The 41085-nt window shown below is 37.9% G+C and carries 40 protein-coding genes (1 of these 40 cut by a window edge); 21 read left to right on the plus strand and 19 right to left on the minus strand.

The genetic code is table 11. The features are described 5' to 3' along the window. The 3 genes in view from dhaK to ACFP65_RS04140 are tightly spaced (at most 27 nt apart) and all read left to right on the plus strand, a layout consistent with a single transcriptional unit that may run on beyond the window. On the plus strand, positions 1–31 hold the 3' end of the coding sequence (gene dhaK, locus ACFP65_RS04130; protein ID WP_379916234.1) for a dihydroxyacetone kinase subunit DhaK. Its footprint begins 962 nt before the window's first position; only the last 31 of its 993 coding nucleotides appear in the window; its start codon lies beyond the left edge, outside the window; it ends in the stop codon at positions 29–31. 27 nt (positions 32–58) lie between these two features. Next, positions 59–646: a dihydroxyacetone kinase subunit DhaL gene (gene dhaL / locus ACFP65_RS04135; RefSeq protein ID WP_379916161.1), complete on the plus strand. Its 588-nt coding sequence runs from the start codon at positions 59–61 to the stop codon at positions 644–646. Continuing rightward, the gene (locus ACFP65_RS04140) at positions 639–1013 is read left to right on the plus strand and encodes a PTS-dependent dihydroxyacetone kinase phosphotransferase subunit DhaM (protein ID WP_225744751.1); all 375 of its coding nucleotides are present in this window, start codon (positions 639–641) and stop codon (positions 1011–1013) included. Before dhaL ends, ACFP65_RS04140 begins: the two co-directional genes overlap by 8 nt. A gap of 39 nt (positions 1014–1052) precedes the next feature. Here the strand turns inward: ACFP65_RS04140 and ACFP65_RS04145 are convergent, their stop codons facing one another. The 8 genes from ACFP65_RS04145 to ACFP65_RS04180 form a co-directional block, all read right to left on the minus strand. Beyond that, the gene (locus ACFP65_RS04145; RefSeq protein ID WP_379916163.1) at positions 1053–1643 is read right to left on the minus strand and encodes a hypothetical protein; all 591 of its coding nucleotides are present in this window, start codon (positions 1641–1643) and stop codon (positions 1053–1055) included. Between the two features lie 21 nt (positions 1644–1664). Continuing rightward, entirely contained in the window at positions 1665–2081 is a 417-nt protein-coding gene (locus tag ACFP65_RS04150) for an acyl-CoA thioesterase (protein WP_379916165.1), read from the minus strand. 150 nt (positions 2082–2231) lie between these two features. Next, on the minus strand, positions 2232–3458 hold the full coding sequence (locus ACFP65_RS04155; RefSeq protein WP_379916167.1) for a dicarboxylate/amino acid:cation symporter: 1227 nt from the start codon (positions 3456–3458) through the stop codon (positions 2232–2234). A gap of 174 nt (positions 3459–3632) precedes the next feature. Further along, positions 3633–4361 carry an MIP/aquaporin family protein gene (locus ACFP65_RS04160; protein WP_379916169.1) on the minus strand — a complete coding sequence of 243 codons (729 nt, stop codon included), beginning with the start codon at positions 4359–4361 and terminating at the stop codon, positions 3633–3635. Between the two features lie 205 nt (positions 4362–4566). Beyond that, positions 4567–6228: an FAD-dependent oxidoreductase gene (locus ACFP65_RS04165; protein ID WP_379916170.1), complete on the minus strand. Its 1662-nt coding sequence runs from the start codon at positions 6226–6228 to the stop codon at positions 4567–4569. A gap of 27 nt (positions 6229–6255) precedes the next feature. Next, positions 6256–7776: a glycerol kinase GlpK gene (glpK, locus tag ACFP65_RS04170; protein ID WP_379916172.1), complete on the minus strand. Its 1521-nt coding sequence runs from the start codon at positions 7774–7776 to the stop codon at positions 6256–6258. A 224-nt stretch (positions 7777–8000) separates the two neighbouring features. Continuing rightward, on the minus strand, positions 8001–8981 hold the full coding sequence (pta, locus tag ACFP65_RS04175) for a phosphate acetyltransferase (RefSeq protein WP_379916174.1): 981 nt from the start codon (positions 8979–8981) through the stop codon (positions 8001–8003). 74 nt (positions 8982–9055) lie between these two features. Then, a complete protein-coding gene (locus ACFP65_RS04180) occupies positions 9056–9745 on the minus strand; it encodes a uracil-DNA glycosylase (RefSeq protein ID WP_379916176.1) in 690 nt (229 codons plus the stop codon). 155 nt (positions 9746–9900) lie between these two features. Here ACFP65_RS04180 and ACFP65_RS04185 point away from each other — a divergent pair, with 155 nt between their 5' ends. The 5 genes from ACFP65_RS04185 to ACFP65_RS04205 all read left to right on the plus strand — a co-directional run bounded on the left by ACFP65_RS04185 (position 9901) and on the right by ACFP65_RS04205 (position 13197). Beyond that, positions 9901–10785: a Cof-type HAD-IIB family hydrolase gene (locus tag ACFP65_RS04185; protein WP_379916178.1), complete on the plus strand. Its 885-nt coding sequence runs from the start codon at positions 9901–9903 to the stop codon at positions 10783–10785. 168 nt (positions 10786–10953) lie between these two features. Continuing rightward, positions 10954–11778: a bifunctional hydroxymethylpyrimidine kinase/phosphomethylpyrimidine kinase gene (gene thiD / locus ACFP65_RS04190; protein WP_379916180.1), complete on the plus strand. Its 825-nt coding sequence runs from the start codon at positions 10954–10956 to the stop codon at positions 11776–11778. Positions 11779–11907: 129 nt separating this feature from the next. Continuing rightward, a complete protein-coding gene (locus ACFP65_RS04195) occupies positions 11908–12075 on the plus strand; it encodes a YvrJ family protein (protein WP_225744762.1) in 168 nt (55 codons plus the stop codon). Between the two features lie 162 nt (positions 12076–12237). Beyond that, positions 12238–12789 (plus strand): LURP-one-related/scramblase family protein, encoded by a 552-nt coding sequence (locus ACFP65_RS04200; RefSeq protein ID WP_379916182.1) that lies wholly within the window; start codon positions 12238–12240, stop codon positions 12787–12789. 78 nt (positions 12790–12867) lie between these two features. Continuing rightward, a complete protein-coding gene (locus tag ACFP65_RS04205) occupies positions 12868–13197 on the plus strand; it encodes an iron-sulfur cluster biosynthesis family protein (RefSeq protein WP_379916184.1) in 330 nt (109 codons plus the stop codon). 57 nt (positions 13198–13254) lie between these two features. On the opposite strand, the gene ACFP65_RS04210 is transcribed toward ACFP65_RS04205, so the two are convergent. The 3 genes from ACFP65_RS04210 to ACFP65_RS04220 form a co-directional block, all read right to left on the minus strand. After that, positions 13255–15195 (minus strand): beta-glucoside-specific PTS transporter subunit IIABC, encoded by a 1941-nt coding sequence (locus ACFP65_RS04210; RefSeq protein WP_379916186.1) that lies wholly within the window; start codon positions 15193–15195, stop codon positions 13255–13257. A gap of 111 nt (positions 15196–15306) precedes the next feature. Beyond that, positions 15307–16137: a PRD domain-containing protein gene (locus ACFP65_RS04215; protein ID WP_379916188.1), complete on the minus strand. Its 831-nt coding sequence runs from the start codon at positions 16135–16137 to the stop codon at positions 15307–15309. Between the two features lie 192 nt (positions 16138–16329). Beyond that, on the minus strand, positions 16330–17085 hold the full coding sequence (locus ACFP65_RS04220; protein ID WP_379916190.1) for a MurR/RpiR family transcriptional regulator: 756 nt from the start codon (positions 17083–17085) through the stop codon (positions 16330–16332). Between the two features lie 147 nt (positions 17086–17232). On the opposite strand from ACFP65_RS04220, the gene ACFP65_RS04225 reads away from it, so the two are divergent. From ACFP65_RS04225 to ACFP65_RS04240, 4 genes are all read left to right on the plus strand, one after another. Further along, positions 17233–18690 (plus strand): sulfatase-like hydrolase/transferase, encoded by a 1458-nt coding sequence (locus ACFP65_RS04225; protein WP_379916192.1) that lies wholly within the window; start codon positions 17233–17235, stop codon positions 18688–18690. A gap of 114 nt (positions 18691–18804) precedes the next feature. Next, entirely contained in the window at positions 18805–19755 is a 951-nt protein-coding gene (locus ACFP65_RS04230) for a formylglycine-generating enzyme family protein (RefSeq protein ID WP_379916194.1), read from the plus strand. A gap of 28 nt (positions 19756–19783) precedes the next feature. After that, positions 19784–20353, plus strand: a complete 570-nt coding sequence (locus ACFP65_RS04235; RefSeq protein WP_379916196.1) for a chromate transporter — start codon at positions 19784–19786, stop codon at positions 20351–20353. Between the two features lie 4 nt (positions 20354–20357). Beyond that, positions 20358–20915, plus strand: a complete 558-nt coding sequence (locus ACFP65_RS04240) for a chromate transporter (protein ID WP_379916198.1) — start codon at positions 20358–20360, stop codon at positions 20913–20915. Between the two features lie 123 nt (positions 20916–21038). Here the strand turns inward: ACFP65_RS04240 and uvrC are convergent, their stop codons facing one another. The 3 genes from uvrC to ACFP65_RS04255 all read right to left on the minus strand — a co-directional run bounded on the left by uvrC (position 21039) and on the right by ACFP65_RS04255 (position 24476). After that, positions 21039–22823, minus strand: a complete 1785-nt coding sequence (gene uvrC, locus ACFP65_RS04245; protein WP_379916200.1) for an excinuclease ABC subunit UvrC — start codon at positions 22821–22823, stop codon at positions 21039–21041. 29 nt (positions 22824–22852) lie between these two features. After that, the gene (locus ACFP65_RS04250) at positions 22853–23104 is read right to left on the minus strand and encodes a hypothetical protein (RefSeq protein ID WP_379916202.1); all 252 of its coding nucleotides are present in this window, start codon (positions 23102–23104) and stop codon (positions 22853–22855) included. 226 nt (positions 23105–23330) lie between these two features. Beyond that, complete coding sequence (locus tag ACFP65_RS04255; protein WP_379916204.1) at positions 23331–24476, minus strand: 3D domain-containing protein; 1146 nt, start codon at positions 24474–24476, stop codon at positions 23331–23333. 319 nt (positions 24477–24795) lie between these two features. On the opposite strand from ACFP65_RS04255, the gene ppx reads away from it, so the two are divergent. The 3 genes from ppx to ACFP65_RS04270 all read left to right on the plus strand — a co-directional run bounded on the left by ppx (position 24796) and on the right by ACFP65_RS04270 (position 29496). Further along, on the plus strand, positions 24796–26355 hold the full coding sequence (gene ppx, locus ACFP65_RS04260; protein WP_379916206.1) for an exopolyphosphatase: 1560 nt from the start codon (positions 24796–24798) through the stop codon (positions 26353–26355). Positions 26356–26388: 33 nt separating this feature from the next. Further along, the gene (locus ACFP65_RS04265; RefSeq protein WP_379916208.1) at positions 26389–28449 is read left to right on the plus strand and encodes an RNA degradosome polyphosphate kinase; all 2061 of its coding nucleotides are present in this window, start codon (positions 26389–26391) and stop codon (positions 28447–28449) included. Positions 28450–28527: 78 nt separating this feature from the next. Then, positions 28528–29496, plus strand: a complete 969-nt coding sequence (locus ACFP65_RS04270) for a LacI family DNA-binding transcriptional regulator (RefSeq protein ID WP_379916210.1) — start codon at positions 28528–28530, stop codon at positions 29494–29496. Positions 29497–29562: 66 nt separating this feature from the next. Here the strand turns inward: ACFP65_RS04270 and ACFP65_RS04275 are convergent, their stop codons facing one another. Genes ACFP65_RS04275 through ACFP65_RS04290 form a run of 4 tightly spaced genes read right to left on the minus strand, consistent with a single transcriptional unit; the run spans position 29563 to position 33129 of the window. Next, on the minus strand, positions 29563–30471 hold the full coding sequence (locus ACFP65_RS04275) for a metal ABC transporter permease (protein ID WP_379916212.1): 909 nt from the start codon (positions 30469–30471) through the stop codon (positions 29563–29565). Further along, positions 30468–31397 carry a metal ABC transporter permease gene (locus ACFP65_RS04280; RefSeq protein WP_379916236.1) on the minus strand — a complete coding sequence of 310 codons (930 nt, stop codon included), beginning with the start codon at positions 31395–31397 and terminating at the stop codon, positions 30468–30470. The genes ACFP65_RS04275 and ACFP65_RS04280 overlap by 4 nt, the downstream gene beginning before the upstream one ends. Then, on the minus strand, positions 31397–32152 hold the full coding sequence (locus tag ACFP65_RS04285) for a metal ABC transporter ATP-binding protein (RefSeq protein ID WP_379916214.1): 756 nt from the start codon (positions 32150–32152) through the stop codon (positions 31397–31399). Before ACFP65_RS04285 ends, ACFP65_RS04280 begins: the two co-directional genes overlap by 1 nt. Before the next feature lie 32 nt (positions 32153–32184). Then, positions 32185–33129, minus strand: a complete 945-nt coding sequence (locus ACFP65_RS04290; protein WP_379916216.1) for a metal ABC transporter solute-binding protein, Zn/Mn family — start codon at positions 33127–33129, stop codon at positions 32185–32187. A 298-nt stretch (positions 33130–33427) separates the two neighbouring features. On the opposite strand from ACFP65_RS04290, the gene ACFP65_RS04295 reads away from it, so the two are divergent. The 3 genes from ACFP65_RS04295 (at position 33428) to ACFP65_RS04305 (ending at position 37453) form a co-directional block, all read left to right on the plus strand. Continuing rightward, positions 33428–34081: a metal-dependent transcriptional regulator gene (locus tag ACFP65_RS04295; protein ID WP_379916218.1), complete on the plus strand. Its 654-nt coding sequence runs from the start codon at positions 33428–33430 to the stop codon at positions 34079–34081. Between the two features lie 246 nt (positions 34082–34327). Further along, positions 34328–36337 (plus strand): type I pullulanase, encoded by a 2010-nt coding sequence (gene pulA / locus ACFP65_RS04300; protein WP_379916220.1) that lies wholly within the window; start codon positions 34328–34330, stop codon positions 36335–36337. Between the two features lie 96 nt (positions 36338–36433). Continuing rightward, positions 36434–37453 carry a hypothetical protein gene (locus ACFP65_RS04305; RefSeq protein ID WP_379916222.1) on the plus strand — a complete coding sequence of 340 codons (1020 nt, stop codon included), beginning with the start codon at positions 36434–36436 and terminating at the stop codon, positions 37451–37453. Between the two features lie 97 nt (positions 37454–37550). Here the strand turns inward: ACFP65_RS04305 and ACFP65_RS04310 are convergent, their stop codons facing one another. Beyond that, on the minus strand, positions 37551–38066 hold the full coding sequence (locus ACFP65_RS04310; protein WP_379916224.1) for a cupin domain-containing protein: 516 nt from the start codon (positions 38064–38066) through the stop codon (positions 37551–37553). 215 nt (positions 38067–38281) lie between these two features. On the opposite strand from ACFP65_RS04310, the gene ACFP65_RS04315 reads away from it, so the two are divergent. The 3 genes from ACFP65_RS04315 to ACFP65_RS04325 all read left to right on the plus strand — a co-directional run bounded on the left by ACFP65_RS04315 (position 38282) and on the right by ACFP65_RS04325 (position 40971). After that, positions 38282–38785, plus strand: a complete 504-nt coding sequence (locus tag ACFP65_RS04315) for a hypothetical protein (protein ID WP_379916226.1) — start codon at positions 38282–38284, stop codon at positions 38783–38785. A 171-nt stretch (positions 38786–38956) separates the two neighbouring features. Continuing rightward, positions 38957–39757 (plus strand): SDR family NAD(P)-dependent oxidoreductase, encoded by an 801-nt coding sequence (locus ACFP65_RS04320; RefSeq protein WP_379916228.1) that lies wholly within the window; start codon positions 38957–38959, stop codon positions 39755–39757. 14 nt (positions 39758–39771) lie between these two features. Further along, positions 39772–40971, plus strand: coding sequence for an NAD(P)/FAD-dependent oxidoreductase (locus tag ACFP65_RS04325; protein ID WP_379916230.1), 1200 nt, complete (start codon positions 39772–39774; stop codon positions 40969–40971). Positions 40972–41085 lie beyond the last annotated feature (114 nt).

Below are 41085 nucleotides of genomic sequence, written 5' to 3' on the forward strand. Positions count from 1 at the left end.
AAATGCTCCTGTAAATGTTATTGGCTGGTAAGATCAAACATAAGAAAGGAAGAAAAACATGGTTGAATTAACTACACTAAAAAAATGGATTGAATTATTTGCAAAAGAAGTAACAGAAAACAAAGAAACCTTAAATAAACTAGATTCTGATATTGGTGACGGTGATCATGGTAGTAATATGGTCCGTGGCGTTACTGCTGTTAAAGAAAAAATAGATGGTTCTGAGTACGATAATTTATCTGATTTTTTCAAAGACGTTGGAATGACATTAGTCAGTAAAGTTGGTGGAGCTTCAGGACCCTTATATGGATCTGCCTTCATCTCTATGGCGAAAGTTGCAAAAGACTCTGATGACCTCGCAGAACTCATTGAAGCAGGTCTTGAAGGGATTCAAAAACGTGGTAAAGCTGAATCTGGTGAAAAAACCATGATCGATGAATGGGCACCAGTTCTTGAGGCTATAAAAGGAAACACTTTGACTTCAGAGGTAATCCAAGAAAGTCTACAGAAAACAAAAGATATGAAAGCCACTAAAGGTAGAGCTTCTTATCTTGGTGATCGCTCTGTTGGTCACTTAGACGCCGGCGCTCAATCTAGTGCTTATCTGTTCGAAACTCTATTGGAAGCGGGTGTTGTAAATGGGTAAAGAAATCGGTATGTTAGTCGTTTCACACGTCAATGAAATCGCAACGGGTTTATCTACACTGCTTGACCAAGTCGCTCAACATGTGACGATCAAAGCAGTCGGTGGAAATGATGGGGAAGTCGGAACGGACTACGCTCGTATTCAAGAAGCGATGGATTCATTTGAAGAAGACAAAGTTTGGGCATTCTACGATTTGGGTAGTGCCAAGATGAACCTTGAAATGGCGATGGAATCTTCTGATAAAGAAGTCAGACTATTCGATACGGCCTTTATCGAAAGTGCCTACACAGCTGCGTCATTGATTCAAGCTGATGTCGGAGAAGATGCAATTGTTGCCCAGTTAGATGAATTAAAAATCAAAGAATAACTAGAAAATAAGCCCTCTGATAGTCAGAGGGCTTATTTTTTATCGTTTTTCTTGTGTTATCCATTCCTGAATCTTCTCCGCTACAACTTCTGGAGATAGTTTGGTATTGTTGATTCTCAAATAACGGACACCTTCAAGTTTTTCTTCTACTTCACCTTCAAATGAATTTAGTCGATGCTTTTCCATACTGGTACGTAACTCGTTTTCAGAAAAAACAAGATCTCTTTTGGAGGGCTTTTCTTGTAGTCTAAGTTCCGTTTTATTTCTATCAAGTCTTTCTTCAAGTGCCGCTTCCAATTCCACTAAGTACACTTTTCCATCACACTTCAAAAATATATCGGAAATTTCCTGTAGAAACTCCAAGTCTTCTGCTACATCAAAACCAACAAGTACGGTGAATATGATACCTTGTGTTTGATTGGTTTTTGTATTTTCTACGAATGCCTTAAACAATTGCTTGCGCATCCAGTCGGACAACTCGAATGTTTTTTTGGTATATCCTAAAAACCTCGCAAAAATATCTAGCGTTTCATGATTGAATAAAAGCTTAGCATCTATTTTCTTTTCCAAAGCTTTTCCTACGGTCATTTTTCCGACGGCTTGAGGACCTACAAGTAAAATTAAATCCATATAGTTCCTACTTTCTACTATTTATTTTTCCAAAGAATCCTTGAACAATTCGTACAGTTCTTTGTGATTTCTCTTAAGTGATAATGGTCGGTACGTTTCTTTGTCCAAGAAAGCATGTTTTGTCTGTCCTTTTGTTCTAATTTCCTTTGTGATGGAATCTCTGATTTCGTATTCAAGGATCATCTTGACTCCTGTGAATTGCACAATATTTGTAGAAATTTCAACTGTTTCTCCAAATTTCACCATACTAACGTATTTTGCGGAAGCTTCTAATACAGGGATCAGTATTCCTTTAGCTTCCATTTCTTTATATGGAAAGTTCATTTCGTCTAGCATCCAAGTCCTCGCTTCTTCAAACCAGCGAATAGAATTAGAGTGATGTACGATACCCATTTGATCTGTTTCATAATATTGCACGCGATGCTGCCAGTTTTTCAAGATATAATCTCCTTTGAACTTATTCGTATTTCATTATTTTAGCACAATTTCTTGTTCCGTTAAGCCCATTTTCCTAACCTATCGTTTAATTCAGATAAAAAGCTGAATAAGCGGACTTTTCCATCCGTTATCCAGCTTGTCGCCTCTTACTTATCCTTCTTCAATAAACTCACTTTTTTCTTCCTTCGCAATATACTTAAAGTACAGTTTTTCAACGACCAGTGTGATGGCATTATCACAAGATACATTCGCTGCTGTTCCAAAGCTGTCTTGAGTCAGATAAAGTGTGATCAACAAATTGCCCAGTATTCCTGTAGGATCAATTCCCACAATCGTTAAGAACGGTAATGCTGACATGATTGCACCACCTGGTGCGCCCGGTGCTGCAACCATAGCGATACCCAATGTAGCGATAAAGCTTGTCATCATTCCTAAATTGACTGGCATACCGTAAAGTGTCAGTACCGCATACACACATGAAACGATTGTGACCATACTCCCCAGTAAATGAATCGTTGCGCAAAGTGGAATCATGAATTCTCGAATTTTTCTAGATACACCATTCTTTCGCGCACATTCTATATTGATTGGGATTGTTGCTGCGGAAGATTGTGTCCCTATAGCCGTAAAGTATCCAGGAATTTGATTTTTCAAAAGTTTTATTGGATTCTTTCTGCGATATAGACCTGCTACCGTAAACCAAAGTGCAATCAAAGTTAAGTGAAGTACAATAACAATTAGAAAGACTCTCCAAAAGATCGATAGAATTTCAAATACTTCTCCGGAGTAACTTAAACTAACGAAATTTCCGAAGATAAAGAACGGTAATAATGGGATAATGGCTGTGTTCAATACCTTTACGATAATTAAATTGAATTCATCGAATACGTGATACAAGGTCTCGCCTTTTTTCTGGGACTTTAACCATGAAATACTCATACCCATAATAAAAGAAAAAGCGATCGCAGCTGTCACGTCTAACATCGGTTTCAATGGAATTTCAAAAAGCGTAGTCAATCCTGCTCCTGCTTCTTGCACATCTGTTTGACCTTGAGCGCTTATAAATAACGGGAAAACTGCAGAGGCTACGAAATACGCAACGAGTCCCCCAAGAATCGTTGAGCCGTATGAAATTACTGTAGCTAATCCCAGTAGTTTTCCAGCGCCTTCTGTTAAATCTGATATGCCTTTAACGATGAATCCAATAATCATCAATGGAATAATGAATGCTAATAGACTACTAAATAAATTAGAAAAGGTTACTGGAATTCTCATTAACACTGTAGGAATAAAAGATAATTGTCCAACGATGACGCCTAATAGAATTGCTAGAAGTAGCTTAGGAACAAGGCCTAAGTTCACTTTTTTAATGTTCATATCTCACTCTCCACTTTATTAGAATTTTTAAATAAAAAAAGTATTTCAACTATTTTATTACACATTATATTCAAACACATTACTTATTTTTTGATTTTGAAATATTCCTACAAAAAAGAGCAATGATCCGTTATGAACACGGTTCATTGCTCTTCAAACTTTATATTCTAAGGTTTAATTTGTAACGAGTACAAACAGTAGGGCACCAACAACACCACCGATAAATGGTCCAACGATTGGAATCCACGAATAACCCCAGTCAGAAGTTCCCTTGTTTTCGATTGGAAGAATTTGGTGAGCGATTCTTGGTCCTAAGTCACGCGCTGGGTTGATTGCATATCCAGTCGTTCCTCCTAGAGAGATACCGATTGAAGCGATCAAGAAACCGACAACAACAGGATTTAAACCATCTGTAAACTCTCCTTGAGTAAAGGCAAGCAATCCGTAAACCAATACAGCTGTTGCAATGGCTTCAGAAACCAAGTTATACGCACTACGGCGGATAGCAGGACCTGTAGAGAATACAGCTAAAATAGCTTCTTGATCATCTGTAGCTCCAAAGTGTGGCATGTAATGAATCCATACTAATGTTGCTCCAGCGAAACCTCCTGCTACTTGAGCAATAATATAAGGTACGACCACGCCCCATCCCACATTACCAGTGATTGCCATTCCAACCGTTACGGCTGGATTAAGGTGTGCAGGCGATAACCAGCCTACAGAATATACAGCTATTGTTACCGCAAGCCCCCATCCAAGTGTAATCAATAACCAACCAGTATCAGTGGATTTTGTTTTTTTCAAAACGTTACCCGCTACAACACCGTCTCCTAAAAGAACAAGGACCATTGTCCCTAAAAATTCTCCAATCAATTGTTGCCATAAAGTTGTGTCCAAAATCATTTCCCCTCTCGTTTTTTGAATAATCTATCTGAATAAATGCCTGATTCATTTGAAATAACCCATACACTTATCTCAAGTAAATATTATGTACTAAATCATACATAGAGTAAAGTGTATTTTTGATTCTGAAACTCTAAAAAATCAATCTAACAATAAGTGAGAAAGGAAAGATTGTCTCTTCCCTTCCTCCTTTTGTTATCTCACTTTATCTAAATTGACTTAAAGTTGTTTCTGATACACGCTGGTCAATTTCTCCAGCACGTTTGTGTTTTTCTTCATCCGTCCAATTGAACTGCTTAGCAAAATGATCTACTAAAGGCTGCTTCAATTCTTTTATACGAGGAACATCAAACAACAATGTTTCCGTACGACGTGATAAAAAGTCCTCTGGTAATAGAGTCATTTCGTATTGAATTGCGTATTCTAACTGAAGTGCATCTTTTAGTGGTAGTTCGCTATCTGTAACTTGATCTTTCAATCCGTAGACAATTTCTACATTTGTTCCGTACCAATTTACTAAAGCTCTTGCCTCATCTTCTTTCAGTCCGATTTCCATCCCTTTTGATGTCTGCTGATCTGCATAATCGCTGAAGGACATACCATCTGGTAGATCTCCACCAGATAGACGGATATCCGCTGTATCCACTTGCTTGAATGACTGATTTAACTGTTGAAACTCTTTATCAATCGTTTCAAACGTATCGTTTGCCATTCTTCTGTAGTCTGTAAGCTTCCCACCTGCAACGGTTACGAGTCCACCTTCCGAAACAAAGACATCGTGTCCTCTTGATATACCTGAAGGATCTGAGTTATCTTCATCTTGTATCAGTGGTCTCAAACCTGCCCAGCTTGATTCTATATCATCTAGTGTAATATTGGCATCTGGAAAACGGTAGTTCACTGCTTCCAGAAGATAATCAATATCTTCTTGAGTGATATCTGGCTCTTGATACTCCCCTTCAAATGGTGTATCTGTTGTCCCAAAGTATGTTTTTCCACTACGAGGAACAAAGAACATCATACGGTTGTCGTTCATTCCCGTATCTGCATAAATAGTCCGTCCTACTGGAAGTCTGCTGTGATCAACAACAAAGTGAACACCTTTTGTCGGGAATAGTTTTTTCTTTGTATCGAATTTAGAATGCTTACGTACTTCATCTGACCACGGACCAGCTGCATTAACGACAACAGAAGCGTGAATTTCAAATACTTCTCCATTTAAGGTATCTTCAGCTTTGATTCCAACGATTTTATCTGCATCATCATAAATAAAATCAATAGCTTTAACGTAGTTGGTAATCAAAGTTCCTAAGTCATGCGCCTTTTTAATGATTTCGGTCGTTAATCTCGAGTCATCGTTTGTATAGTCGAGATAGTAGCCTCCACCAAGCAATCCTTCTGTTCTTAGACCTGACTCTTCTTCTATAACCGCTTCTTTTTCGACCATGTAGTGTGCCCATTCATCTTCCACATGTGCAAGGTAATCGTATAAATGTAATACGACCTCTGCAGAAAATTCGTTGAATGAAGCTCCTGGCTCATCATAGACTGGCATGAGCATATAACTTGGTTGTACAACATGAGGGACGTTTTTGCCAATAACAGCACGTTCTTGCGCTACGTCTGAGACTAGTTCAACATCGAACTGCTTCAAGTAACGCAGTCCCCCATGAACCAGCTTCGTTGAGCGACTAGATGTTCCAGCCGCAAAATCCTGCATTTCAACTAGACCCGCTTTCATTTCTCTTGCTCCTGCTTGAAGCGCAAGTCCAGCACCAGTAATGCCTCCACCAATAATCAATAAATCTAGTTTTGTTTGTTTCAGTTTGTCAATATTATCTTTTCGCGTTTGAGCCGAAAAAGTCATACTGCACTCAGCCCTTCCTTGTATAAGTTAATCTTCTTGGTTGATTTTTTTCGGTTTGAATTTAAATGTTTGGGCAGCCGTTACAGCAGCTTGCCAACCCGCATATAAATCTTCTCTTTTTTCTTCATCCATTTTTGGTTCAAATGAACTCGCTTTTTCCCATTTTGCTTTGATCTCTTCTTGATCTTTGAAGAATCCAGTTGCAAGACCTGCAAGGTAAGCGGCACCTAAAGCGGTTGTTTCCATGACTTTAGAACGCTCGATTTTCACATCTGAAATATCTGACTGGAATTGCATCAAGAAATCGTTCATGCTGGCGCCACCATCAACTCGCATGGTTTCTGTTTTCAGACCTGCATCTTCATTCATTGCATCCACAACGTCTCTGGTTTGATAGGCAAGTGACTCAAGAGTTGCCCGTACAAAGTGACTCTTCATTGTTCCTCTAGTCAATCCAAATACAGAACCTCTAACCTCTTGATCCCAGTAAGGAGCACCTAGACCTGTAAAGGCAGGCACAACATAGACGCCATCAGTCGTATCGACTTTTTTAGCAATTTCTTCTGACTCAGGCGATTCTCTAAACATATCCATACCATCACGCAACCATTGAAGTGCAGAACCGGCAACAAATATTGAGCCTTCCAGAGCATAGTGAACTTCGCCGTTTAGTCCATAAGCTAAAGTGGTTAAAAGTCCGTTGCTCGATTGAATCGGTTCTTTACCTGTGTTCATGATAATGAAGGCTCCAGTACCGTAAGTGTTCTTAACCATACCTTTATCGAAAGCCGTTTGGCCGAATAATGCCGCTTGTTGGTCACCCGCAATACCCGCAACTGGAACCTTTGTACCATGGAATACGGCTTCCATTGTTTCACCGAAAATACCTGATGAAGGTAACACTTCTGGTAACATAGATTCTGGAATATCCAGTAACTCAAGGATGTCTTTATCCCATTCCAAGTCGTATATATTATACAACATCGTACGGCTTGCATTCGAGTAATCCGTCGCGTGAACTTCTCCACCTGTCAATTTCCATAACAACCAAGTATCGATTGTCCCAAATAAAAGCTCACCATTTTCAGCACGTTCTCTTGATCCTTCTACTTTATCGAGTATCCATTTAACTTTAGTTGCAGAGAAGTAAGAGTCAATGATTAAACCGGTCTTCTTATGAACACTTTCTTTATGACCATCATTGATCAGTTGATCGGCAATTCCAGAAGTTTGCTTGGACTGCCACACAACAGCATGATAAATAGGTCTTCCAGTTTCTTTATCCCATACAACGGTTGTTTCGCGCTGATTTGTAATTCCGATACTGTCCAGATCTTCCGGTTCAAGACCGGATTCAATCATGACATTTGCAATCACCTGTAAAGTTTTTAGCCAGATTTCATTTGCATCATGCTCTACCCAACCCGGTTCTGGAAAATACTGTTCAATTTCTTTTTGAGAACTCCATGTTGGATCCCCTTTTTCGTCAAAGATAATTGCTCGCGTACTTGTCGTTCCCTGATCAATTGATAAAATATACTTAGCCATATTTGCATTCTCCTCTGCGGTTTATTGAAAAGGCTTACTCTCACCTTTTATATTATAACATTCATGATTTAAAGATTCTAACAGGAACACTTATTAATGATAAGTGAAATAATTCACTTAAGCATATAGAACATTGATTAAATCATGCAAAAAAATCTTCTTCCTTTTACTAAAAATAGTAAAGGAAGAAGATCTCATATGCTTATTTCATCATATTTTTTCAATTAACCCATAATAGATTGGTTGGCAGTGATGATGGCTGTCTTGTAGACATCTTCTTCAACACATCCACGAGATAAATCGGAAACAGGTTTGTTCAAACCTTGTAAGATTGGTCCAACGGCTTCAAATCCACCTAAACGTTGTGCCATTTTGTAACCAATATTTCCTGATTGTAATTCTGGGAAGACGAATACAGTCGCTTCTCCAGCAACTTTAGACCCAGGTGCTTTTTGTTGCGCTACAGCTGGTACGAACGCAGAATCAAATTGTAATTCACCATCAATTTCAAATTCCGGTGCCATTTCTTGTGCAAGTTTCGTTGCTCTTTGAACTTTTTCTACTTCCGGTGCATTCGCTGAACCCTTAGAAGAAAAGCTTAACATTGCAACTTTTGGTTCGATGTCGAACATTTTAGCTGTACGAGCACTTTCAACTGCGATTTCAGCGAGTACTTGCTCGTCAGGATTTGGATTGATTGCGCAATCTGCAAACAAGTATTTTTCTTGTTCTCTACCACGTAACATAATGAACGCACCCGAAGTACGGCTCACACCAGGACGTGTTTTGATAATTTGAAGTGCTGGACGAACAGTGTCTCCTGTCGAATGGATTGCTCCACTAACAAGACCATCTGCTAGATCCATATAGACGAGCATTGTTCCAAAGTAGTTTACATTTCTCAACTGTTCGCGTGCTTGTTCTTCTGTTGCTTTGCCTTTACGACGTTCAACGAACGCAGCAACCATTTCATCGTATTTTTCATAATTGTGAGGGTCGATGATTTCGATAGTACCTAAATCGAATCCGTGATCTTTAGCTGATTTTGCTACTTCTTCCTTGTTTCCTAACAAGACTGGGTTCAAAATCTTTTCTGACTGCAAACGAACAGCTGCTCCTAAGATACGTTCGTCATTCGCTTCTGGAAAGACGATCTTCAATTGTCTTCCTTGGATCTTCTCTTTCAAACTTTCAAATAATTCCACTACTAATTCCCTCCAAAGTTTGTTTTTACGCTTTTTATCATAACACTTATTCTCATTTTTTTACAGAAAATGTCTTATTTCATCGTAGGGTTCTCTGGAAGTTTCCAGTCTATTGGTGATTGTCCACTCTCAATCAAAAGTTCGTTCGTTTTTGAAAAAGGCTTTGACCCAAAGAATCCTCTATATGCAGCCAATGGGCTTGGGTGCACAGCTGTTAACACATAATGCTTACTTTCATCAATAAGCGTTCTTTTTTTTTGCGCCGGCGACCCCCATAAGATAAAAACAATTGGCTCTTCTCTTTCATTCAGAGATTTGATAACTTCGTCTGTTAACATTTCCCATCCTTTATTTTTGTGAGAATGCGCCTCTTTTGCTCGAACAGTTAAAACGGTATTTAAAAGTAGTACTCCTTGCTTAGCCCAGCTTTCAAGATAGCCATGCGTCACAGGTTCAATGCCTAGATCGCTCTGTAACTCTTTGTAAATATTTCTCAAAGATGGTGGTAACTTGACTTGAGGCTGAACAGAAAAGGCTAACCCATGTGCTTGATGCGCACCGTGGTAAGGGTCTTGTCCAAGAATGACTGCTTTAACTTGATGATAAGGCGTCCATTCAAAGGCTTGCCAGATTGCTTCTTTTTTCGGATAAATCGTTTCTGTATTGTACTCTTCAACTAGAAATTCTCTAAGTTGCTGATAGGTTTCAGTTTTTTCTACTTTTTCTAAGATGGGTTTCCAGTCATTCTTTACCGGTATAGGCAATAGAACCACTCCTTTTTACTAGAATATCATAAATTCTCTATTTTGATTGTAACAAACCTTACAGGATCTTTTCTAAGTAAACACTGTAAATCTATTTATTTTTTACACCAATCTGTTAGACTTAGAGAGGAATATACTATTGGAGGAAAACTATTATGATTAAACTGATCGCTTCAGATATGGACGGAACCTTATTAAACGACCATATCGATGTTTCACTGTCAAATGCTCAAGCTATTAAACGAGCACAATCACAAGGAATTCATTTCGTCATCGCTACTGGGCGTGACTATCCTATGGCTGCTCGTCCTTTAGAAACACATAACATCGAATGCCCAATTATTGCCTTGAATGGTGCTCAACTTTTCGATGTAGAAGGAAATAATCTATACAACAAAGGCCTTGAAAAAAGTACTGTCAAAAAAATCAGAAGTATTTTGTCTCAATATCCTGACCTTCATGAAGAATTGATGACCAACGAGGGGATCTATTCTAATAATCAAGAAAAAAGACTGGATACAATTGCTTCTATGCTTGCTGATTTGAATCCGGATATTACTTATGAAGAAGCGATGCAAAATGCAATTAGTCACGCCGAAGAAAATAATGTGAAGTTTGTGGAAAGTTTTGACACAGTTCTAGAAGATGACAGCATTGTGATTTTAAAACTATCCGCTCATACAGAAGAAGGCGCATCTATACTTGACCCCTTAAAAGAACAATTAATGAATGAAGTTCCAAAACTAGCTATCACGGCTTCTAGCAAAAAGAATATTGAAATTAACCATGAGTCTGCTCAAAAAGGAATCGCCGTTGCGCAATATGCCAAAAAACTGGGTATTAAAGCTGACGAGGTCATGACAATTGGAGATAATATCAACGACTTATCTATGCTAGAATGGGCTAAATATGGTACTGCCGTTGCAAACGCGGTATCGGAAGCCAAAGAATCGGCTAACTATTCAACATCTAGCAACTCTCAAAATGGAGTCGCCGAAGCGATATCAAGAGTTTTAAGTGGAAAAATCTATAAAGAATAATGTAAATGGCTTACTGAACAGTTCCTTTGTTCTGTAAGCTTTTTTTCTAAATTTTATTCAAAAAGCCTGTTTCCAATTATGTGCTTAGTAGTTTCTTTTTTTGTGACATATGATAAAATGAAAAGAATAAAGAGTTTTAATCTTATCTGTTCACTGGAGGAAATCAAATTGACTCAACCTAAGATTACATTAACGATCGCAGGTAACGATGCTAGCGGCGGTGCTGGTATTGGTGCTGACTTAAAAACTTTTGCAGAGTACGGAACCTATGGTATTGCTGCCTTAACTGTTATCGCTACAATGGATCCTGAAAATAATTGGAGCCATGGCGTAACCCCTATTGATGCTGAAATTGTCAGAACTCAACTCGTTACTGCAACAGCCGGACCGAAAATAGATGCTTTGAAAACAGGTATGCTTCCAAACGTCCCTGTAATCAAAGTGATTGCAGAAACCATCAAAGAAAAGAATCTTGAAAATTTAGTCGTTGATCCAGTTATGGTCTGTAAAGGAGAAACAGAAGTACTGAATCCAGAAAATGCAGAAGCCTTAAGAGACTTACTTGTACCACTTGCGACAATCGTTACACCTAATTTATTTGAAGCTGGCCAACTATCAGGCTTAGGCACGCTTAAAACGTTAGATGATATGAAAAAGGCTGCTGAACTGATCCACCAAAAAGGTGCTCAGTATGTCGTCGTTAAAGGCGGGAAAGCACTAGATGGCGATAAAGCAATCGATATCTTCTATGATGGATCTGACTTTTTAGTATTAGAAGCGGATAAAGTAGAAAAAGCGACAAACCATGGTGCAGGTTGTACATTTGCTGCCGCCATCACTTCAGGTCTTGCACAAGGTCTTGAGCCTAAAGAAGCTGTTCTTAAAGCTAAAGACTTTGTAACTGCCGCCATCAAAAATGGATTTGAATACAATCAATTTGTTGGTTCTGTTTTCCACAGTGGATACAGACTCGATCAGCAAAAAGGAATTTAATCTCATTAAAAACTTTAGCGACTCTTTCTTAGGAAAGCGTCGCTTTTTTTATTCAAACTACAATCAAAGGTTACAGATTATCCTTTCAAAACGTTATTGTAGGTAAGGGATAGTGGAAAGGACGAACCAATGGAACCAAGAGCAGATATCTTCATTACGATCATAGAAATGATAGAAAATGTTGGATTTCCAATTTTCATCTCTTTATTTCTACTGCATCGTATGGAAGCGAAACTGAATGCGGTCGTGCAAGCTGTTAATCAGCTAGCAGCTGTACTCACTCAAAAGAACCTGTAAACTCATAAAAACCACAATCTTATGATTGTGGTTTTTTTGTAAAGAAAGACTGACCTTTGAAAACATTCCTTATTTTTAGCCTATTCGATTTTTATGATATCGGTGGTATAATGTGAGTAATCACTAGTAGTAAAAGCCAAACGAACACAGAGGTGAAAGAAAATGATTCGTCTATTCATTAATCATGCTTACATGTCTATGCAGAATCGTATGATCGTCAAATCTGCGTCTGGACAAAACACCTATTTAATTGTAGGAAAATGGGGTCGTGCAAAAGATGCACTCTCTCTATATTCTATGAGTGGTGACCGGCTGGTAGAGGCAAAACAAACTTTGCTGTCTCTATTTCCAAAATTCGATTTTTATATAGAGGATCAGAAAAAAGCTACTGTTAAAAAAATCCCAGGAATTCAAGGACTGAAAAAACCTTATTATGTCGTTAGCCAGCTGAATTGGATTATTACTGGTGATTTCGTTGAGCAAAAATATGTTGTCAGAAGTGCCTCTGGAGTCATCATGCGTCTTGAAAAGAACTATTCTTTTCAAGGAGACTTTTATGCACTAACGATTGAAAAAGAAGAATACGCTCCTCTCTGTTGCGTACTCGCTGTCATTATTGATCACTATTCTGCTAAAAGAGATACGCCTTGGAAACAATACAAAAAAGAAAAATATAGTCTAGGTTTTATGCATCCCTTTACCTTTTTAAAATAAGCAAAAGATATTAGATTTTTGCTTGATCATTTTATTTATGAGAAAATAATAGTAAGAAATCCTTAGGAGGCTAAATTAATGGAACTAGTTATTACACCATCTGCGCAGAAAAAACTGACAAATATATTAGAGAACCATTCAGGTAAATTGTTTCTTCACTATCATGAAGATTTTCAAGGTTCATATGCTTGTAGTATTCGAGGAGTATTTCAGCTTAAAATAACTGAAAATATCTCAGAAACTGTTGAATCATTGGATACTCCTTTAGGACCTATTTATGTAGAGCCAGAAAACAAACAATTCCTAGATGAGGATCCCTCTATTGACTTTAGAGAAGACATGAATACTTTCCAACTTAAAGGTCGTTCTGGATTGCTATTAGATAATTTACGCGTTGTGACGGATTAAAAATAAAACAAAAAATTCCTAGAGACAATATTCTCTAGGAATTTTTTTGTTTTTCACTTATGCAATGACCGTCAACAATGTATCTTCGTCTCCATTTTTAACAATTAGTTGATCTGTTTGTACTACATCCATATATTGATTGGTATTTGAAATAATTACTGGTGTAATGATTGGATATCCTTCTTTAACAATCGCATCTTTATCAAATTCTAGTACTAACTCTCCTTTTGTTACTCGATCTCCCTGTTTTACCTTAGGTTCAAAATACTGTCCATTTAAATTCACAGTATCCATGCCTACGTGAATTAAAATTTCTACTCCATCATCCGTTGTAATACCAATTGCATGATGAGAAGGGAATAGAGTTGTTACTGTTCCGTTTGAAGGTGCATAAACTAATCCTTCATTGGGAATAATGGCTATGCCTTTCCCTAACAAACCTGAAGCAAAGGCTTCGTCTTCGACTTGACTAAGAGGAACGATCTCTCCACTTATTGGTGTAGTTAAATTGTAAAACATATTTTGTCCAAGTTCCCCATTAATAGATTCTTCTTTTTCCAATTGTTTATCTAATTTTTCTGTAGCTAAATTCTGATCATCAGAGACTTTATATGCGTAAAAATACGTAATAACAAATCCTAAAACAAATGCAGTTGCACTCGCAATTGTGAAACCAATGACGCTATTGTCTAAGCCTGTTTCCGGATTGATAAATCTTGGTATCGCGAATATTCCAGTTCCTCCATTAATATACACTCTTGTTCTAAACAATCCCATAATCAATCCTGCCACAGCAGTTGCTACCGAAGTCGTATAAAAAGCTTTCTTTCTTGCTAACGTTACCCCATATAGAGCTGGCTCAGTTATTCCAAAAAGTGCTGACATAAAAGCAGGGAACGATACTTCTTTTAGTTTTCTGTCTTTCGTTTTACAGAAAATTGCAAACGTAACACCTGCCATAGCTAATGGCGTAGCTAAACCCGCCATCATTACAACATCGAAGCCTAAAGTAGCATAGTTATTTAATGCGATTGGCACAAATCCCCAGTGCAGACCAAACATAATAAATACTTGCCAAAATCCGCCAATGATAGTACCTGCAATAATGGGGCTAAACTCATATGCTGAAGACAATCCTTGACCAATTAGTAAACCTACCCAAGTAGTTATTGGACCAACAACTAAAAATGTGATAGGAACAGTAATCAACAAGGTCATAAATGTTACAAAGAAACTTCTAATGGCTCTTGGTATAATTCTTTCTAGTGTCTTCTCAACTTTTGCTGCCATATATGCGGCTGCAATTACCGGTATAACACTTGAAGTATATGTCATCAAAATAACGGGAATTCCAAATAATGTTACATAAACTGGAGATTCAATCGCAGTTCCTGAGAACAAAGTATACAGCGGTTCGACATCCACCATTGCCGCTGCAATAGTTGGATAAACTAGTGCCGCACCAATAGCCATCCCAATAAAAGGTTTTCCACCGAATTTCTTAGAAGCCGTATAACCTAAAAATAAAGGAAAGAAATAAAAGAGTCCATCACCTGTAGCGTTTAATATTAGGTATAACCCAGAAGCAGGATCGATCAAACTAAAAGCTGATAAAATAGCTAATAATCCTTTAATCATACCTGAAGCCATCAGTACACTAATAACCGGTGTAAATACACCTGAGATTACATCGATAAAATTATTTAATAGACCTTTAGGCTTATCTTCACTCTGGTCATTTGAATCTGTTTGCAAACCAGCTTGTTCAACAAACTCTTTATAAACCTCTCCTACGTGGTTACCTATTACAACCTGATACTGTCCACCACTTTGCACAACAGTTACGACGCCACTTACATTTTTGAGCACTTCTGTATTTGCTTTCGATTCATCTTTTAATTTGAATCTTAAACGAGTTATACAGTGTGTCAGACCATTAATATTATCTTTTCCACCAATATTATCTAATATATTCTGATTCAATTCTTGAAATTCCATTGTTCTTCCTTCTTTCGCTTTTTATTTTTAAAAAAAGACAAGACTAACTAAACCAATTCCTAAATATAGGAGAAGGTTCAGTTAAGTCTTGCCTGCTTTACCAGTAACACCTTAACTATTATCGTTTTCAATTAATTTTTGAATGTGTAATGTTAAATATAATTGCTCATCATCATATAAAGTTACTTTGAGATATTTTTCGATTAAACGAGTAGATTCATAAGCCTCTGGATACTTTTCCACTACATGTACAAGAAGAGGATTATCTGGATGTTCTCTCTTCTCAAGGTTTTTCAATCTTTTAAAGAAAAAACGAAGATGCGTTACGAATCGTTCATATGCAATACTATTTTGATCAATAGATATTTTGTTGTGAATTCTCAGTAGCGAAATGATGTCTCGCGTTTTTTTTGTAACTGATTGAATGTCGTCAAATTCCTCAGTATTACTATTAATCTGAGCATTTATGAAATGCATCGCAATATTGCTGATTTCCGATTCTTCTAATTTAATTTCCATTTTTTTCTCTATAAGTACTACCGCGTAGCTTCCTACTTTAAATTCTTTTGGATAAAACTTCCTAATTTCCCAAGATAACTTGTTGTTAATAAAAATACCTTCTCTTTTTAATTTAACTAAATTATAAAGATGGTCTGTTAACGATATATAAATCGAATCACTAATCTCGTAGGTTATTGTTTGTTTGGCATATCGAATAATATCGTCTGCCAAGGAAGCGTATTGAATTGGGATATCTTGTAATAGTTGTGTTAATCGATCTGAAGATTTCTGATGTAAAATGAAGACCTTTTCAATTTTTGTTTGATCAGCTTCATCCCCAGGCTTTTTTCCAAATCCTAGACCAGTACCTATCCAGATATAATCTTTACCTTCCTCTTTAACTAGAACGGAATTGTTATTTAGAATTTTTTTGATTTTCAAGCCACATTTCCTCCTCCTTTCTAACTGAAAAATTAAAAACAGACTATACCTTATGTTATATGCAAAACTAAGCACATATACAATAAGGTATAGCCTGCTTAACCAGTAACTACCCACTCGATTGATTTAATAATAACTGATTCATTTCATTAATGCAAGCGTTTTAATCATTTTCTTTTTAGCATATTCTTTCTAGTCCTCATATTCAGCTAATTCAGCTAGTAAGATTTCAATGAAGACAAAGAAGATGGCCTGATCATCTAGAAACCGACGAGTAGCCCTCGAAACTAATGGCAAAGTAATCACAGTATCAAAATACTTATTGATCGGACTATTTTGAGTCATAGTGATTAATATGCTTTTTGTTTGATTTGTTTTGACTTGTTTTACGACATCTTCGTAATAAGACATTCCTTTAATTGAAAAAATGATTACAAGGTCTTCATTGTCTAACGAGCTTGTAATATCATGCATAAGCATCGTATCATTGACAAATTCACTGTCCATTCCAATTTTAGCCATTCGCATCCTCAATTGCTGAGCAGCTAACCCTGTTCGGTTATTCCCAAAAATCTTAATTTTACTTGCACTTGTTATCAGTTCACATAATTCTAACATGTCTTTATCACTCAAATTTTGTGCTATCTCTTTGATATGGTCACTATAAGCGGATGTTATAGATTGGCTAATTGACGATTCTTCTCCATCTTCCAATTTATGAGAAATCAAGTATTTAGATAAAGAAAATCTGAACTCAGAATAACCCTGATAACCTAATTTTTGGCATAGACGTATAAATGCTGATTTGGACGAGCCTGCTGCTTTAGCAATTTCTTCTGCTGAGTATTGAACGATTCGAATAGGATCTTTTAGAATAAAATCAGCGATCCTCTTTTCTGAATTCGTAAATGTTTCTAAATTAGATTCTATTACACTTATTGGATTCATCAAAACACCTCTCAAATAGTATATCTTTTTTTGATTAGAATAGACACTTTCACTTTTGGACTTTTTTTCAAAATAGTTTGAACTTTATTTCTAATTGATGTATAACTAGTATACAAGAACATTCACACATAAAAAAGGGGACAAATTATGACTACACAGAAAAAACCAAATATTGTCATGGTCGTTGCAGATCAATGGCGTGCTGATTCGCTTGGATACACTGGTAATGATGCTATTAAGACACCAAATATAGATGCCTTAGCTTCTGAAGGTGTTGGCTTCACTAACGCCTACTGTCAAAACCCGGTCTGCGTTCCAAGTAGAAACTCATTTTTAACAGGTTGGTATCCTCATACTAAAGGATTTAGAACGATGCATTACTTAATGGATGACTCCGAACCAAACATCTTGAAAACATTGAAAAATAATGACTATCATGTTTATTGGGGTGGAAGAAATGATACGATTAAAGCAGATGGAGATCGCACTAAGTATGCAGATACAATTAATGATCAATTTTATGAATCTATGGCAAAACTTTTTAAAGGTAAAAAAGGTAGCACTGAATCTAAAAACATAGAAGTCAAAGCTGATTACACTCATTACCATGGCGTTAAAGAAAATGTTCACCATGTCGACCAAGATCAAATTCAAAATGCAATAGAATTTTTGGAAAACGACACTTTCAATGATGATCCATTTTGTGTGTACCTTGCTTTGAGCCTTCCCCACCCTCCTTACGAAATAGATCAGGAATGGTTTGATAAAGTTGATCCTGAACTTGTTCCAGATGCTATTCGATTAAGTGAAGAGGAATGGAAAGATAAACCTAGCATCCTTCGTGGAATTAGAAATCACATGGAGTTATACGATTGGTCAGATGAAGATTTAAAAAAAATCAAACAAGTCTATTATGCTATGGGAATGAAACTAGATCATCATATTGGTAAACTGGTACAGACACTTAAAGAGAAAGAGCTATACGATGATACAATCTTTATTTTCTTCAGTGATCATGGTGATTATACTGGTGATTTCGAAATAGCTGAGAAAAATCAAAATACATTTGAAGATATGTTGACGAATGTACCTTTGGTCATTAAACCATCCAAAAATATGGAAGTCGTACCCAGAAACACAGATGCCTTAGTAGAACTGATAGACATACAAGCAACTATAATGGACTTAGTAGGAATTCAACCGGAGCATACTCAATTCGGACAATCTTTGAAGTCTGTACTAGAAGGATCTAATGAGCATAGAGATGTTGTATTTGCTGAAGGTGGACGTTTAGAATCAGAGGGCGCTTATGCGATGGATGCCGGACATAATCCATCTAATCCATATTGGGCAAGAACAACTGAACAAGAAAAAATGCCTCAGCATACAAAAGCTATTATGATTCGTAATCAAGATTATAAATATGTCTATCGTTTATACGAACAAGATGAGTTTTATGATTTGAAGCAAGATCCCAACGAACGCAAAAATCTAATTGAATCAGAAAAATTCGAATCAGTTATAAAAGACTTTCAAAATCGTATGTTAAAATATTTTGTTGAGACAAGCGATGTTGTCCCTCACGCAAGGGATAGCCGATTCTAGGAATCTATATTTTTGAAAAGTGTATCACAGAATTGCTGAACGGTTATAGTAGATGAACGAGTTTTTCGTTTACTATAACCTTTTGGTGTAATCTATTCAGCGGAAGGTGAACTAATGAGTTGTTGCAATCCAAACCATTCAAAGAAACATCATATTGAATTAAACCACTTAAAAAAATCATCAAATTTAGAATTTTCAGCTAAATTGAATGAGGAAACTGCTCATGATGATACTATGATTTATATCGAAGGCGGATCATTTCTAATGGGAAGTGAAGACGATGATGCTCATATAGAGGATCGCGAAGGTCCTGTCAGAGAAGAAATTGTTGAATCCTTTTTGATTGATCAAACAGCAGTAACCAATGGATCATTTAAACAGTTCATAGATGAAACTGGCTATCAAACAGAAGCTGAAATCTATGGTTGGTCCTTTGTCTTTCACCTACTTTTATCTGAAGAAGTAAAGTCACAAGTACAAAATGTCCCTGCACAAACGCCTTGGTGGTGTGTAGTCGCTGGAGCAAATTGGTCACAACCTGAAGGACCGGGATCTTCCATTGAGGACCGTATGGATCACCCCGTTGTTCACGTTTCATGGAATGATGCGATGGCCTATTGTGCTTGGAGCGGAAAAAGATTGCTAAACGAAAAAGAGTGGGAATACGCTGCTAGAGGTGGGTTGATACAGCAACGTTTTTCATGGGGAAACGAGCTCAATCCAGACCAACGCCATATGTGCAACATCTGGCAAGGGTCATTTCCAAGTGAAAATAGTGCTGAAGACGGCTATATTGGAACTAGCCCAGTCAAAGCTTTTCCTAAAAATCGTTTCGGACTATACGGAATGGCTGGAAATGTGTGGGAATGGTGCTCTAACAATTTTGATTGGGATCTTGATAATGTAGACAACACCAGTAAAACAGTTAAAGGTGGTAGTTACCTTTGTCATGATAGCTATTGCAATCGATATAGAGTAGCTGCTAGAACATCGAACACAATTGATTCTTCTACAGGAAATATGGGATTCAGATGTGCAAAGGATATCGTTAAAAAATCGAATTAGAATAGTTTATGTACTTGTAGGAGGCATTATGAAAAAAGCAAATGTTTATCGGAAATTATTTACATCCACTTTATATCTAAGCTCTTTTACATTTGGTGGTGGGTATGTCATTGTACCCCTAATGGAAAAGAAATTTGTTCAAGAACTCAACTGGATTGACGAAGATGAAATGCTAGATTTGATTTCTATTAGTCAGTCCTCCCCTGGCTCTCTTGCTGTTAACGCTTCTATATTGATTGGCTACCGAATGGCTGGGTTTCTAGGTGCGTTGACAACGGTTCTTGGAACCATTCTTGCTCCTCTCACCATTATTACTTTATTATCTTTTGTTTATAATATCGTTAGAGACAATCCTCTTGTCGCAAACTTGCTACTTGGTATGCAAGCCGGTGTCGCTGCAATCATTGTGCACGTCGTTTATAGCATGGCTATGAGAATCATCAGAAAAAAAGAAGTGATCCCTGTCATCGTTATGCTCATTGCTTTAGTTGCTGGAATCATTTTTAACGTTAATATCCTCTATCTTTTATCGTTCAGTGCGGTTATAGGCGGACTTACAACTTATTATCAAATTCGATCAGAAAAGAAAGGAGCTTAACTAGATGCTTTATATTGAATTGTTTATTAGCTTCTTTCAGATTGGTCTTTTCAGTTTCGGTGGTGGTTATGCCGCTTTACCTTTAATTGAACAGCAGATCATCGACAATAGAGGTTGGATGACCACTCAAGAGTTTATAGATGTATTGACGATATCTGAAATGACTCCGGGCTCTATTGCCATTAATGCAGCTACCTTTGTAGGAAACCAAGTTGGCGGTATATTTGGAGGAATGGTCGCTACAATCGGTGTAACAGCCCCCTCTATTATTATCGTACTCACTTTAGCGTATATCTACTTCAAATTTCGCAACATTAAAATGGTACAAGGGATTATCATGGGGTTACGCCCAGCAGTTGTCGCTCTGATTGCTTCAGCCGGTCTTACTATTTTGCTGACGGCCTTCTTTGGAGAAACAAGTGGAATCGATTTTACTAATCTCAACTGGATCTCTGTAGCCTTATTCTCATTAGGATTATTTTTAATAACAAAGTACAAGCTGAGTCCCATTCAAATTATGCTAACTACCGGTATTTTGGGTGTGATTATTTATAGCTTATGATTTACTACTCCTATACTTAAATAGAAAAAGCGGTAAACAGTGGAAAAAATTCTACTGTTTACCGCTTTTTGTTTATAAACTTTCTTACACGCATCTCTCTGGAATTCTAAAGATTTCCAAAAATCATCCCTGATAATTTGCTAGGGTTTCTTTGATTCGTTCTGCGACCGTTTCTGAAATACCTAGCTTGGTAATCTCTGCAAGCTCTGCTTCTTTCAGTCTTTTCATCGATTTGAAATGTCTTAGTATCTTGGTTCGAGTTTTCGGACCAACACCTTCTACATCATCTAATCTTGAAGTAAAGCTATTTTTACTACGAACATTACGGTGGAAAGTAATGGCAAATCTATGCACTTCTTCTTGAATTCTCTGGACGAGATGGAAGGCCTGGCTCCGAGGATTCAACACAACGGTTTCCAAAACTTCTCCAAATATCAAACTGGCTGTACGGTGTTTGTTATCTTTAACCATCCCCGCTACTGGAATATCGAGACCGAGTTCGTTTACGAGTACATCTACAGCAGCATTCACTTGAACTTTACCACCATCCATAAGGATCAAATCAGGTAAAGGTTTTCCTTCCTTCAATAGGCGGCTATATCTTCTTCTAATAACTTCCTGTGTGGTTGCAGCCTCATTACTACCTACAACCGTTTTGATTTTATATTTACGGTAGTTATTCTTATCCGGTTTACCATCTTTAAATGAGACCATCGCCGATACGGGATTCGATCCTTGAATATTGGAATGGTCAAAAGATTCTATTCTTTCAATATAAGGTAGTCCCATCGCTTCTGATAATTCTTGAATGGCTCCGGTTGTTTTAGCCTGATTCATCTCAATCAGTCTGAATTTTTCCTTTAATGCCATCTCGCTATTTTTCCCTGTAAGATCTAATAATTCTTTTTTTCGTCCTTGTTTCGGGTTCACCACTTTGGCTTCAATGGCTTGAGATAACATATCAGTATCTACCGCCTCAGGAACGTATATCTCACTTGGCATAATATTATTTCCATTATTGTAGTATTGTAAGATAAAACTCATCAATTCTTCTTCAGGTGGACCGTAACAAGGAAACATTGTGGCATCTCTTTTGATCAGTGTCGCTTGTCTGACGAAAAATACTTGGATGGAGATCCAACCTTTATCCATGTAATAGTTGAAAAAGTCACGCGGCATAAAGTTATTTGAAATAATTGACTGTTTTTCTACAGTCTTTTCGATATACGCAATCTGATCTCTAAATTCTGCAGCACGCTCATAATTCATTTCTACGGCCGCTTCATCCATTTTCTGCTTCAAGTCTCTTTTAATATCATGCACATTTCCATTTAAGAATGAACGAATCTTGCGAATTTGCTGATCGTATTCTTCTTTAGAAACCTCGTGATCACACGGTCCAATGCATTGGCCAATATGATAATACAAACACGCTCTTTTCTGGTGTCCGTTGCATTTTCTCAGAGGATAGATTTTCATAATCAGCTGCTGCGTCTCAGAAGCAGCATAAACATCCGGATACGGCCCAAAATAATGCCCGCCATCTTTTAGAACATCTGAGGTGATAATCAGTTTAGGGTCTTTCTCATTTGTGATTTTAAGATACGGATAGCTCGTGCCTCTTTTTAACCGGATGTTGTACTTAGGCTGATGTTTCTGAATCAATGTTACCTCAAGAAGTAGTGCTTCTTTATCTGATCCAGTAATAATTGTTTCGAAATCTTCAATATCTTGAACAAGACGTTCTGTTTTCCCTTCATGAGTGCCTCTGAAGTAGGAACGGACGCGATTCTTTAAGTTTTTTGCTTTCCCGATATAAATAATGTGTTCGTTCTTGTCTTTCATAATATAACAACCAGGTAGGTCTGGAAGCAGACTTAATTTATTGTCAATCAATTCCTTTGACAAAGAAACACCTCCTTTTACAAAAACACTGACTATTTTTCGTCAAACAGATATAGTTCGTGGAAATGATTGTAGTCAGATTTTCCAACTTCAACGCCTTTATAGCTAAATACTTCTCCAAAATTATGTTCGCCTTCTTTAATTTGACGGTCTATTTCGTCTCCAATTGCTAAATATAATTTTTCTTGGGCATCATCTGATAGTACGCCATGCTTTTTCTCCCAAGCAGCTAAAAATAATTCTTCATCTTTTCCTTTATAAAACTCGATTTCATTGGATGGCATATGGTTTCCTCTTTTCAAGTTAAATTTCATCTATTTTTTTGAAGTCAATATTGTTATTTTAGCAGAAATGGGAACATTTGTCAGGTATATGAAACAGGATCAGATACGTCTATACTTCTTCTGTCACGAGTTTGTCAATTCATCCCAAGCACTACATTTTCAAAATTTGACCATTAAAAAAGCAGCTACTTTTAAGAGCAGCTGCTTTTCTGATTATAAGAATAGATTAGTTCAAAATTTTAACTGTGATATTTTTTCTTCCCCATGCGAATGCTTCTGAAACAGTTGAGAAGTGAATATCGATTTTATTTCCTTTAATTGCGCCACCTGTATCTCCAGCAATATAAATCCCTTTTCCAGGAATTTCTACTGTTGAACCTAATGGGATAACGGATGGATCTACTGCAATGACTCTTGGATTCACTCTCAAGTCAATTCCAGTAGCTGTATGTGTACTCAAGTTAGCTTGTTGTGTAGAATATCCAGTTGCACTCACTTGAACAGTACGTCCATTTGAGCTTGTACTTTCAGCTGGTTTTTCTGTTTTAGCTTCTTCTTTTACTTCTGGTTTAACTTCAGCAGCTTCTACAGTTTCTTCTTTTGTAGTTTCTGGTTTGCTTGAAGAAGTAGAAACAATGGCTTCTTCCTCAGCTTCTGCTTCTTTCGCTGCAAGTTCTTCAGCTGCTTTTATTGCTTCTTCTCGAGCAGCTTGACGCGCTTCTTCGATTTTGGCAAGTTCATCCGCTTCTTTATCTTCTAATTGAGTCAATTGTGACTGATTGTCTTTAACCAGTGTTTCTAGAGCAGATATTTTTTTATCATATGAAGACTTTTGTTCTGATACTAAAGCTAAGTCCTCATTCAATGATTCTTTTTCTGTGACCAGTTGTGCTTGCATCTCTGCCAATGTATCAACTTCTAGTTGTGCTTCTTCGATTTGTTGGTTCCCAGCATCTGTCAACTGCATAACAACTAACGCACGATTAAACAAATCTGTAAGGCTTTCTGCTTCTAATATTGCTTTGACAACGTTGTTGGTAGCTTCGCTTTTTTGAAGAGATTGTAATCTTGCACCTGCTTGTTCTAACCTTGCTTCTACAAGCTTCTCTTGTTCGCCGATTTCGACTTCTTTGTTTTGGATGGTTACTTCTTTTTCAGAAATTTCCTCATTAAGTTTTTCAATTTCTCCACTTAATGTACTGGTTTCTTCTAATGCTTTAGCGATATCTCTTTGTATGGTACTGATATCACTTTTTTTCTGTTCTTGCTGCTGACGGATGTCATTTAATGAATCAGCTGAAACAACTTGAGTCGTCAATAATTGTGTGAACCCTATTGCTAATACAGCAAATCCTGTTATCCATTTTTTCATGGCGTGTAAGAACAACCTTTCTTAATTAAAATTTTTGATGAATAATAAATTCCATATAATTGCACTTTGCTTTGCAATTATACATAGAATACACCCTCGGAACATTTCGATTATCTTACAATTTATTACAAACCTTTCTTATTTACAATTCAGAACAAGTGATCTCACACGATCTCTGTAACCTAAGAGTAGATAATAGCGCTTTTCGCCTCTAATGTAATATTTTTGTAATATATCGTGTATTTTTCGACAAATACCTCTTTTTTTCTGTATGATAAAAGGAGAAATGAGATTATAGAGTATAAGGGAGACCGCTTACATGACAAATCAAAGAGTCGGACTAATCGATGTCGGATCGAACACAATCAGATTAGTCATATTTGAAATCGATCAGAATCAAACAATTACTGAATTACAAAATATTAAAACACCCGCTAGGCTTGTTCAATATTTGGAAAAAGACGGTACGATGAGTAAAAAAGGAATCTCTGTACTGGTTACAACTCTTGAAAGTTTCACTGAGATTGCCGAAAGATATCATATTGAATCAATGATTCCAGTAGCTACTGCAGCTATTAGACAATCGACGAATGCTAAAGCCATTTTGAAGACTGTGAAAGAGAAAACTGGCCTTAAGCTACGTATTTTAAAAGAAGAAGAAGAAGCTTTTTACGGAAATTATGCTGTTAGGCATACAATGGATCTTAAAAATGGTGTAACTATAGATATTGGTGGGGGTAGTACGGAGTTAACGTTATTTAAAGATAAACAAGTCGTTGATTCTCATAGTTTCCCGTTTGGTGTCGTTAGCTTGAAAAAACAGTTTTTTGATGGTAAAGATCATAACGATAAAAAGGCCATTGATAAAGCACGAAAATGGGTCAATGAACAATTCACCTCTTTAAAGTGGTTACCCGATGTCAAAGTGCCTCTAATTGGAATTGGAGGGTCTGCGCGAAATCTTGCAGACATTCATCAGCGTCAACATGATTACCCCATCGCGGGCATTCACGGTTACATGATGACAGGAGACGAATTAGAGGAAACATTTGATTTAATTGCGGATACTTCTTTTCAACAATTATCCAAACTAGATGGATTAAGCGAAGATCGCAAAGACATTATCATACCTGCTGGTCTAGTCTTTCTCGAGTTATTTGACTTCATGGATTCAACAGATTTTGCAATCAGTAGTCGCGGTTTACGAGAAGGTCTGATAATCGATTATATTAATCGTACAGACAATCAGCCTTACGAGCTATATGATATCAAGCGTCAAACTGTTGAGCGCATGAGTAAACGCTATAATATTCGCACAATTGGGGCTTACCAGCGTATTTTACTTGCAGACCGCCTGTTGAATTTGCTAAAAGATAAAGAAATCATTGATATAGATGAAGAACATCTCATCCTTGTTCATTACGCAGCCTCTCTTTATAACTTAGGAAGCTATATCGAAGACGATTCCAAGTCTCAACATACGTTTTATATTATCTCAAATAGCAATCTTCACGGATTCAATCACTATGATCGCGTTCGTTTGGCTTTGTTAGCGAGTTACAAAAACCGATCTTTGTTCAATCAGTATATCCATACTGTAGACGATTGGTTCAGTGACGACGAAGCAAATCTACTGCTTAGCCTTGGAAGTGTGATTAAATTTGCAGAAGCGCTGAACGATACACATGTCAATATGGTCAAAGATATTCAATTATCTAAAAATAAAGACAAAGATTCAGAAGATAAATATGAACTGATCGTAACCTATAACGGCGAAGTCATCGCAGAGAAGTATCGTGCCAATAAGCATAAGAACCATTTTGAACGGGTTCTAGGAGACACCGTTCATATTACATTTAAAAGTGAAACAGGTAATTAATCATTATTAATCAAGTTATTCGGAGGGAATTCCATGCAGCACTCGTCCATTGATTTACAAAATCCGTCTTACTATCAAAACAGAGAATTATCCTGGTTAGACTTTAATGCTCGTGTTCTTGCAGAAGCAGCCGATCCTACTAACCCCTTACTAGAAAAGCTTAAATTTATTTCTATTAGTAGTTCTAATCTAGACGAATTCTTTAAAGTACGCGTAGCTGGTCTTCAAGACCAGTTAAAGTTAGGCTTTCTTGAACCAGACTCCAAAAAACAATGGGGTCCTGAAAAACAATTAGAAGAAATTGCGAAGAAAAATCGAAAGCTGGTTTCTGATCAATATCTATCCTTTGATCAGTTGAAAGTTGAATTAGAGGAAAAAAAGGTCGACTTTAAGTTACCTGCTGAGTTGGCTCCTGATCAGCTGGAAGAAGCCGCAGAAATTTTTCGAAACCATATCAAACCGGCTATTACACCTTTTGGAGTGGATGCTTATCGTCCATTCCCCCACTTGAATGACGGTGTTATCCATCTTTTTGTGCGGCTAAAAACACAAGAAGGTCCTTTTATCGCTATTTTACCGGTTCCACCTCTGATTGAACGATATCACGTTCTAGAATGCGAAGATCGTCGCGTCATACTCTTCACTGAAGATATTTTGTTTTACTTTCTTGATGAATTATTTATAGGGTACGATCTCGATTATTCTTTTACTTTCCGAATCACTCGTAATGCTGATCTGGAAATACAGGAAAGTGGTGCTGAAGATTTACTATCTGTTATTGAAGATTATCTTGAGAAACGAAAAGCGGGTATGGTCGTAAGATTAGAAATTGACGCTCGTTCGATTTCAGCTACATTTAAAGAAGACGTTGCTTATTTGATGGATGAATTAGATATATTGGAACGCGATGTTTATAACGTTGAAGGTCCATTAGATCTAACTGTGTTATCTTCTATCGCTTCAAATTTACAGAATGTATTACCTGATGCCGTTTTTCCACGCTTCACACCGGATTACCCGAGTATCTTAAAAAATAATAATATTGTTAAGACAGCTGAAAAACAAGACTTCTTTCTTCATCACCCGTTCGATTCTTTTAAACCGGTTATTGACCTGGTTCGAAACGCTGTTGAAGATCCTAATACCATTGCCATTAAGCAGACTTTATACCGTGTCAGTAGTGCTTCTCCCTTCATTGAAGCATTGAAAAGAGCTGCTAAGCGAGATATTCAAGTAACGGTTCTCGTTGAATTAAAAGCACGGTTCGATGAGGCCAATAACGTACACTGGGCCAAAGAACTAGAAGAAGCCGGCGCTCATATCATTTATGGAATGAAAAATCTTAAAACACATAGCAAAGCTACACTTATCGTCAAAAAAGATCATAATGGCTTCAAGCGTTACGCTCATCTAGGAACAGGAAATTACAACGAACAGACAGCTAAATTTTATACAGATATGGGTATCATCACGACCAATCCCATACTAACTCAAGATGTAGCAGATTTCTTTAACTACCTGAGCGGTTACTCCAATCAAGCAGATTATCAGTATCTACACGTGTCTCCTTTTGAAATGCGAGACACCTTTATCGATAGGATTGACAATGAAATTGAATTGCACAAACACTATGGTAATGGTCACATCGTCGCCAAAATGAACTCACTGACCGATAAAAAGATGATCATGAAACTCTTTGAAGCAAGTCAAGCTGGCGTAAAAGTAGATTTGATTATCAGAGGAATCTGTTGTCTCATTCCTGGCATTGAGGGCGTGAGTGAACATATCCGTGTTCACAGTATTGTCGGACGTTTCCTTGAACACAGTCGCGTTTACTTTTTTAACAATAATGGCGACCATAAACTTTATCTTTCTTCTGCCGATATGATGACACGTAATATGACCAAACGGATCGAACTCGCTTTTCCAATTCTCGATGAAAAATGGAAACAACATGTGATCAACATCATGAAATTGTACTTGTATGATAATACAAAAGCTTGGGTTCTCGGTCCAGACGCTACTTACATTAAAAGAACCCCTGAAGGTAAAAAAGCCATCAGTTCTCAAAATCGACTCATGCATTATTTTTAAGATCAGCATAAGCCTCTTGATTTTATACTGCCTTTAGTAAAAATCTGCTATACTGGTAGTGCTGAAGGAGGAATCAGATTGACGACTATTCAAGATATTGCCAAGCTTGCAGGCGTTTCTTCTGCAACGGTTTCTCGAGTGATGAACTCAAGTGGTTACGTAGGAAAAGAAACTAGAATTAAAGTAGAAAGAGCTGTAAAAGAGCTTAGGTATACACCAAATCGAAATGCTCAGTATTTAAGAAAAGGGGCTACTAAAAACCTTGGAATTATTAGTACGCAGTTCAATGACACAGCCATTGCCCGGATCAATCCGTTTATGGAACTTGCCCATGAGTCTGGATATACTTCTACTCTGTTTATCACTAAAAGTGACCGTAAACGTGAACTGGAAGCCTTTGATATGCTAAAGTCCAAACAACTCGACGGCATCTTTTTAGTATATCGTGCCAATGAGTGGGACGTATTAGAAGAATACGCGCATTACGGTCCAATCGTTACCTTGCACAACATAGACTCAGAAACGATTCCTTCCGTCTTTATCGATCATTACGATGGATATATTAAAACTTTAGAGTATCTCTGGAATGAAGGGTACCGAAATATTTTAAATTTATATAGTACGGCATATGGCCTCAATACGAAGCGTAGAATTCAGGCCTATCAGGATTTTTGTCGTACACACGATATTACGCCCCACCCTTCTGAACCGTTTTTGGACGTTTTAAGAACGGAACAAGCTGAGGAGATTGTATCTTGGTACCACAATTTCTCCGACAAACCGGATGCAATTGTTGCTCATTCCGATACGATTGCAGCTGTTATGGTGTCTAGACTGAAATCTCTCGGTTATCGTATCCCTGAAGATGTTGCAATCATCGGATTTGATAATTTAGAAATCAGTGACTTTATGAATATTACGACGATTGATTATGCCATTGATGAACAAGGCAAAAATGCCTGTAGGTTATTATTAAATGGTCTAAAAAAAGAATCTGTGGATCTTTATCCGCTAGACTTTAAATTGATCAAACGTGAAACCACTTAAAAAGATAGACAAAAAAGGATGTTTCAAATTAGTTAACTAATTTGAAACGTCCTTTTTGCATCGTAATCATCCAATATTTTTAATTTTGTCATCAAAAATCTTCTGTTCTCGTTTTCTTGTGAGGGTACTTTTGATTAGACCTTTTTTAGGTGAAAAGATAAAAGCGATTAGACAAGTTATTCCTGTTACGACAGCAATCATTCCAGCGATTGAACTATCCAGTGCAAAAGCCAGTCTCACTCCTATCACACTATTGATTACCGCGAATACTACTGCAAGTCCAATCATTTTCTTTAATTCATGCGTCAGCAAATACGCTGTCAGTCCAGGTCCTACCATAAAGCCAACCACAAGAATGGATCCCACTGAGTCATATGCACCAACAGCTGTCAATGAAACTAATGTCATCAGACCATAATAGATCAGCGCTGGTGAAAAGCCCATAGCAGCTGCAAAAGCAGCGTCAAATGTGGTTACTTTCAACTCTTTATAGAATAAAGCAATGAACCCCGTGTTGATCAACAAGATGACGAGCATAGTTACAAATGCTCTTGCTCCGATGTCGATTCCAAATATGGTCAATCTTCTAAAAGGGGCGAAAGCAAGTTCACCCATTAACACAGTATCCTGATCCAGATGAATATCTCCTGTAAAGCGTGTAATTAAAATAATCGCGATACTAAAGAATAATGGAAAAACTACACCAATTGCTGCATCATCTCCAAGTAACTTGGTTCTCTGCAAAGCTTCTATAGCCCATACAGTAAATACACCCGTTAATGTTGCACCAATGAGTAGTAAAGGTGAATTCAAATCTCTAGTGATGAAAAAAGCGATAACGATTCCTAAAAGAACCGTATGAGTAATGGCATCCGATACCATTGTTGTCCCTCTCAGAACCAGAAAAACGCCTGGTAGTGCGCAGGCAATAGATACGACGACTGCGATCAGCGTGATTTCAGTTATAATACTCATTTACCCTGACCTTCTTTCATTGCTTGTAGCTGTTGTTCAATCATTCTTTTCTGCTTACGATAAGAAGAACGTTTTGCGATAATGCCTCTTTTAGGAGAGAAAAATAAACTGCTTAATACGAATACACTCAGTACGACCACAATCGAAGGCCCCGTGGGAATCCGATTACCGATTGAACTAATCAGTGTTCCTGAAATTCCAGATACGAAGCCAACGATCCCTGATAAGATAACGACGATATTCAATTTATCTGACCATTGTCTAGCTGCTACAGCGGGACCGATTAGCAAGGCACTGATTAGAATCACTCCGACTGATTGTAATCCTAGAATAATTGTTACAACAATCATGGTAGACAGAACCATTTCAACGAATCTTTCTGAATAGCCCATTGTCTTACCAAAGTCGCTGTCAAATGTGAATAATTTGAATTCCTTCCAGAATAGACCGATTAGAAGTAAGATGATTATTCCGACAATCGCTATCAAACGAACATCGCGAATCAGCATAGCGCTGGCTTGTCCAAAAATAAAGTTATCCAGCCCGGCTTGCTGCGCATTTGGACTTCCTTGAATGTAGGTCATGATAACAAGACCCAACCCGAAAAAGCTCGACAGCACCAAAGACAGCGCACTATCAAATTTAATTGTCGTCTTCTTACTCATCAGATGAATCAAGCCTGTAGCAAGTAATCCTGACACTGCGGCTCCTAGTAATAACACGATCAGTTCTTTGCTTTGAATCAAAAGAAATCCGATTCCAATTCCCGGTAAAGCAGAGTGACTCAAAGCATCTCCTAAGAGACTTTCTTTCTTCAAGGTTACAAATGTTCCGACTACTCCGCTCAACAGCCCGAGAAATCCTGTTCCGAGTGCCACGATTTGAAAGGTGTAGTCATTGAATAAGGCTATGACTTGATTCCACATCACACGTCATCCCCTTCTCCAAGGTTCCGATCCTGACGATACGTTTCTTCAATCGTCTCTTTTGAGAAGGCTTGATTAATTGGCCCACTGTTTAACACTTCTTGGTTAATGAACACAACATCGTCAAAGTATTCTTCCACAGTCTGTAGATCGTGATGAACAACAATCACTGTTTTATTTTGTCTGGACAGTTCCCGTAAGAGATCCATGATGATGCGTTCTGTTTTGATATCGACTCCTGCAAGTGGTTCATCTAGCATATAAATATCCGCTTCCTGAGCAAGTGCACGGGCTAAAAAGACTCTTTGGCGCTGGCCACCTGAAAGCTGACTGATCTGTCTGTTCGCAAATGTCGGCATCCCAACTTTGTTCAGCATATCCTTGGCAATCGCTTTATCTTTTTTTCCTGGACGTTTAAACCATCCCAGTTTACCGTATCTTCCCATTAAGACCACATCCAAAACAGTTGCAGGAAAATCCCAATCTACTGAGCTGTTCTGCGGAACATAGGCAATATGATTTTTCACTTCTTTATAGGCATATGCTTGCTCTTTTATAGAATAAGCAACTTTTCCTGTGACCGGTTTGATAAAATCAAGCATTGTTTTGATTAAGGTCGATTTACCGGCACCGTTTGGACCTACGATAGCGGTTAGTTTTCCCATTCTAAATCCAACCGAGGTATTCCAAAGTACTGGTTTTGCATCATAAGCAACGGTCAATTGACTAATTTCGATAGCATTCTGCTGTTTCATTTCTTTGTCCTTCTTTCATCATCTTTTAAACTTTAATTTCCTGAGCCATTCAAAGCATCTACGATTGTATCAATATTGGAGCGATACATTTTAATATATGTTTCTGTATCGTGCTGTTCATCACCTAGCGCATCTGAATACAATTCTCCTGCGTTATGCAGTTCTTGCCCTCTACTACTAACCGCTTCGATCAGCGCTTCAATGTTTCTAGAAGAAACGGAGCTTTCTACAAACACCGCACCAATTTTATGCTCTGCAATAAAGTTTGCTAAGCCACTGATATCGCCAGTCCCTGCTTCAGTCTGGGTATTCACCCCTTGCAATCCAACGACTTCAAAATGGAATTCTCGGCCAAAGTACTGGAACGCGTCATGAGCAGTAACCAGGTAGCGAGATTGTTCTGGAACTTCTTCAATTCTTGTCTTGATATAGTCTGATAACTCTGTTAGCTCACTAACATAGGCTTGAGCATTTGCTTCGTAGATTGTCGCATGTTCTGGATAATATTCAGCAAGTTGTTCTGCGACATATTCTGAAGCATCGATCCAATTGTTTACGCTGAACCAGATATGTGGATCGTATTCCGTGCTGCCTTCGCCACCAACCGTTTGATACTCGCTACTTGGAATCCCTTCGGAAATAACAGCTGTAGGCACGCCTCTAGACTCAAACTGTTCAAACATTTCGATGAATTGCGCTTCAAGATGCAATCCGTTATAAACAATCATATCTGCCTCGTCCATTGTATAAACATCTGAAGCGGAAGGTTGATAAGTATGTGGATCAACTCCTGGTCCCATGAGTCCAGTAACCTCTACGTATTCTCCACCAATATTTCGAACCAGGTCCGCGATCATCGTAGTTGTTGCTACAACATTAATTGGTTCTTCACCTGTTTTTTGTACTTCTTGCTCACTCGAACATGCTGTCAGTAGCAGCATACTCATGAACATCATAAACCCAATTAGTTTTTTCATCTCAATTTGCACTCTTTCTGATTTAGATTATACTCAGTTTACAATTTTTAGCTTACCCTAAAAATATTTTATAGTCAACTGAATAATTTCTTAAGTGATTATCTCCTATTTTAAATTGCGTTTGTCTGTTTCCCTCTTCATACGTTATACTGTCATTAGACAAAAATACTACGCAGTTTCTTGTCAGTTGACGCAAAAGAATGTAAAATGAACTTTTTGCAACAAATAATCTTTCGATTCTCTATACAAGATACAGTCGATTATACCGATAATAAAGCTTATATAAGGAGTAACATCCATGACACCAAACAAAGAAGACTATATTAAAGCAATCTATGAGCATGGCGGCGAAAGTGATGTCGTTACAAATAAAAGCCTAGTGAAGGCACTCTCGGTCTCAGCAGCTTCTGTGACTGAGATGAATGGTCGACTTTTAAAAGAGGGTTTGCTGACTCATACACCCTACCAAGGCGTGCGGCTCACTCCTGAAGGACTACAAATCGCCCATAAACTTATCCGTAAGCACCGCCTCTGGGAAGTTTTCTTGTCCGAAAAATTGGGCTACGATTGGAACGAAGTCCATGCAGATGCAGATTTACTGGAACACGCTTCATCTGATGCCTTGATTGAAAGGCTCGATCTCTTTTTGGGTGAACCACAATATGATCCTCACGGTGGGGTAATTCCAAATAAAGATGGAACGACTGAAAAGTTGGATCATACACCACTTGTCGAGCTCAAGACGGGCACTCACTTTATCATCAAAGAAGTAAATGATCAGCAAGAGTTCTTAGAATATCTCCTGCACAAAAATGTTCAACTAGGAAATGAATATGTTTTAAAGGAAATTGAACCATACGAAGGTCCTTTGACCTTGCAGTCTACTGAGGGGCTAGAGACTATTATCAGTCATAAAGCAGCCTTTAAAATACTCGTGAAAATAGTATCCTGATTTCAACCATATCATTAGTGAGCAGTCTTTATGACGCTCACTTTTTTTGTATCTTTTTTCCCTTGAAATCCTTTTGAGTCTATGGTCTCTTGATCAAGTTTAAAATGTTTTTACAAGCTTTTATTTTTTAAGATTGCTATAGTTAATAAAAGGAGATTCAATGCCAGTGACGGTATTGATCATCTTATTTACGGTCAGTTTTTCTTTTTTGACCGATTATATTGGTATTTAACGGAGGAAAAACACTTGGAAAAAACATTAGATTCTATTCAACAAAAAATTGTTTACTTAGAAGAACAGGCATATGACCAAGCTGATCTTGGCTTAACGTATTCCAAAGAAGCATCCACTTTCAAAGTATGGTCTCCGCTTGCAGTATCTGTTACCTTGAACCTCTATCAAACTGGGAATGCCGACGATGAAACCTTAATCGAACAGATTGAAATGGTTGAAAAAGATAAGGTTTGGACAGTCACGATTGATCGGGATCTGGCTGGACAATTTTACACTTATCGATTCCAGCACAGTTCAGGAACACAGACGGAAACTCAAGATATCTATAGTAAAGCAGTCGGCCTTAACGGTAATCGATCTGCAATCTTAGATTTATCCGCCACTGACCCAGTAGGTTGGTCCAACGATCATCCAGTTAGACAATCTTCGATCACAGAAGCGATGATTTGGGAAGTACATGTGGAAGATTTTTCCAGTGATGAACAGGCTGGGTTTTCAGAAGAATATCGAGGAAAGTATTTAGCCTTTACTGAAACAGACACCTATTTGAACAATGACCCCTCTTTTGAATCTCCAACAGGTATTCAGTATCTGAAATCTCTTGGCCTGAATTACGTGCACCTCCTTCCCGCTTTCGATTTTGATAACGATGAAATGGGTTCTCAATACAACTGGGGTTACGATCCAAAGAATTATATGGTTCCCGAAGGCAAATATAGTTTAAATCCTAGCGATCCAGCTTCACGCATCAGTGAATTTAAGCAAATGGTTCAAAGCCTGCACAATCAAAATATCGGAGTTATACTAGATGTCGTTTATAATCACACCTTTACCTATGATGACTCTTGTTTCCAGTCCACTGTTCCTGATTATTACTACCGTCAAGATGAACAAGGCAATATCACGAATGGATCTGGCTGTGGCAATGAAACAGCTAGTGAACGAAAAATGATGCGTAAATACATGATTGACTCTCTACTTTTCTGGGCTAAAGAATATCACTTGGATGGTTTCAGGTTTGACCTTATGGGCCTACATGATGTCGAGACAATGAACCAGATCCGACAAGCCTTTAATGAAGCCGGTATGGAAGATCTCCTTCTATACGGGGAACCTTGGAATGCTGGTAGCGTGGAAATTCATGAGCCTAATATGCCTGCTGATAAATTTCATGTCCAGCAACTTGCTGATGGTATTGCGATATTCAACGATGATTTTCGTGACTCTATCAAAGGACCTGTATTTGACGAACATAAAGGCGCATTTCTTCAAGGCGCTAATGGATATGAAGATAGTGCCTACATGAACGGTGATCTGATTGGTAGCCTACTAGCAAATACTCAAAGTGTCGTAGGTGATTTTTCTCTTCCAGAAGAAAAAGCTTGGGCTAAAAATCCAACTCAAGTCGTCAACTACTCTTCTGCGCATGATAATCTACCTTTATATGACAAACTCGTACTGACACTGAGAGACGATGAAAACTTTGACCGCCATGAAGAGGTAGTTCAAGTGAACAAACTGAATGCGGCTTTACTATTTACTGCTCAAGGTGGTATCTTCATGCAGGCTGGTGAAGAGTTCGGACGTACGAAATTTGGTGACGAGAATAGCTTTAACTCCTCTATTGAGACGAATCAACTGAACTGGTCACAGACAGTGGAAAACAAAGATTTATTGGATTACTACAAGGGAATGATCCAGATTAGAAAAGCCTACGCTCCATTAAGAGATCAGACAAACCAAACTGCTGAGAAAATGCATTTCACGGAACTTAGAGAAAACCTGATTGCTTATACCATTCCGAATACGTTAGAAGAACACCCTGAGTGGTCACAAATGGCCGTTATCATGAATACGAGCTTAACGCCTGAAACCATTCAACTTCATTCTTCTCATCCTTTACCCGAAGAATGGACAATCATTGCAAACAGGCATACCGCTGGAACAGAATCTTTAGGGGTACAAGCTGGTCAAGAGTTCATTATCAATCCAAGAGAAGTATTGATTCTAGTAGCTGACTGATAGTTACAATCAAACATCCTACTCTAGTACGATGTAAGTTAATTAGTAAGTGTGATACGATAAAACTATCATAAAACAAATGAAGGAGTGAATATTATGGGTAGACGAGGTGGAGGCGGCGGTATGGGCGGTGGCCGCTCTAGTGGTGGCTCTTTTGGTGGCAGCAGAGGTAGCTCTGGCCGTTTAGGAGGAAATAGTAGCGGTAGACGCGGAAGCCTTGGCGGAGGCAGCAATCGAGGCGGCTCTAATAGAAATTTTGGTAGTCCACGCGGTGGTTTTGGTGGCGGTGGCTACTACGGTGGTGGTTGGGGCTACGGTCGAAGTTGGGGCTGGGGTCGTAGAAGATATTACGGTGGTGGACCTGGTGGCGGTTGTGGACTTCTAGGTTGTCTTGGTCCATTTTTATTCTTTATTGTCCTACTGAATTTCATTGGTGGTGTCGGTATGTTTGGAGGATCTAATTACTCTAATTCTAATAGCGGCTCCATTCAATCTTCTTCAAGAGAACGGACACCGCTAGAACCGGGTGCTGTCAATGAAACAGAGTACTTCACAGATATTCCTGGTTGGATTGGTAATGCGACGACGTTAGAAAATGGTATGCGTCATTTTTACAATGAAACAGGCGTTCAGCCGTATCTTTATATCACAGAAGAGATTAATGGAAATGCGAACCCTACTCAAGATGAAATAACTGCATTTCAAGCGGAATTGTACGATGATTTATTTACAGATGAAGCACATGCTTTAATATTTTATTTCAGAAGCGACTCATTCTCACTCGCTGAATACTATGTAGGAGCCGAAGTGGGATCTCAAGCTCGTAGTGTTATGGATCGAGAAGCTCAGGATATATTATATGATTATCTTGCTCGTTATTACGAATCCGATATAGAAGATGATGAGTATTTTGCCAGAAGTTTCCAAGAAACGGCGGATCGGATGATGACGACAACGCAAAGTCCCTGGATAACGCCAGCTATCATTGCCGGTGGTGCTGTTCTCGTAGGTCTTCTATTCGTTTGGTGGAGAAACATTTTGAAAAAAGACAAAGAAGCGGCACGACCAGATGAAAGCTATAAAACGAAAAAAGAAGATGATGATTTAGACTTTTAATGATTAATAAATAAAGAGGTCATAATTCCTTTTGCAGGAGTTATGACCTCTTTATTAGGTTAAATGTTTAAACTGACAAGAAGGAATAGTCTTTTTTCTATCCCCAGTATTTTTGAACAGCACCATTCTTACCTTGGATAGGATCTCTTTCAGGTAAGTCAACTTTCTTCACTTCTCTTTTGATTTTCCAAAACTGTTCTTCTGACTGAACGTCCTTCTCTTTGTACGTATTGAACTCTTTGCCATTTGGATACGCACCTACAATACTAAAATCTTTAGAAGCTTTCAGTCTTTTATGAGCTGTACCAGCTGGTAGCAGAATCACGTCTCCTTGAGTGAACGTAATCGTTTTGCTACTAGGTCCTCCGAGCTGGATAGTTGCTTCTCCCGAAAGGCAGACTAATACTTCGTGGGTATTTGAATGAAAGTGATGGTAATCAAAAATACCATTTACCCATGCATTTGTATACTGATGTTCCGCCAACTGGTCTATTACAACCTTTGCAGGATAATTTTGACTGACTAAGTCTTTAAAAACTCCAGGATAAACTAATACTGGAAGACTATTGTTGGGATAAGGTTTATTTTCTTCAAGAAGGATTTGTTGTATCATTTCTCTATCCCCTTTTCCATCATTTCATCTAGTATCTCATCATGACATTTCTATTTCAAGCATACCATCTTACATCTTTATTATATTAATATTTTTATAATAACACAAGCTATGGTTTGACAAAAATTTATAGTTTAAGTATCCTAGTATTAGATGGAGCCCTCAGACTTATCCACAAATCTAATAGAACAATGCTTATATAGAAAGGCGCGATTATGAAACTATTCGATATTTTCAAATCAAAGTCAAAAACACCTACTTCCTCTTGTAGAACTGAAAAAACTCAAGAAAATAAATGTCAGAAAATACAATTTGAAACTAAAATTTCTGCAAAGAAAATAACTAGTAGTCAAGAAGTGATTGAAATGATTGTCGCAAAAATGGTCAAAGAAGATCCTTTCAAAAATTTTTACACAGGTAAAAAAAATTCTGATTTTACACCACTATCAAAACGTGTCTATAAATACGATGCGATTACGACAATAAATGTGAACTTAGTTCCTCAAAGTGAAACGTTCACTGTTTCCGTAGAAGGTATTTCTATCGGCACAATTCCAGAATCAATCAGTGGCAAGCTTAGCGAATATTACGATCAGTTTATGCTGACAGCCTATGCATATGTGGTTGGTGGCTACTATAAAGAGTACGATACTACAAAAGAAAAAGTTGTCGAAGCGTTTGAACCCTATGACATCGATATTTATGTACAGTTCACTTAATAAATCAATTTTTAAGCAGGTACCTTCCCTATCTACCTTGGGAGATACCTGCTTTTTGTATTTTATCTATTATAAGCTGATTAATTGCAGTTTTATTTTTTTAATAGTAATCTGAAAAGTAACAAGATTTATTTAACTTTTTAATGCACATTATAATCGGAGGCGTTCTTAATGGATTTAGGCATCAAAGGTAAAATCGCACTGGTCACTGGGTCCGATTCAGGTATCGGGAAAGCAACAGCAAAACAATTGTTGTCCGAGGGAGCAGTCGTTATTTTGACAGACAAACAAGAAGATCAGCTAAATAAAGTCGCTAAAGAACTAAAGGATCTAGGAACTGTCTATGCTTATCCGGCAGATATTACAGAGATCGATAGTATAAAAGCCCTGCACAACTATATAAAAGAAACCGTTGGAGAAATTGATATTCTAGTTCAAAACGCTGGGACTTCTGGTGTTCAAGGTATGTTCCACGAGATCGACGATGCCGGTTGGGTAGAAACCATCGAGGTCGACTTGCTTGGACCCGTTCGTGTAACGAGAGAATTTTTGTCTGACCTGAGAAATGGTGGTTGGGGACGCATCGTTTACCTAGCTTCCGAAAATGCAGTACAACCGTATAAAGATGAGTTACCTTATGACTCCGCAAAAGCAGGGGTTCTTTCTTTTGCCAAAGGGTTGTCTCGTTCCTATGCAAAAGAAGGCTTACTGGTAAATGTCGTGTCTCCTGCCTTTATTGAAACACCCATGACGGATGAAATGATGGAAAAACGGTCCAAGAAAATGGAAGTGTCCTTTGATAAAGCTGTGGAAACTTTCTTGGATGAAGAAAGACCACATTTAGAATTGAAACGTCGCGGTAAAGCCGAAGAAGTCGCGGCAGTGATTTCATTTTTGTGTTCAGATAGAGCTTCATTCGTCAATGGTTCAAATTACAGAGTAGATGCTGGTTCAGTAGCTACAATTAACTAAGGAGAGAGTTATTTATGGATAAAGAACAACGATATTTTGATTATGTAATCGTCGGTGGTGGGATTGCAGCTGGGAACGCTGTAGCCGGAATTCGTGAAGCCGATAAAGCTGGAACAATTGGCGTCATTTCTGCTGATTCTGACCGACCATACGAACGTCCTGCGCTATCTAAAAAGTTATGGACCGATGATTCTTTTACAACAGATCAGATTTTCTATAATGTTCGTGAAGAACATCAAGCGACACTCATGCTTGAAACAGAAGTGACTTCCATCGATAAAGAAGCTCACACCGTCACAACAGACACTGGTGATGTAGTTAAATATAGAAAATTATTACTAGTTACAGGGGGTAAACCTCAAGTAATCGATGGTCCTGAAGATGATAAAGTTTTCGCATTCAGATCATTTGAAGACTACACTAAATTACGTAGCCTTTCGGGAGACCATCAACATGTTGCCGTTGTGGGTGGTAGTTATATTGGTACAGAACTCGCTGCCAATCTAGCTCTAAATAATACAAAAGTCACATTGATTTATCCACAAAACACTTTGGGCGACAATCGTTTCCCCGAAGAAATCGCTAAAGAATATGAATTAACATACGTAGATCATGGTATCGAAATGATTAGTAAGACACGTGCAGAAAAATATACTAAAGAAGGCGACAAGTTGGTACTTCATCTAGATAATGGAAATACGGTAGAGGCAGACTCTATTGTTTTAGGTTTAGGCGTAGCTCCTGTACTGGACTTAGCAAAAGATGCTGGTCTTGATGTAGATGATGGCGTAATCGTTGACGAGTACCTTCGCACATCAGATCCCGACATCTATTCAGCAGGCGACATCGCTTCTTATCCTGACCCGATTCTGGGAAGACAACGTATCGAACATGTGGACCATGCTAGAAATTCAGGTACTGCAGTAGGTAAAATTATGGCTGGCATTAATGAACCATATGACCATACCCCCTACTTCTATTCTATGATCTTTGATATTTCTTGGAAAGCAATTGGAACACTCGACTTATCATTAGATTTACTCATTGATGAAGTAGATGGTGGAAAAGTCGTTTATTACCTCAAAGAAGATAAACCTGTCGGGATTCTAACGTGGAACGTTGAACCAGACCTTGATAAAGTTCGTGAGCTGATTGATAACCCTCCTGCATCTTCAGAATTATTAAAAGGTGCCATTCGCAATCAGGAAGATTAACTATTCCATCAAAAAGAGGCTGGGACAAAAGTCCCAGTTAAATAATAAGATCCACCGGGAAATCTACTTGAGATTTTCCAGTGGATCTTATTTGTTTATGTAAGCAAAAGGAGC

The sequence above is a fragment of the Marinilactibacillus sp. GCM10026970 genome (genome assembly GCF_042660675.1).
Lineage (GTDB): Bacteria > Bacillota > Bacilli > Lactobacillales > Carnobacteriaceae_A > Marinilactibacillus.

Bases quoted from the DNA above. Each gene is read 5' to 3' on its own strand.
- dhaL (WP_379916161.1), top strand. From the start codon at position 59: ATGGTTGAATTAACTACACTAAAAAAATGGATTGAATTATTTGCAAAA.
- ACFP65_RS04140 (WP_225744751.1), top strand. From the start codon at position 639: ATGGGTAAAGAAATCGGTATGTTAGTCGTTTCACACGTCAATGAAATC.
- ACFP65_RS04145 (WP_379916163.1), bottom strand. From the start codon at position 1,643: ATGGATTTAATTTTACTTGTAGGTCCTCAAGCCGTCGGAAAAATGACC.
- ACFP65_RS04155 (WP_379916167.1), bottom strand. From the start codon at position 3,458: ATGAACATTAAAAAAGTGAACTTAGGCCTTGTTCCTAAGCTACTTCTA.
- ACFP65_RS04160 (WP_379916169.1), bottom strand. From the start codon at position 4,361: ATGATTTTGGACACAACTTTATGGCAACAATTGATTGGAGAATTTTTA.
- ACFP65_RS04165 (WP_379916170.1), bottom strand. From the start codon at position 6,228: ATGACTTTTTCGGCTCAAACGCGAAAAGATAATATTGACAAACTGAAA.
- glpK (WP_379916172.1), bottom strand. From the start codon at position 7,776: ATGGCTAAGTATATTTTATCAATTGATCAGGGAACGACAAGTACGCGA.
- ACFP65_RS04185 (WP_379916178.1), top strand. From the start codon at position 9,901: ATGATTAAACTGATCGCTTCAGATATGGACGGAACCTTATTAAACGAC.
- ACFP65_RS04195 (WP_225744762.1), top strand. From the start codon at position 11,908: ATGGAACCAAGAGCAGATATCTTCATTACGATCATAGAAATGATAGAA.
- ACFP65_RS04200 (WP_379916182.1), top strand. From the start codon at position 12,238: ATGATTCGTCTATTCATTAATCATGCTTACATGTCTATGCAGAATCGT.
- ACFP65_RS04205 (WP_379916184.1), top strand. From the start codon at position 12,868: ATGGAACTAGTTATTACACCATCTGCGCAGAAAAAACTGACAAATATA.
- ACFP65_RS04210 (WP_379916186.1), bottom strand. From the start codon at position 15,195: ATGGAATTTCAAGAATTGAATCAGAATATATTAGATAATATTGGTGGA.
- ACFP65_RS04220 (WP_379916190.1), bottom strand. From the start codon at position 17,085: ATGAATCCAATAAGTGTAATAGAATCTAATTTAGAAACATTTACGAAT.
- ACFP65_RS04225 (WP_379916192.1), top strand. From the start codon at position 17,233: ATGACTACACAGAAAAAACCAAATATTGTCATGGTCGTTGCAGATCAA.
- ACFP65_RS04230 (WP_379916194.1), top strand. From the start codon at position 18,805: ATGAGTTGTTGCAATCCAAACCATTCAAAGAAACATCATATTGAATTA.
- ACFP65_RS04235 (WP_379916196.1), top strand. From the start codon at position 19,784: ATGAAAAAAGCAAATGTTTATCGGAAATTATTTACATCCACTTTATAT.
- ACFP65_RS04240 (WP_379916198.1), top strand. From the start codon at position 20,358: ATGCTTTATATTGAATTGTTTATTAGCTTCTTTCAGATTGGTCTTTTC.
- ACFP65_RS04250 (WP_379916202.1), bottom strand. From the start codon at position 23,104: ATGCCATCCAATGAAATCGAGTTTTATAAAGGAAAAGATGAAGAATTA.
- ACFP65_RS04255 (WP_379916204.1), bottom strand. From the start codon at position 24,476: ATGAAAAAATGGATAACAGGATTTGCTGTATTAGCAATAGGGTTCACA.
- ppx (WP_379916206.1), top strand. From the start codon at position 24,796: ATGACAAATCAAAGAGTCGGACTAATCGATGTCGGATCGAACACAATC.
- ACFP65_RS04265 (WP_379916208.1), top strand. From the start codon at position 26,389: ATGCAGCACTCGTCCATTGATTTACAAAATCCGTCTTACTATCAAAAC.
- ACFP65_RS04275 (WP_379916212.1), bottom strand. From the start codon at position 30,471: ATGAGTATTATAACTGAAATCACGCTGATCGCAGTCGTCGTATCTATT.
- ACFP65_RS04280 (WP_379916236.1), bottom strand. From the start codon at position 31,397: ATGTGGAATCAAGTCATAGCCTTATTCAATGACTACACCTTTCAAATC.
- ACFP65_RS04285 (WP_379916214.1), bottom strand. From the start codon at position 32,152: ATGAAACAGCAGAATGCTATCGAAATTAGTCAATTGACCGTTGCTTAT.
- ACFP65_RS04290 (WP_379916216.1), bottom strand. From the start codon at position 33,129: ATGAAAAAACTAATTGGGTTTATGATGTTCATGAGTATGCTGCTACTG.
- ACFP65_RS04295 (WP_379916218.1), top strand. From the start codon at position 33,428: ATGACACCAAACAAAGAAGACTATATTAAAGCAATCTATGAGCATGGC.
- ACFP65_RS04305 (WP_379916222.1), top strand. From the start codon at position 36,434: ATGGGTAGACGAGGTGGAGGCGGCGGTATGGGCGGTGGCCGCTCTAGT.
- ACFP65_RS04310 (WP_379916224.1), bottom strand. From the start codon at position 38,066: ATGATACAACAAATCCTTCTTGAAGAAAATAAACCTTATCCCAACAAT.
- ACFP65_RS04315 (WP_379916226.1), top strand. From the start codon at position 38,282: ATGAAACTATTCGATATTTTCAAATCAAAGTCAAAAACACCTACTTCC.
- ACFP65_RS04320 (WP_379916228.1), top strand. From the start codon at position 38,957: ATGGATTTAGGCATCAAAGGTAAAATCGCACTGGTCACTGGGTCCGAT.
- ACFP65_RS04325 (WP_379916230.1), top strand. From the start codon at position 39,772: ATGGATAAAGAACAACGATATTTTGATTATGTAATCGTCGGTGGTGGG.